Annotated in this window: 57 protein-coding genes and 1 pseudogene (2 of these 58 running past the window's edge); 34 read left to right on the top strand and 24 right to left on the bottom strand. The window is 72.4% G+C overall.

Features of this window, described 5'->3' with window-relative positions:
- Positions 1-222, bottom strand: partial view of a (deoxy)nucleoside triphosphate pyrophosphohydrolase gene (locus MicB006_RS21610; protein WP_116508517.1) — the 5' portion only. The gene continues 165 nt to the left of window position 1, outside the view; the window shows 222 of its 387 coding nt (coding positions 1-222); the start codon lies at positions 220-222; the stop codon falls past the left edge of the window.
- 238 nt (positions 223-460) lie between these two features.
- Here MicB006_RS21610 and MicB006_RS21615 point away from each other — a divergent pair, with 238 nt between their 5' ends.
- From MicB006_RS21615 to MicB006_RS21660, 10 genes are all read left to right on the top strand, one after another.
- Positions 461-769 (top strand): 4a-hydroxytetrahydrobiopterin dehydratase, encoded by a 309-nt coding sequence (locus MicB006_RS21615; protein ID WP_073828815.1) that lies wholly within the window; start codon positions 461-463, stop codon positions 767-769.
- 31 nt (positions 770-800) lie between these two features.
- Positions 801-1,163 (top strand): PH domain-containing protein, encoded by a 363-nt coding sequence (locus MicB006_RS21620; protein WP_018784695.1) that lies wholly within the window; start codon positions 801-803, stop codon positions 1,161-1,163.
- A gap of 23 nt (positions 1,164-1,186) precedes the next feature.
- On the top strand, positions 1,187-1,900 hold the full coding sequence (locus MicB006_RS21625) for a vancomycin high temperature exclusion protein (RefSeq protein WP_116508519.1): 714 nt from the start codon (positions 1,187-1,189) through the stop codon (positions 1,898-1,900).
- A 206-nt stretch (positions 1,901-2,106) separates the two neighbouring features.
- Positions 2,107-2,838 (top strand): class I SAM-dependent methyltransferase, encoded by a 732-nt coding sequence (locus MicB006_RS21630; protein ID WP_116508521.1) that lies wholly within the window; start codon positions 2,107-2,109, stop codon positions 2,836-2,838.
- A gap of 86 nt (positions 2,839-2,924) precedes the next feature.
- Positions 2,925-3,419, top strand: coding sequence for a GNAT family N-acetyltransferase (locus tag MicB006_RS21635; protein WP_116508523.1), 495 nt, complete (start codon positions 2,925-2,927; stop codon positions 3,417-3,419).
- Positions 3,420-3,585: 166 nt separating this feature from the next.
- Positions 3,586-3,945, top strand: a complete 360-nt coding sequence (locus MicB006_RS21640; protein WP_043328406.1) for a GntR family transcriptional regulator — start codon at positions 3,586-3,588, stop codon at positions 3,943-3,945.
- Complete coding sequence (locus tag MicB006_RS21645) at positions 3,942-4,820, top strand: ATP-binding cassette domain-containing protein (RefSeq protein WP_116508525.1); 879 nt, start codon at positions 3,942-3,944, stop codon at positions 4,818-4,820. The genes MicB006_RS21640 and MicB006_RS21645 overlap by 4 nt, the downstream gene beginning before the upstream one ends.
- Positions 4,817-5,512, top strand: a complete 696-nt coding sequence (locus tag MicB006_RS21650; RefSeq protein ID WP_116508527.1) for an ABC transporter permease — start codon at positions 4,817-4,819, stop codon at positions 5,510-5,512. The genes MicB006_RS21645 and MicB006_RS21650 overlap by 4 nt, the downstream gene beginning before the upstream one ends.
- Before the next feature lie 143 nt (positions 5,513-5,655).
- Positions 5,656-6,375: a DinB family protein gene (locus tag MicB006_RS21655; RefSeq protein WP_225980445.1), complete on the top strand. Its 720-nt coding sequence runs from the start codon at positions 5,656-5,658 to the stop codon at positions 6,373-6,375.
- A gap of 6 nt (positions 6,376-6,381) precedes the next feature.
- Positions 6,382-6,831 (top strand): NUDIX domain-containing protein, encoded by a 450-nt coding sequence (locus MicB006_RS21660; protein ID WP_116508529.1) that lies wholly within the window; start codon positions 6,382-6,384, stop codon positions 6,829-6,831.
- A gap of 118 nt (positions 6,832-6,949) precedes the next feature.
- On the opposite strand, the gene MicB006_RS21665 is transcribed toward MicB006_RS21660, so the two are convergent.
- Together MicB006_RS21665 and MicB006_RS21670 are read right to left on the bottom strand one after the other, a co-directional pair.
- Entirely contained in the window at positions 6,950-7,288 is a 339-nt protein-coding gene (locus MicB006_RS21665; RefSeq protein ID WP_116508531.1) for a hypothetical protein, read from the bottom strand.
- Positions 7,278-7,523 carry a hypothetical protein gene (locus MicB006_RS21670; RefSeq protein WP_116508533.1) on the bottom strand — a complete coding sequence of 82 codons (246 nt, stop codon included), beginning with the start codon at positions 7,521-7,523 and terminating at the stop codon, positions 7,278-7,280. The genes MicB006_RS21665 and MicB006_RS21670 overlap by 11 nt, the downstream gene beginning before the upstream one ends.
- 186 nt (positions 7,524-7,709) lie before the next feature.
- Here MicB006_RS21670 and MicB006_RS21675 point away from each other — a divergent pair, with 186 nt between their 5' ends.
- Positions 7,710-8,240, top strand: a complete 531-nt coding sequence (locus tag MicB006_RS21675; protein WP_152037862.1) for a hypothetical protein — start codon at positions 7,710-7,712, stop codon at positions 8,238-8,240.
- A 193-nt stretch (positions 8,241-8,433) separates the two neighbouring features.
- Here MicB006_RS21675 and MicB006_RS32425 read toward each other — a convergent pair whose 3' ends face one another.
- Positions 8,434-8,757, bottom strand: a complete 324-nt coding sequence (locus MicB006_RS32425; protein ID WP_225980446.1) for a hypothetical protein — start codon at positions 8,755-8,757, stop codon at positions 8,434-8,436.
- Positions 8,758-8,944: 187 nt separating this feature from the next.
- Here MicB006_RS32425 and MicB006_RS21685 point away from each other — a divergent pair, with 187 nt between their 5' ends.
- On the top strand, positions 8,945-9,301 hold the full coding sequence (locus MicB006_RS21685; protein WP_116508537.1) for a PadR family transcriptional regulator: 357 nt from the start codon (positions 8,945-8,947) through the stop codon (positions 9,299-9,301).
- Complete coding sequence (locus MicB006_RS21690) at positions 9,298-10,299, top strand: hypothetical protein (RefSeq protein ID WP_116508539.1); 1,002 nt, start codon at positions 9,298-9,300, stop codon at positions 10,297-10,299. The genes MicB006_RS21685 and MicB006_RS21690 overlap by 4 nt, the downstream gene beginning before the upstream one ends.
- A 102-nt stretch (positions 10,300-10,401) precedes the next feature.
- Here MicB006_RS21690 and ychF read toward each other — a convergent pair whose 3' ends face one another.
- From ychF to MicB006_RS21705, 3 genes are read right to left on the bottom strand one after another with little or no spacing between them, the layout of a single operon-like run.
- Positions 10,402-11,487 (bottom strand): redox-regulated ATPase YchF, encoded by a 1,086-nt coding sequence (ychF, locus tag MicB006_RS21695; RefSeq protein WP_116508541.1) that lies wholly within the window; start codon positions 11,485-11,487, stop codon positions 10,402-10,404.
- A 58-nt stretch (positions 11,488-11,545) separates the two neighbouring features.
- On the bottom strand, positions 11,546-12,292 hold the full coding sequence (locus MicB006_RS21700) for a peptidase E (RefSeq protein WP_116508542.1): 747 nt from the start codon (positions 12,290-12,292) through the stop codon (positions 11,546-11,548).
- A 30-nt stretch (positions 12,293-12,322) separates the two neighbouring features.
- Positions 12,323-12,829 (bottom strand): MarR family winged helix-turn-helix transcriptional regulator, encoded by a 507-nt coding sequence (locus MicB006_RS21705; RefSeq protein WP_116508544.1) that lies wholly within the window; start codon positions 12,827-12,829, stop codon positions 12,323-12,325.
- Between the two features lie 92 nt (positions 12,830-12,921).
- On the opposite strand from MicB006_RS21705, the pseudogene MicB006_RS21710 reads away from it, so the two are divergent.
- Positions 12,922-13,695: pseudogene (locus MicB006_RS21710) on the top strand (EamA family transporter); the annotation flags it as partial.
- Between the two features lie 176 nt (positions 13,696-13,871).
- Here MicB006_RS21710 and MicB006_RS32430 read toward each other — a convergent pair.
- On the bottom strand, positions 13,872-14,336 hold the full coding sequence (locus MicB006_RS32430) for a hypothetical protein (RefSeq protein ID WP_225980447.1): 465 nt from the start codon (positions 14,334-14,336) through the stop codon (positions 13,872-13,874).
- Between the two features lie 242 nt (positions 14,337-14,578).
- On the opposite strand from MicB006_RS32430, the gene MicB006_RS21715 reads away from it, so the two are divergent.
- The 5 genes from MicB006_RS21715 to valS all read left to right on the top strand — a co-directional run bounded on the left by MicB006_RS21715 (position 14,579) and on the right by valS (position 23,081).
- Positions 14,579-16,030, top strand: a complete 1,452-nt coding sequence (locus MicB006_RS21715) for an AlkA N-terminal domain-containing protein (RefSeq protein WP_116508548.1) — start codon at positions 14,579-14,581, stop codon at positions 16,028-16,030.
- Positions 16,027-16,539 (top strand): methylated-DNA--[protein]-cysteine S-methyltransferase, encoded by a 513-nt coding sequence (locus tag MicB006_RS21720; RefSeq protein WP_116508550.1) that lies wholly within the window; start codon positions 16,027-16,029, stop codon positions 16,537-16,539. The genes MicB006_RS21715 and MicB006_RS21720 overlap by 4 nt, the downstream gene beginning before the upstream one ends.
- Positions 16,540-16,576: 37 nt before the next feature.
- Positions 16,577-18,397: an ABC transporter ATP-binding protein gene (locus MicB006_RS21725; protein WP_116508552.1), complete on the top strand. Its 1,821-nt coding sequence runs from the start codon at positions 16,577-16,579 to the stop codon at positions 18,395-18,397.
- A 134-nt stretch (positions 18,398-18,531) separates the two neighbouring features.
- On the top strand, positions 18,532-20,364 hold the full coding sequence (locus MicB006_RS21730; protein WP_225980835.1) for an ABC transporter ATP-binding protein: 1,833 nt from the start codon (positions 18,532-18,534) through the stop codon (positions 20,362-20,364).
- Positions 20,365-20,516: 152 nt separating this feature from the next.
- Entirely contained in the window at positions 20,517-23,081 is a 2,565-nt protein-coding gene (valS, locus tag MicB006_RS21735) for a valine--tRNA ligase (RefSeq protein WP_116508556.1), read from the top strand.
- Positions 23,082-23,191: 110 nt separating this feature from the next.
- On the opposite strand, the gene MicB006_RS21740 is transcribed toward valS, so the two are convergent.
- From MicB006_RS21740 to MicB006_RS21760, 5 genes are all read right to left on the bottom strand, one after another.
- A complete protein-coding gene (locus tag MicB006_RS21740; protein ID WP_192900325.1) occupies positions 23,192-23,629 on the bottom strand; it encodes a hypothetical protein in 438 nt (145 codons plus the stop codon).
- Positions 23,630-23,778: 149 nt separating this feature from the next.
- Positions 23,779-24,489 (bottom strand): ABC transporter permease, encoded by a 711-nt coding sequence (locus tag MicB006_RS21745; RefSeq protein ID WP_073828835.1) that lies wholly within the window; start codon positions 24,487-24,489, stop codon positions 23,779-23,781.
- Positions 24,489-25,448, bottom strand: a complete 960-nt coding sequence (locus MicB006_RS21750) for an ABC transporter ATP-binding protein (RefSeq protein ID WP_116508558.1) — start codon at positions 25,446-25,448, stop codon at positions 24,489-24,491. Before MicB006_RS21750 ends, MicB006_RS21745 begins: the two co-directional genes overlap by 1 nt.
- On the bottom strand, positions 25,445-26,323 hold the full coding sequence (locus MicB006_RS21755; RefSeq protein WP_116508560.1) for an ABC transporter permease: 879 nt from the start codon (positions 26,321-26,323) through the stop codon (positions 25,445-25,447). Before MicB006_RS21755 ends, MicB006_RS21750 begins: the two co-directional genes overlap by 4 nt.
- Entirely contained in the window at positions 26,316-27,230 is a 915-nt protein-coding gene (locus MicB006_RS21760) for an ABC transporter ATP-binding protein (RefSeq protein WP_116508562.1), read from the bottom strand. Before MicB006_RS21760 ends, MicB006_RS21755 begins: the two co-directional genes overlap by 8 nt.
- A gap of 183 nt (positions 27,231-27,413) precedes the next feature.
- On the opposite strand from MicB006_RS21760, the gene MicB006_RS21765 reads away from it, so the two are divergent.
- The 4 genes from MicB006_RS21765 to galT all read left to right on the top strand — a co-directional run bounded on the left by MicB006_RS21765 (position 27,414) and on the right by galT (position 32,643).
- The gene (locus tag MicB006_RS21765) at positions 27,414-29,159 is read left to right on the top strand and encodes a glycosyltransferase family A protein (protein WP_116508563.1); all 1,746 of its coding nucleotides are present in this window, start codon (positions 27,414-27,416) and stop codon (positions 29,157-29,159) included.
- Positions 29,089-30,618, top strand: a complete 1,530-nt coding sequence (gene cysC, locus MicB006_RS21770; RefSeq protein WP_116508565.1) for an adenylyl-sulfate kinase — start codon at positions 29,089-29,091, stop codon at positions 30,616-30,618. Before MicB006_RS21765 ends, cysC begins: the two co-directional genes overlap by 71 nt.
- A 166-nt stretch (positions 30,619-30,784) precedes the next feature.
- Positions 30,785-31,573, top strand: a complete 789-nt coding sequence (locus MicB006_RS21775) for a DeoR/GlpR family DNA-binding transcription regulator (protein WP_116508567.1) — start codon at positions 30,785-30,787, stop codon at positions 31,571-31,573.
- Entirely contained in the window at positions 31,570-32,643 is a 1,074-nt protein-coding gene (gene galT / locus MicB006_RS21780) for a galactose-1-phosphate uridylyltransferase (RefSeq protein ID WP_116508569.1), read from the top strand. The genes MicB006_RS21775 and galT overlap by 4 nt, the downstream gene beginning before the upstream one ends.
- Before the next feature lie 313 nt (positions 32,644-32,956).
- Here galT and MicB006_RS21785 read toward each other — a convergent pair whose 3' ends face one another.
- A complete protein-coding gene (locus MicB006_RS21785) occupies positions 32,957-34,174 on the bottom strand; it encodes an NADP-dependent isocitrate dehydrogenase (RefSeq protein WP_116508571.1) in 1,218 nt (405 codons plus the stop codon).
- 139 nt (positions 34,175-34,313) lie between these two features.
- Here MicB006_RS21785 and MicB006_RS21790 point away from each other — a divergent pair, with 139 nt between their 5' ends.
- Positions 34,314-35,117, top strand: coding sequence for an MBL fold metallo-hydrolase (locus MicB006_RS21790; RefSeq protein ID WP_116508573.1), 804 nt, complete (start codon positions 34,314-34,316; stop codon positions 35,115-35,117).
- A gap of 110 nt (positions 35,118-35,227) precedes the next feature.
- Here MicB006_RS21790 and mdh read toward each other — a convergent pair whose 3' ends face one another.
- Both mdh and MicB006_RS21800 read right to left on the bottom strand, forming a co-directional pair.
- The gene (gene mdh, locus MicB006_RS21795) at positions 35,228-36,178 is read right to left on the bottom strand and encodes a malate dehydrogenase (protein WP_116508574.1); all 951 of its coding nucleotides are present in this window, start codon (positions 36,176-36,178) and stop codon (positions 35,228-35,230) included.
- Between the two features lie 99 nt (positions 36,179-36,277).
- Positions 36,278-37,141, bottom strand: coding sequence for a bifunctional methylenetetrahydrofolate dehydrogenase/methenyltetrahydrofolate cyclohydrolase (locus tag MicB006_RS21800; protein ID WP_116508576.1), 864 nt, complete (start codon positions 37,139-37,141; stop codon positions 36,278-36,280).
- A gap of 390 nt (positions 37,142-37,531) precedes the next feature.
- Between MicB006_RS21800 and MicB006_RS21805 the strand changes: the two genes are divergently transcribed.
- The 5 genes from MicB006_RS21805 to MicB006_RS21825 all read left to right on the top strand — a co-directional run bounded on the left by MicB006_RS21805 (position 37,532) and on the right by MicB006_RS21825 (position 43,190).
- Entirely contained in the window at positions 37,532-39,130 is a 1,599-nt protein-coding gene (locus MicB006_RS21805) for an ABC transporter substrate-binding protein (protein ID WP_116508577.1), read from the top strand.
- 89 nt (positions 39,131-39,219) lie between these two features.
- The gene (locus tag MicB006_RS21810) at positions 39,220-40,158 is read left to right on the top strand and encodes an ABC transporter permease (RefSeq protein ID WP_073828848.1); all 939 of its coding nucleotides are present in this window, start codon (positions 39,220-39,222) and stop codon (positions 40,156-40,158) included.
- Positions 40,159-40,176: 18 nt separating this feature from the next.
- Complete coding sequence (locus MicB006_RS21815) at positions 40,177-41,133, top strand: ABC transporter permease (RefSeq protein WP_073828849.1); 957 nt, start codon at positions 40,177-40,179, stop codon at positions 41,131-41,133.
- Positions 41,134-41,140: 7 nt separating this feature from the next.
- Positions 41,141-42,178 (top strand): ABC transporter ATP-binding protein, encoded by a 1,038-nt coding sequence (locus tag MicB006_RS21820; RefSeq protein WP_116508579.1) that lies wholly within the window; start codon positions 41,141-41,143, stop codon positions 42,176-42,178.
- Positions 42,162-43,190 (top strand): ABC transporter ATP-binding protein, encoded by a 1,029-nt coding sequence (locus MicB006_RS21825; protein WP_116508581.1) that lies wholly within the window; start codon positions 42,162-42,164, stop codon positions 43,188-43,190. The genes MicB006_RS21820 and MicB006_RS21825 overlap by 17 nt, the downstream gene beginning before the upstream one ends.
- Positions 43,191-43,395: 205 nt before the next feature.
- Here MicB006_RS21825 and MicB006_RS21830 read toward each other — a convergent pair whose 3' ends face one another.
- The 3 genes from MicB006_RS21830 to purN all read right to left on the bottom strand — a co-directional run bounded on the left by MicB006_RS21830 (position 43,396) and on the right by purN (position 46,131).
- Complete coding sequence (locus MicB006_RS21830; protein WP_116508583.1) at positions 43,396-43,788, bottom strand: hypothetical protein; 393 nt, start codon at positions 43,786-43,788, stop codon at positions 43,396-43,398.
- A 151-nt stretch (positions 43,789-43,939) separates the two neighbouring features.
- Positions 43,940-45,514: a bifunctional phosphoribosylaminoimidazolecarboxamide formyltransferase/IMP cyclohydrolase gene (gene purH / locus MicB006_RS21835; protein WP_116508585.1), complete on the bottom strand. Its 1,575-nt coding sequence runs from the start codon at positions 45,512-45,514 to the stop codon at positions 43,940-43,942.
- Entirely contained in the window at positions 45,511-46,131 is a 621-nt protein-coding gene (purN, locus tag MicB006_RS21840; protein WP_073828854.1) for a phosphoribosylglycinamide formyltransferase, read from the bottom strand. The genes purH and purN overlap by 4 nt, the downstream gene beginning before the upstream one ends.
- Positions 46,132-46,311: 180 nt before the next feature.
- Between purN and MicB006_RS21845 the strand changes: the two genes are divergently transcribed.
- Both MicB006_RS21845 and MicB006_RS21850 read left to right on the top strand, forming a co-directional pair.
- Complete coding sequence (locus MicB006_RS21845) at positions 46,312-46,608, top strand: CD225/dispanin family protein (RefSeq protein WP_073828855.1); 297 nt, start codon at positions 46,312-46,314, stop codon at positions 46,606-46,608.
- A 34-nt stretch (positions 46,609-46,642) separates the two neighbouring features.
- Positions 46,643-47,188 (top strand): DUF4190 domain-containing protein, encoded by a 546-nt coding sequence (locus MicB006_RS21850; protein ID WP_073828856.1) that lies wholly within the window; start codon positions 46,643-46,645, stop codon positions 47,186-47,188.
- Positions 47,189-47,265: 77 nt separating this feature from the next.
- On the opposite strand, the gene MicB006_RS21855 is transcribed toward MicB006_RS21850, so the two are convergent.
- Entirely contained in the window at positions 47,266-48,591 is a 1,326-nt protein-coding gene (locus MicB006_RS21855; protein WP_116508587.1) for a DUF6350 family protein, read from the bottom strand.
- A 158-nt stretch (positions 48,592-48,749) separates the two neighbouring features.
- On the opposite strand from MicB006_RS21855, the gene MicB006_RS21860 reads away from it, so the two are divergent.
- The gene (locus MicB006_RS21860; RefSeq protein ID WP_043328358.1) at positions 48,750-49,019 is read left to right on the top strand and encodes a hypothetical protein; all 270 of its coding nucleotides are present in this window, start codon (positions 48,750-48,752) and stop codon (positions 49,017-49,019) included.
- Positions 49,020-49,077: 58 nt separating this feature from the next.
- Here the strand turns inward: MicB006_RS21860 and sucD are convergent, their stop codons facing one another.
- The 3 genes from sucD to MicB006_RS21875 all read right to left on the bottom strand — a co-directional run bounded on the left by sucD (position 49,078) and on the right by MicB006_RS21875 (position 52,014).
- A complete protein-coding gene (gene sucD / locus MicB006_RS21865; protein WP_073828858.1) occupies positions 49,078-49,965 on the bottom strand; it encodes a succinate--CoA ligase subunit alpha in 888 nt (295 codons plus the stop codon).
- A gap of 2 nt (positions 49,966-49,967) precedes the next feature.
- A complete protein-coding gene (sucC, locus tag MicB006_RS21870; protein WP_073828859.1) occupies positions 49,968-51,146 on the bottom strand; it encodes an ADP-forming succinate--CoA ligase subunit beta in 1,179 nt (392 codons plus the stop codon).
- 463 nt (positions 51,147-51,609) lie between these two features.
- A complete protein-coding gene (locus MicB006_RS21875; RefSeq protein WP_073828860.1) occupies positions 51,610-52,014 on the bottom strand; it encodes a cobalamin B12-binding domain-containing protein in 405 nt (134 codons plus the stop codon).
- A gap of 403 nt (positions 52,015-52,417) precedes the next feature.
- On the opposite strand from MicB006_RS21875, the gene MicB006_RS21880 reads away from it, so the two are divergent.
- Together MicB006_RS21880 and MicB006_RS21885 are read left to right on the top strand one after the other, a co-directional pair.
- Positions 52,418-53,128 (top strand): M23 family metallopeptidase, encoded by a 711-nt coding sequence (locus MicB006_RS21880; protein WP_030501513.1) that lies wholly within the window; start codon positions 52,418-52,420, stop codon positions 53,126-53,128.
- A 259-nt stretch (positions 53,129-53,387) separates the two neighbouring features.
- Positions 53,388-54,143 (top strand): M23 family metallopeptidase, encoded by a 756-nt coding sequence (locus MicB006_RS21885; protein ID WP_192900118.1) that lies wholly within the window; start codon positions 53,388-53,390, stop codon positions 54,141-54,143.
- A 60-nt stretch (positions 54,144-54,203) separates the two neighbouring features.
- Here MicB006_RS21885 and pcrA read toward each other — a convergent pair whose 3' ends face one another.
- Positions 54,204-55,564, bottom strand: partial view of a DNA helicase PcrA gene (pcrA, locus tag MicB006_RS21890; protein ID WP_116508591.1) — the 3' portion only. Its footprint extends 1,033 nt past the window's final position; the window shows 1,361 of its 2,394 coding nt (coding positions 1,034-2,394); its start codon lies beyond the right edge, outside the window; its stop codon occupies positions 54,204-54,206.

Below are 55,564 nucleotides of genomic sequence, written 5' to 3' on the forward strand. Positions count from 1 at the left end.
GGACCGGCCATGAGCCATCCGTACGTCGCGGCCGACGCGGGCGCCGACAGCCACCCGTACGCCCAACTCCTCGGCGCACTCGCGGGCCAGCGCGTCGGTCTCGGCCTCACCCGGCTCGACCTTTCCGCCGGGGAACTCCCACCGGCCCGCCACCTCGGGGGGCGCGGAGCGCTCGCACGCCAGCACCCGGCCGCCCTCGATGATCGCGGCTCCGACGACCACCCTCGGCTCCCGCCGGTCGGCCTGCCCGTTCCCGCTAATCCGTTCGGTCCGCACGGGCCACCAGCGTGCCAGATCAATCGGCGGTTTGGGTAGCTGCGTCGACCGTCAGGTCAGCAGAACACGGAAGTGTGGGCGTGGACACACCATCTGAGTGGCGAGAGACTAGAGGGCGTCGACTGGGACACGGGATGGCGACGATTTGGCCACAAGCCGGCAACGACGCCTGGGAGGTGCGGTGATGCGCGTGCTGTTCAGCGGCCGTGCGAAGCACGACTACCTCAGCGACGCACTGGCCCTGCTGTCCGGATGGACGCGCGAGGGCGAACAGATCCGCCGCACGATCGTCCTCGACGACACCCAGCACGCCGCGCTCACCGAGCGGGTCGCGGTGGTGGCCGACGCGCTGCGGCTGCGCCCGGAGATCAGCCGCCGGGCCGATCGTACCCAGATCCGGCTGGGCCACGGCGACGGCGAGCCGCTCACCGAGGGTGAGGTGCTGCTCGCGGCACGCATCGAGGACGCGGTCCGCGCGGTCACCGAGACCTGAGCGCTGGCGCGCCCCGCCTACCCTCGGGTACATGTCTGGCCCCACGTACGACCGCAAGGAACAGTTCCAGCAGATCCAGAGCGGGCTGCTGCCCGGTGAGCAGATCATCGCCGTCTACGACGCGGTGGGCACCGGCACCGGCTTCATCGGCCTGACCGACCGGCGGGTGATCATCCAGGACCGCTCCTTCGTCGGCAAGCGGTACGCGATCACCAGCATCCCGTACTCGAAGATCACCAGCGTGAGCGTGGTGAGCAACAAGTCCTGGGGCGGCTCGTTCTTCTCCACCGGGTCGATCGCTGTGCACGTCGGCACGCACACCTACGAGGTGGAGTTCCGGGGCGCGGAGAAGAGCCACCACGTGCACAACGTGATCCTGCACCACATCTCCTGACCCGCGCTGGCACAATCGCCGCCATGCGAGGGCTGACGGCGCGATGGCGGGCCTGGCGGGGCGAGCATCGGCAGGCCGTACGCCTGGTCCGTCGTCTCCTAGTGCTCGCCACGGCCGCCGTGGTCCTGCTGGGCGCCGCCACGATCGCCAGCGTGACCTGGGTCCGCGGCGCCGCCGAGGGTCGCCTGTTCGACGCCGCGGACGTGCCCGAGACGCCGGTGGCACTGGTGCTGGGCACCAAGGTGGAGCCGGACGGCAGCCCGGCGCCGTTCCTGGCCGGCCGGCTGGAGATCGCCCGCCAGTTGTACGCCGCCGGCAAGGTCAAGGTGCTCCTGCTCTCGGGCGACCACATGGACTGGGACTACGACGAACCGGACGCGATGCGGCGCTGGCTCGTCGAGCGGGGCGTCCCGGCGGAGAAGACGGTGCTGGACCACGCCGGCTTCGACACGTACGACTCGTGCGTCCGCGCGCACCGCGTCTTCGGAGTCCGGCGGGCCACAGTGGTCACCCAGTCGTTCCACCTGCCGCGCGCGGTGGCGCTGTGCCGGGACGCCGGCATCGAGGCCGTCGGCGTCGGCGACGACACCGCCCGCCGGTACGCCGACCAGTGGCGGATCAGCTCCACCCGGGAGTACGCCGCCTGCGTCAAGGCCGCCGTGGACGTGCTCAGCGGGCGTGATCCGGTGCACCTCGGCCGCCGGGAGACCGGTGTGGACGACGCGCTACGGGCGTAATCCGGTTGTCCCCCCGGACGGCTGCTGGTCTGCTGGACCCCTCGAAGCCGACCGGAGGGAGCACCGCCATGCCACACGCTGCGAAGCCCAGCCGACCCGTCGTCACCCTTGCCGAAACGAGGCTTCGTGTTTCCGTACCCCATTCCGGCGGAGGTCGCTGACCTCGCGCCGCGTCCTGCCCCTTCCGCCCGACGGGAGGGCGTGTGATGTCCGTCTTCGACGATCCCGGCCTGTTCGGCCGGCTCTGGGCCGACACCTACGACGGCCCCGGCAATCCCGACCCGGCCCCGGCCGTCGACTTCCTCGCGCCGCTGGCCGACGGCGGCCCGGTGCTCGAACTGGCAGTCGGCACCGGCCGGGTGGCCCTGCCGCTGGCCGCCCGCGGTCTGACCGTGGAGGGCGTCGAGGCGTCCCCGGAGATGGTCGCGCACCTGCGCGCCAAGCCGGGCGGCGCGGACCTGCCGGTGACCATCGGCGACATGGCGGACGTCCCGGTCACCGGGCCGTACCGTCTGGTCTTCCTGGTGTTCAACACGCTGTTCAACCTGGTGTCCGAGGAACGCCAGGCGGCCTGCTTCCGCAACGTCGCCCGGGTGCTCGCGCCCGGCGGCGCGTTCGTCATCGAGACCTTCGTGCCCGACCCGGCGGACTTCGACCGGGACGAGCAGGTCCAGGTGCGGGAGGTGACCGAGGACTCGGCCACCATCCGCCTGCACCGGTACGACCGGGCGGCGCAGACGTTCGTGCGGCAGACCGTCACGTTCGACGCCTCCGGCGTGCACCTGAAGCCGTTCGCGATGCGCTACGCCTGGCCGGAGCAGATCGACGAACTGGCGGAGCGGGCCGGGCTGCGCCTCACCGAGCGGTACGCCGACTGGGACCGGTCGCCGTTCGACGCGGACAGCCGCTCGCACATCTCCGTCTACCGGCGGCGGTAGCGCTCACGTCGAGGGGCCGGGTGTCCGTCCCGGCCCCTCGGCGCGCGACTACGCTGACGACCGCCGGGTCCGGACAGGGGGAACCGATGACTGTCACCGTCGTCGCGATGGACGACTCGCACGCCGATGCCGTGCTGGAGATCTACCGCCTGGGCATCGCCGAGGGGAACGCCACGTTCGAGACCGAACCGCCGGACTGGGGGCGGTTCACCGCCACCCGCCTGCCCGGCCACCGCTGGGTGGCGCTCGACGAGAACGGCGACGTGCTCGGCTGGGTGGCCTGCTCCGCTGTGTCCGAGCGCTGCGTCTACGCCGGTGTGGTCGAGCACTCCGTCTACGTGCACCCGCGGGGGCGCGGGCGCGGGGTCGGCCGGGCGCTGCTGGAGGCGTTGATCGCCTCGACCGAGGCGGCCGGGATCTGGACCATCCAGTCCGGCGTGTTCCCGGAGAACACCGCGAGCCTCGCGCTGCACGCGACGTGCGGCTTCCGCGTGGTCGGCACCCGGGAACGGGTCGGCCGCCACCACGGCCTCTGGCGCGACGTGACTCTGCTCGAACGCCGCAGCCCGCGCGTCACCTGAGCCGGCTGCCGTCGCTGATCACCGGGACGGCCGGTCAGCCGCCGACCAGGTGCCGGCGTACCAGGGCGTGCGAGCCATGATCGGCCGCGCGTACCCGAAGAAGACTTGACGCCCCGGCCCGCGAGCGCCATGGTTAGTTACATGAGTAATGAACCAAAGAACCAGGATGGATGACGGCCGGCCGATCTTCGTCCAGATCGCGGAGATGATCGAAAACTCGATCATCGACGGGACGTACGCGGAGGAGACCCAGGTGCCGTCGACGAACGAGCTTGCGGCGTTCCACCGGATCAACCCAGCGACCGCCGCCAAGGGGATCAACCGCCTGGTCGATGACGGGCTTCTCTACAAGCGCAGGGGGATCGGAATGTTCGTGGCAACGGGCGCCGTCGAAACACTCCGGGAACGCCGCCGGCGCGAGTTCTCCGACCAGTACGTGCGGCCCCTCATCGAGGAGGCACGCAAGTTGGGCATCGGCACCGAGGAGCTGAAGAAGCTCATCGACACAGGGGAGGAACAGCGATGAGCGTCGTGGCGGCAGCCGGACTCACGAAGCGGTTCGGCGAGGTGACCGCTCTCGATGACGTCACCTTCACGTTGACGGGCGACAAGATCTATGGGCTTCTCGGCCGCAACGGCGCCGGCAAGACGACGCTGATGCAGCTGATCACCGGCCAGAACAGCGGCACCAGCGGCGACCTCATGCTCTTCGGTGAGCGGCCGTACGAGAACGAGCGGGTGCTGTCGCGGGTGGTCTTCATCAAGGAGAGTCAGACGTACCCGACCGCGTACCAGGTCCGGCACGTGCTGAGCCTGGCCAAGCGGCTGTTCCCCAACTGGGACGAGGACTTCGCGCAGTCCCTGGTGGACGACTTCGACCTGCCGCGCAAGCGCAAGGTACGCAAACTGTCCCGCGGCATGCTGTCCGCGCTGGGCGTGACGATCGGCCTGGCCGCACGCGCGCCGCTGACCTTCTTCGACGAGCCGTACCTCGGTCTCGACGCGGTCGCCCGGCAGCTCTTCTACGACCGGCTGCTCGCCGACTACGCCGAGAACCCGCGCACCGTCGTGCTCTCCACGCACCTCATCGACGAGGTGGCCGACCTGATCGAGCACGTGCTGCTGCTCGACCGCGGCAAGCTGCTGCTCGACGCGCCCAGCGACGAGCTGCGCGGCGAGGTGGTGGAGGCGTCCGGCCCGGCCGCTGCGGTGGACGAGTTCGCCGCCGCGCACCAGGCGCTGCATCGTGAGCAACTCGGCGGCGCAGTCCGCGCGTCGCTGCGCGGGTCGTTCGACGACGCCGAACGGACGCGCGCCGAGAAGCTCGGCATCGACCTGGCGCCGGTGTCGCTCCAACAGGCCGTGGTGCGCCTGACGACGGAAAGGACGAACGCGCGATGACTCGTATCCTCGACGTCGCCCGGATGCACACCATCGCCTGGGTCAGCCAGTTGGCCTGGCCATGGGCCATCATGGCCATCTCGCTCGGCGTCAACCTGCTGATCTTCGCCTCGATCGACGAGGCCTCGCCGGGCAAGAACACCACGGGCGGTCTGGCCAGTATCTACATCGTCTGCTCGATCGTCGCCGCCGCCTCGATCAGCCAGGCGTTCCCGTTCGCGCTCGGCATGAGCGTCACCCGGCGCACCTTCTACCTCGCCACGGTGCTCGTCAACGTGGTGCAGGCGGTCGTCTACGGCGTCCTGCTCTACCTGCTCAACCTGATCGAGGGCGCCACCGGCGGCTTCGGGATCCAGCTGCGGTTCTTCCGGATCCCGTACGTCGACGTCGACAACGGGCTGCTGCAGATCGCCGTCTACGCGGTGCCGTTCCTGTTCCTGAACTTCGTCTCCGTCTTCGTCGCCGTCTGGTACGTCCGGTTCGGCATGAACGGCCTGTTCGGGGCCGGCGCGGCCCTGATCCTGGTGATCGGCCTGCTCGTCGCGTTGATCACCTGGCAGGGATGGTTCGGTGACATCTGGCAGTGGCTGAGCAGCCAGCACCAGGTCAGCCTGCTGGTGGGGTGGCCCGCCCTGATCGCCGCGGTGGCCGCCCTCGGGGGGATGGCGGCCATCCGCCGGGCCAACGCCTGACGGCGGGCACGGATGGTCGGCCGACGATCCGCGCGATGCGGGTCGTCGGCCGCCACCCGCAGCTCCCCGGTTCGGTCGCATCGACAGCTGTTGTCGGACCCGCTCGCTAGCATTGCCGCGATCGCCGACGGGAGGGGTGCGCCGTGGACCAGAGTGACCTCACGACGTTCGTGGACAGGGACCTGCAAGGCGCGCGCTTCACCAGGTCGACGCTGGCCGGCGCGGTGATGCGCGGCGTCGACGTGCGCGGGCTCGACATCGACGCGCCGTGGCTCACCGACGGCGCGCTGCTGGTCAACGGTGTCGACGTCGCGCCGCTCGTCGAGGCCGAACTCAACCGGCGGTTCCCCGGGCGCGAGCTGAGGCATGCCGAGGATCCCGACGGCCTGCGCGCGGCGTGGGCGGCGCTCGAACGAGCCTGGGCGGCCGCGGTCGACCGGGTCGTGTCCATGCCCGAGGGTGCCGCCGACATCTCGATCGACGGCGAGTGGTCGTTCGCACAGACCCTGCGCCACCTCGCGTTCGCCACCGACGCCTGGCTCGGCAAGGCGATCCTGCGCCTGCCGCAGCCCTTCCATCCGCTCGGGCAGCCACACGCCGAGTACGAGACGGACGGACTCGACATGTCGATCTTCCCCGCGGCGCGTCCGAGTCTCGCCCAGGTGCTCGATCTGCGGGCCGAGCGGCAAGCCATGGTGCGGGACTTCCTCACGGGCGTCACTCCGGAGCTGCTCGCCGAGCCTCGGCCGTCAGCCTGGTCACCCGAACACGAGAAGCCGGTCCTGCACTGCCTCCACGTCATTTTCGACGAGGAGTGGGAACACCTCCGCTTCGCAGTGCGCGACCTGAACGCGCAGGAGTAGCGTCCGGTGTCCACGTGGACCGGCCCCGCATCGGAGGCCTCGTCGGACGGCTCTCCCAAGGCGCGCATCGTCACCGGGTTGCTGTGCGACGGCAACCGGATACTCCTGTGCCACCGCTCTCCCCTGCGTCGTGTGCTGCCCGACGTCTGGGACCTGCCCGGCGGGCACGTCGAGCCCGGGGAACCGCCCCGTGTCGCACTTGCTCGTGAGCTCCGAGAGGAAGTGGGCATCGACGTGACGGTGCCGTCGGGTCCGCCCGTGCACGAGGTTCACGCCGACACGTTCTCCATGCGGATCTGGCTGGTCGAAGCGTGGACGGGGTATCCGGCCAACCTCGCGCCGGAGGAACACGAAGCCATCGGCTGGTTCACCGAAGACGCGCTCGGAGCGCTACCGCTGGCTCATGCCAGCTACCCCGCCCTGTTCCGCAGGGTCCTTGCCGAGCGTCGCGCCTGACCACGACGGACACGTTTCTCGGCACGAGCGCGCGCAGGGGGAGCCTGCGGCTCGGTCGATCCCTCGCCGGGCTGGGACCAAGGCTGAAGCAGGCTACCGGCGGCCCGGGTGTCGGTGGTCAGCGACGTCGCAGCCAGTCCGGCGTCGGCGGCGACGAGACCCGGATCGGTCCGCGGCGGTCGCGGACGTACGTCGCGTAGTCCGCGATATGACGGCGGCGGCTCAGGTAGTGCGGGTAGTGGTCGAAATGCCACCGGCACTCCTCGATGAACCCGGTGTGGTCGTCGAGTCCGAGGCGGGCACAGGTGCGAGCGAACTCGTCCAGACCGTCCAGCATCTCGGCGCACTGTGCGGGTGTAGCGCCGTCGGTGCCCCACAGCACCCCGGCCGGAAGCTCGTGCACCGCGTGTTCGAGCCACCGGCGGTCATGCCGGTAACGGTCCTGGTCAGCGCTCACGTCGCGCCTCGCGCCACAACTCGTGGCCGCGCATCAGCCAGCCGACCCAGAACACCGCGAACATGATCAGGAAGCACGCGAACACCACCACGGCGAGCACCGCCGCGATCGGCTGGAACCGCCCTGCGTCGCCGTTCCATCCGCTCGCCGCAAGGGTCCCGAGGCCGCCACAGACGATCATGGAGATGTGCAGGCCCGGCCGGTCAACCGGGTGGGGCTCACGGGGCAGACGCACATCGGCTCCTCGGTCGGTGAGACACGAGACGTCCGCACACGGCCGCCTCCGACGGCCTGCATCGTCGCAGTGCCGGCCCAGAGATCAAAGACCGGAAATCCGGCGTACGGGCGTCTGACAGGTCGGATGGTCGTCCCGCTCCCAGCGCTCCTGGTCAGATCTGGTTCACGGTGGCAGTGTCCTGCCGTGATGCAACGAGACCTGGTGACCTGGCGGGAGGATCTGCGGAATGCTGTCGCTTCCGCGGTGCTCGACTTCGAGGACCGCTACGGATACCCGCCAGGTGAGAACGCCGTCAGTGAGCCCACGACGACCTCTGCCGCGCTGATCGCCGCCGCCCGTCCCGCCGTCCCCGCTGTCCTTGCCGACCTGTACGCGGTGGTGGACGCCGTCGACCTGGCCGACATCGACAACGGGTTCTTCCTGCACAGCGCCTCCCACGTGGTCCACGTCCACGAGGCACGGGACCTCTGGCGCGTACGTGGCCGCCACGACGCCGATGTCGTCGTGTTCGCCAGCGACGGCGGCGGCACGCAGTACGCGCTGGCGATGCCGGACGGGTCGCCCGTCTACCGGCTCCCTCCCGACCTCGTCCTCGACGGCATCTACACCTCGGAGGATCCGCGCTTCGACGTGGCCGCCCCGGACCTGGCCACCTTCCTCGACCTCTTGCTCCAGGACGTGAAGACGTTCGCTGCGTCGAGCTCTCGTCGGTAGCCTCGCGCAGTGACCGCACGGGTCCCGGCCTTGTGCACAGGAACGCCTGCACGACCGGGTCCTGGCGACTGCGGCGGGACCAGTGCGCGAGGAGCTGCTCGACGCTCTGCGCCGAGGTGCCCAGATCAAGCTGTGGATCAACGGCCCTAATCGTCGGCACGCTTGACCTGCGGCAACGGCCGACTTGAGGGCGTCACCCGGCTGGTCGCTCGGCGCCGCCTTCGACGTCGGCCGACCGTAGCCTCACCTGCCAATTGTGAACGGTATGGTCGGCCACGACCGCCTCGAAGCAGACGCCGAGAGCGGGCAGCTCGCCGCCGCGGGATATCGCGGTTGTCTCCAGCAGACCGAGCGCATCCGGCTGGCCCTCTATCTCGACGAATACGCCGAACGGCATCGCCGCGAGCACTCGTACCCGGACTTGTTCACCAACAGGCAGTGCCGCCCTGGTCGCCGACCACGAGCGCCTCGCCCGCTCGGCTCTGCCGTCGATCAAGCTCCAGGCGTCGGCGTTCATCGCCGCTGATCTTCGCACGGCCAGCTTGGGAGTCGGTCTGATCGTCGTCATCACTCCCCGACCAGCCATCTGCTGATCGGCGGCACGGCCCCTGCCACACCTTGCCGGCGACGCCCTTCCCCTTGTGCTTCAGGCGAACCTTTATATCGCCCCCCGATATATGCTCGCGTTCGATATATTGCTGCTCATGGACACACCGCTGCGCGAACCCACCTTCTTGATCCTGACCGCGCTGGCCAAGGAGCCGATGCACGGCTACGGGTTGATCGGCGACGTCGCCGCTCTCTCCGACGGCAGAGTCACCCTTCGCCCGGGCACGCTTTACGGCGCGCTCGACCGGCTGGTCGACGCCGGCCTGGTCGAGGTCGACAGGGAAGAGATCGTCAACGGTCGAGCGCGCCGCTACTACCGCCTCTCACCCGCCGGTGACGCCATGTTGACCGAGGAGACGGAACGGCTGCGACGCAACGTCGAGGTGGCCACGATCCGGCTCCGCGCACGAGCCCGCACCTTCCGCCCGCGTACCGCTGGAGGACTCGCGTGACGACCCTGGAACGCCGCTACCTGCGCCTGCTGAGCGCGTACCCCTCGGACTATCGCCGCTCGCGTGGCGCGGAGATCGTCGGGACGTATCTTGACCTGGCCAAGCCCGGCCAGCGCTGGCCCTCACCCGGAGATGTCGCGGATCTGATGCGCGGGGGCCTTCGTCAGCGGCTGCGCGCCGCCGGCCTCCTCGACCTGATTCCCGGGGTGCGTCTCGCCTCGGTCGTGGCACTACTGGTCGCCACCACGCTTGCGGCCATCTGGTGGGTGGCCGAACTGCGCCCTGCCCCGCCTGAGTGGAACATCCCGCATGTCGGCCCGCTCGCCTCACCGGGGTTCATCGCGTGGACCGCCTGGCTCGTCGCCGCAATCGCCGTGGCTCTCTCACCGGGACGGGCAACCCGGGCCGCAGTAGGCGTCGCTCTTGTGCTCACGATCGCGACTGTGCCGGCGGGCGCGATGACCGGCCTGCCCAGGCCACCACTGTTCATCCTGCTGCCGCAGGCCACTCTCGGCGCGCTGGCGCTCCTGCTACCGGAGCGGCTGTCCCCCAGCATCCGGATTGGAACACCACTCGCGGCGGTAGGCGCCGGCGGGACAACCGCATACCTGGCCGCACACCATGCGCTTGACGGGTACTACGCCGCCAGTACCGCCCGGTTCCTACCGACCGCCGCCGGGCTCCTGATGGCTGTCGCTCTGCTGCTGGCCCTCGGGCTCGCCCTCCACCGCGACAACCGCGGCATCTGGGCCCTACTCGTGCTGCTCGCACCGGTCGGGCAACTCGCGCTGCACAAGCTCGCTGGAACCGTGAGCCCGTATCGGGGCTCCCCAAGCGTGGAGTTCGGCACCCTGGCTGCCTACGCGATCCTCGTGAGCCTGCTCGGCCCGGCGCTGCTCATGCTGGGAATCGCCGGCCGCCGACGGGCGATCACTAACGGGAGGGGCGAACGACGTCCAACTCGCCGAAGCCTCCGCAGGCACATGTTCCGGCTGTAGCCCACCACTGTGAGCCGCCCGATCGCGTCGTCACAACGGGGGTGAGCGAAGCGACCGGGCGGCCGGCCACATTAAGCCTGAGGCGCGGGGATGCGCCCGATTTCAGACGTTGAAGCGGAACTCCACCACGTCGCCGTCCTGCATGACGTACTCCTTGCCCTCGATCCGGACCTTGCCGGCGGCCTTGGCCGCCGCCATCGATCCGGCCTCGACCAGGTCGGCGTAGGAGACCACCTCGGCCTTGATGAAGCCGCGCTGGAAGTCGCTGTGGATCACCCCGGCGGCCTCCGGCGCGGTCGCGCCGACCGGGACGGTCCAGGCCCGCGCCTCCTTGGGCCCGGCCGTCAGGTACGTCTGGAGCCCGAGCGTCCGGAAGCCCACCCGGACGAGCTGGTCCAGGCCCGGCTCGGACTGCCCGATCGACTCCAGCAGCTCGCGGGCCTCGTCCTCGGGCAGGTCCACCAGCTCGGACTCGATCTTGGCGTCCATGAAGACCGCCTCGGCGGGCGCGACCAGGCCGCGCAGCTCGTCGAGGAACTCGGCGTTGCCCAGCTCGGCCTCGTCGACGTTGAAGACGTAGATGAACGGCTTGGTGGTGAGCAGGTGCAGCTCACGCAGGTGTTCCAGCTCGACCTTCGCGGCGGCGGCGCCCGCGTACAGGGTCACGCCGTTGTCGAGGACCTCGACCGCCTTCTTGGCTGCCTCGACGGCGGCGGCCCGGTCCTTGCGGAGCTTGGCCTCCTTCTCCAGCCGGGGCAGCGCCTTCTCCAGCGTCTGGATGTCGGCCAGGATCAGCTCGGTGTTGATCGTCTCGATGTCGTCGGCCGGCGAGACCTTGCCGTCGACGTGCACCACGTTCGGGTCGGAGAAGGCGCGCACCACCTGGCAGATCGCCGAGGCGTCGCGGATGTTGGCGAGGAACGCGTTGCCCCGCCCCTGCCCCTTGGACGCGCCGCGGACCAGGCCGGCGATGTCGACGAAGGAGACGGGCGCCGGCAGCACCTTCTGCGAGGAGAAGATCTCGGCCAGCTTGGCCAGCCGCTCGTCGGGCAGCCCGACCACGCCGACGTTCGGCTCGATGGTGGCGAACGGGTAGTTCGCGGCGAGCACGTCGTTCTTGGTCAGCGCGTTGAACAGGGTGCTCTTGCCCACGTTGGGCAGGCCGACGATGCCGATGGTGAGACTCACGACGAACCAGCTTACGCGCCTCGCCGCCACCGCTGGGCAGGCAGGTACGCGAAGCCGGTCACTGCGGCGCGGCGGACAGCAGGCGTGGCTCGATCCGGGTCTCCCGGACGGTGCCGTCCTCGGCGCGAAGCAGCTCGTACGCGGCCACGCCGGGCCGGTCGGCCACCGCCTCGGCCAGCCGGGTGCCCCGGTAGATCAGCCCGACGCCGTCGTCGGTGCAGTGGCTGGCCGGCAGCGTGCCGTCGGCGACCAGCCGGTGCATCAGCGGTCGCCGCTGCTCCTCGCTGTCGTAGTGCACGCCGTTGCCGTACGGGAGCCAGCCCAGTCCTTCCGTGAAGGGCCGCAGCGTCGGCCCGTAGCTGTCGGTGGCGCCGCCGGTGTGCCAGCAGATCGACCCGGCGGAGACGCCGCCGAGCACCACGCCTGCCTGCCAGCACTCGTGCAGGATCTCCGGCAGGCCGTGCACCCGCCAGACCGCGCAGAGGTTGGCCACGCTGCCGCCGCCGACCCAGATGACGTCCTGCGCGAGCAGGTGGGCGCGGATGTCCTCGACGTTCGGCATCGGGTAGAGCGCCAGGTGGGAGGCGCGGAACCGGGTGCCGGCGAAGGCGCCGTAGAAGACGGTGAACCCGGTCGGCTGGTCCCCGGTGGCCTGGCCGAGGTAACAGACGCGGGGCGCGTCCCCGGCCCCGGCCAGCTCGGCCACCAGGTCGAACAGGGCGCTGGGCCGGGCGTCCCACGGGCCGCGGCGACGGCTGGCGAAACCCATGCTGGTGGCGACGATCGTCGGTTCAGTGGCGGGCACGGGCGTCCTTCCGGCCGATGACAGTGACGATCATTGTGCCGGATCAGCGGGGTCGGCCGCGGCGAGCAGCGTACGCAGCAGGTCGGCCAGCCGGTCCTGGTCGGCCGGGGGCAGCGCGTCGAGGATCCGCCGCTGCACCGCGAGCCCGGCCTCGGCGGACTCCTCGACCACCCGGCGACCGGTGTCGGTGAGTGTGACCCGCAGCGCCCGCCGGTCGGCCGGGTCCGGCGAGCGTCGTACCAGACTGGCCCGTTCGAGGCGGTCGAGCCGCCCGGTCATGCCGCCGGAGGTGAGCATCAGCGAGGCGGCGAGCGCCTTCGGCGCCAGCGTGTACGGCGGGCCGGAGCGGCGTAGCGCAGCGAGCACGTCGAACTCGCCCCGGCCGATGCCCCAGGCCGCGTACACCTTTTCCTGCCGGTCGCCGACCAGCCGCGCCAGCCGGTAGATGCGGCCGAACACGGCCATCGGCTCGGGCCGCATGCCGGGCCGCTCCCGTTGCCACTGCTCGACGATCGCGTCCACCTCGTCGCCTGTCACGGCTGCTGATTGTGCCGCACGTCCCACTTCCCGTTTTCGCTCGGGCCTGATTAGCTTAGTGCTAAGATACTTACGGCTGAGAAGAGAGCGCCATGAACCGCCGTTGGACAGACGTCGCGCTGACCGCCGCCGCCCCTGTCACCTGGGGCACCACCTACCTGGTGACTGCCGAACTCCTGCCACCGGACCGGCCGCTCTGGGCCGGGGCGATCCGAGCCCTCCCGGCCGGTCTGCTGCTGCTCGCGTTGACCCGAAGACGACCACACGGCCGCTGGTGGGGACGCGCCGCGCTGCTCGGCGCGCTCAACATCGGGGTGTTCTTCCCGCTGCTGTTCCTCGCCGCGTACCGGCTGCCCGGCGGCACCGCCGCCGTGCTCGGCGCCGCGCAGCCACTGCTCGTAGCGGTGCTCACGGTGGCCCTGCTCCGCGACCGTCCCACCCGGCCGGCGCTGGTCGCCGCCGTGGCCGCCCCGCTCGGTGTCGCCCTCGTGGTGCTGCGCCCCGGCGCCGGCCTCGACCCACTCGGCGTCGCCGCCGGGCTCGCCGGGGCCGTGGCGATGGCCGCCGGGCTGGTGCTCACCCGCCGCTGGGGCCGGCCGCCCGGAGTGGGCGTCCTGGCCGCGACGAGCTGGCAGCTCGTCGCCGGTGGCCTGATGATCGTGCCGGTCGCCGCCGCCGTCGAGGGCGCGCCGCCCGTGCCCGACGGGCCGGCAGTGCTCGGGTACGCGTGGCTCGGGCTGGCCGGCACCGCGCTGGCGTACGTGCTGTGGTTCCGTGGGGCGACGCGGCTGCCGGTGGCCCAGGTGTCGGTGCTCGGCGCGTTGAGCCCGCTCACCGCGGCGACGCTCGGCTGGGCGGTGCTCGGCGAGGCGCTGGATCCGGTCCAGCTCACCGGGTTCGCGGTGGCAGTGGCGGCGATGGTGCTGGCCCAGCTGCCGGACCGATCGTCGCGCCCGCTGCCGACCGGCGACGCGGACCGCCCGACGGCGGCGCTGGCCGGCGTTCGGGCAGGCGGCGGGACGGCGGCCTGGTGGCGGCGCCGTCAGCCGGCTCGCAGCCGGCGCCAGTCGTCCGGCCACGCCTCGGCGGCGACGCCCTCGGGCAGCACACCGGCCGGTAGTTGCGCCGCGGCGGCCAGCGGCAGCGTGAACCGGTGCGCGGCGGCGGAACCGGCCTCGTACGACCGGTCGAGCAGCCACCGCACCTCGTCGGCGGTCCAGCCCAGGCCGGAGCGGGCGGCGATCTCCCGGACCAGCCGCAGGCCGACGCGGGTGTCGTCGTCGTAGAAGCGCATGCACCAGTGGTGCGCCCACATGCCGAGCGCGCGCAGCCCGTCCGGGTCGAGCGAGCCGGCCAGCCGGCCGCAGGCGGTGTCGGGGAAGGGGCGACCGGCGTCACCGGCCCGATCGCGCTCGATCGCGCCGTACGCGGCCGGCGCCACCATCCTCATCCGCTCGTAGAAGCCCTGCACCACCGCGGCGTCCAACGGTGCCCGCCCCGATCGCATCAGCGGACACCCCGCCCGGCCACGCTCGCCATGCCCCGCACCATTTCTTGAGTTGGTGGCGGGACCGTACCGACCACTTACGACACTTTCTCGGGTCCGCCGAGCATGATCCACGCCGTTTCGCCGGGGTGGCGCCATCCGGGAACCGGGGATACCGCCACCTCCCCGAGCTGGCGGGACTGCCACACGTCATGTCCGAATCCCGCCAGCCGCAGCCGGGGAGCGCGAGGCAGGATCGGGGCATGGAGCTGGACTTTGAGCGGTGTTACCGGGCCGTCGACAGCCGCGACCCGCGGTTCGACGGCTGGTTCTACACCGGCGTGACGTCGACCGGGATCTACTGCCGGCCGTCCTGTCCGGCGATGACGCCGAAGCGGCAGAATGTCCGCTTCTTCCCGTCGGCCGCCGCCGCGCAGGGAGCCGGGCTGCGGGCGTGCCGCCGGTGCCGCCCGGACGCGGCGCCCGGCTCCCCCCAGTGGGACGTCCGGGCCGACCTGGTCGGCCGCGCCATGCGACTGATCGCCGACGGCGTGGTCGACCGCGACGGGGTGCCCGGGCTGGCCGGCCGGCTGGGCTACACCGAGCGGCACCTGCACCGGATGCTCCAGGCCGAGCTGGGCGCCGGCCCGCTGGCGCTGGCCCGGGCGCAGCGCGCGCAGACCGCCCGGATCCTCATCGAGACCACCGGTCTCGGCCTGGCCGAGGTGGCCTTCGCCGCCGGGTTCGGCAGCGTCCGGCAGTTCAACGAGACGGTCCGGGAGGTCTACGGCGGCACCCCGTCCGAGCTGCGCGCCGGGCGACCCGGGCCGGCCTCGGCCACCGGGGCGGGCACGCTCTCGCTGCGGCTGGCGTACCGGCCACCACTGCACGCGGGCGCGCTGCTGGACTTCCTCGCGCTGCGCGCGCTGCCCGGCGTCGAGGTGGTCCGCGACGGCACCTACCACCGGGCGCTGCGCCTGCCGCACGGTCCCGGCACGGTGACGCTGACCCCGTCCGACGGGCACGTGGCCGCCACGCTGCGGCTGGCCGACATGCGTGACCTGGCCCCCGCCGTAGCCCGCTGCCGCCGCCTGCTCGACCTGGACGCCGACCCGGTCGCGGTGGACGCCACCCTGGCCGCCGACCCGGCGCTGGCCCCGGCGGTCACGGCCGAGCCCGGCGTCCGGCTCCCGCACGCGGTCGACGGCTTCGAGCTGGCCGTCCGCGCCGTCGTGACCCAGCAGGTCTCGCTGTCCTCGGCGCGGACCACGCTCACCCGCCTGCTCTCCGCCACCCGGTCCGCGAGCGGCTCAGGCACCGACGACCCGGCGGACGGCCTGGTGGCGTTCCCGGGCCCGGCCGACGTGCTCGCGGCGCCGGACCCGGCGTTCCGGATGCCGGCGGCCCGCCGGGAGACGATCCGGGCGCTGGCCCGCGCCGTCACCGACGGGACGCTGGACCTGGAACCCGGAGGCGACCGGGAGGAGACGGTCCGGCTCCTGGCCGCGGTGCCCGGCGTCGGCCCGTGGACCACCGGCTACCTGGCCATGCGCGCACTCGGCGACCCCGATGTCGCCCTCACCACCGACCTGGGCGTACGCCGCGGCGCAACCGCGCTCGGCCTGCCCGACACCCCCAAGACCCTGCTCGCGTACGCCGACCGCTGGCGCCCCTGGCGGTCCTACGCGACGATCCGACTCTGGAGAGCAGCATGAGCACTGTGGACAGCACCGTCATCGACACACCCGTCGGCCCGTTGAGCGTGCTCGCCGGGCCCGACGGCGCGGTACGCGCGGCCGGCTTCACGCCCGACCCGGCGGCCCTGGCGCCGTTGACCCACCAGAGCCTGCGCGGCGACCTGCGGGAGCGGGCCGACCTCGGGCCGGTGACCGCCGCCGTGCGGGCCTACCTGGACGGAGACCTCGCCGCGATCGACGCGATCCCGGTGGAGCAGCACAGCGGCGGGCTCTTCCTGACGCACGCCTGGCAGGTGCTGCGCGACGTCAAGCCCGGCGATCCGGTCACCTACACCGGGTTCGCCGCGCTGGCCGGGCGACCCGCCGCGGTCCGCGCCGCCGCGGCGGCCTGCGCGCGCAACGCCGCAGCGCTCTTCGTGCCCTGTCACCGGGTGCTGCGCACCGACGGCACGCTCGGCGGCTACCGCTGGGGCCTGCACGTGAAGAAGTGGCTTCTCGGGCATGAGGGACGGGTGACGGCTAGCTGACAGCGGAAACGTCACCCCCGGCGGCTACCGTCGGGTAGTGCCCGCGCCCAGCGACGGCAACCCCGCGGCGCAAAACGACGCCCGGTCCCAGCCGCTGCGCAACCTCTGGCGGTTGCGGTCCTACCTGCGCCCGTACGCGACGGAGTTCGCCTGGCTGCTGGTGGCGGCGCTGGCGGCCACCGCGGCGAGCCTGGCCGTTCCGCTCGTGGTGCAGCGGGTGGTCGACGGGCCGGTGGCCCGGCACGACGAGGCCGGGCTGCTGCGGCTCGGCGGCCTCGCGCTGCTGCTCGGGCTGGCCGAGGCGGTCCTCATCTTCATCCGGCGGTGGACCCAGTCGTCGTCCTCTGTCGGCATGGAGGCGGCCATCCGCGCCGACATCTACGCCCACCTGCAACGCCTCCCGGCCGGCTTCCACGACCGCTGGCAGTCCGGCCAACTGCTGTCCCGGATCACCAGCGACCTCTCGGTGATCCGGCGGTTCCTCTCCTTCGGGCTGCTGTTCCTGGTGCTCAACCTGATCACCTACGCCGCCGTGGTGGTGCTGCTGATCCGGCTGCACCCCTGGCTGGGGTCGCTCGTCGCGGCCAGCGCCGTACCGCTGTTCCTGATCAGCCGCCGCTTCGCCCGTCACTACCACGCGGCGTCGCGCCGGATGCAGGACCAGCAGGGCGACGTGGCCACGCTCGTCGAGGAGACCGCGCAGGGGCTGCGCACCATGCGGGCGTACGGGCGGGGGCCGGAACTGGCGGCCCGGTTCACCGTCGGCGCGCGCCGACTGCACGACACCGGCATCGGCAAGGCGCGGCTGCTGGCCCGCACCTCGGCGCTGTTCGACCTGGTGCCCAACCTGACCCTCGGCGCGGTCCTGGTGACCGGCGCGGCGGCCGTCGCCGAGGGCGCGCTGTCCATCGGGGAGCTGGTCGCGTTCGTCAGCCTTCAGCTCATGCTGATCTGGCCGGTGCAGTCGCTCGGCTGGATCATCGCCAACGGTCAGGAGGCCGCCACCGCCGCCGACCGGATCCAGGAGGTGCTCGACACCCGGCCGACGATCGTGGACGCGCCGCACGCCCGGTCGCTGGATCGCGCCGACATACGCGGCCGGCTCCGCTTCGAAGGGGTCACCTTCCGCTACCCGGGCACCTCGGCGCCGGTGCTGCACGACCTGGACCTGACAGTCGAGCCGGGCGAGACGATGGCGCTCGTCGGCGTCACCGGCTGCGGCAAGAGCACGCTGCTGTCGCTCGTCCCCCGGCTGCACGAGGTGACCGGCGGCCGGATCACCATCGACGGGCGCGACCTGCGTGACCTGCGGCTCGGCTCGCTGCGCCGGCTGGTCGGGGTGGCGTTCGAGGAGCCGACCCTGTTCTCCATGTCGGTCTGGGAGAACCTGACGCTGGGGCGGCCGGACGCGGGCGAGGAGGAGGTCCGGGCGGCGCTGGCGCTGGCGCAGGCGGACTTCGCGTACGAGCTGCCCTGGGGGCTGGCCACCCGGGTCGGCGAACAGGGGCTGTCGCTGTCCGGCGGGCAGCGGCAGCGCCTCGCGCTGGCCCGCGCGGTGCTCGGGCGGCCCGCCCTGCTGGTGCTCGACGATCCGCTCTCCGCGCTCGACGTGCACACCGAGGCGCTCGTGGAGGCGGCACTGCGCCGGGTGCTACGGGAGAGCCGCACCACGGCGCTGCTGGTGGCGCACCGCCCGTCCACTGTGGCGCTGGCGGACCGGGTGGCGCTGCTGGACGGCGGCCGGATCGTCGCCGTCGGCACCCACTCGGAGCTGCTGGCCCGGGTACCGGCGTACCGGGCGGTGCTCTCCGCCGAGCCGGAGCGCCGTTCCGACGGCGTCGGTCTGGTGCGCTCGTGACCGGCGGCGCGCCGCGGGTGCCCCGGCCCCGCGACGCGCCGCGCGACACCGGCGCGCGTACCGCCGGGCACCGGAAGTCGCACGGCGCAACCGGCGCACGCGACGACGCGAACCGCACCGGCGGACGCGAGGACCTGTCCCGCTGGCGCGGCCGGGCCACCGACCCGGACGCCGACCGCAGCCGCGCCGAGGACTCCTCCCCGGCGGCAGTAGCCCGGCTCCGCGCCCGCAGCCGGCTGCTGCTGCGGCAACTGCTGCGCCCGCACCGGCGCGCGCTGGGGCTGGCGGTGGCGCTGCTGCTGGCCCAGAACGCCGCCGCGATGTCCGGGCCGTACCTGGTCATGCTCGGCATCGACCGGGGCATCGGTCCGCTGCGGTCAGGCGATCCCGGCCCGCTGATCGCGGTCGCCGCCGCGTTTGTCGTCGCGACCGCTGTCGAGTACGCGGCCCGGCGCGCGTTCCTCACCCTCGCCGCCCGGATCGGCCAGGCCGTCCTGCTGGACCTGCGACGACGGGTGTACGGGCATTTCCTCCGCCTCGACGTCGGTTTCCACGAGCGCTACACCTCCGGCCGGATGGTGTCCCGGTTGACGAGTGACCTGGAGTCGATCGCCGAGCTGGTCGACGGGGGCATCGACAAGCTGGTGATGGCGGGGCTGTCGGTGCTGTCCGTGGCGGGCATCCTGCTCTGGCTGGACCTGCCGCTGGCGGCGGTGACGCTGCTCGCCTTCCCGTTCCTGTTCGTGCTGTCGCGCTGGTTCGCCCGCGCCTCGGCGGGCGCGTACCGGCGTACCCGGGAGGCGGTGGCGCTGGTCATCGTGCACTTCGTCGAGTCGCTGCGCGGGATCCGGGCGGTGCAGGCGTACCGCCGGGAGCCCCGCAACGAGCGCATCTTCGCCGCCGTGAACGACGACTACCGGCGCTCCAGCCTGCGCGCGTTTCGGCTGATCGCGATCTATTCGCCGGGTATCCGGCTGATCGGCAACCTGACCACGGCGGTGGTGCTCGGGTACGGCGGCTGGCGGGTGCTGGGCGGCGGCGTGGAGGTGGGCGTGCTCGCCGCGTTCCTGCTCTACCTGCGCCGGTTCTTCGAGCCGATGGAGGAGCTGAGCCAGTTCTACAACGCGCTCCAGTCGGCGACCGCGGCGCTGGAGAAGCTGGCCGGGGTGCTGGACGAGCGTCCGGCGGTGGCCGAGCCGGCGGACGCGGTGCCGCTGCCGGCCGGGCCGCCGCGCGGGACGGTGACGTTCCGCGCCGTCGACTTCGGCTACCGACGGCAGACGCCGATCCTGTCCGGCCTGGACCTGACCGTGCCGCCCGGGCAGACAGTGGCGCTGATCGGGCCGACCGGCGCCGGGAAGTCCACTGTCGCGAAGCTGCTGGCCCGTTTCCACGATCCGGACGCGGGCGCTGTCGACCTCGACGGTGTGGACCTGCGCGACCTGGCCGACGCCGAGCTGCGCCGGGCGGTGGTGCTGGTGACCCAGGAGACCCACCTGTTCAGCGGGTCCGTGGCCGACAACATCCGGTTCGGGCGGCCGGACGCCGACGACGAGGCGGTGGTCGCGGCCGCGCGGGCGATCGGCGCGCACGACTTCATCGCCGCGCTGCCCGACGGGTACGCCATGGACGTGCACCGGCGCGGCGGCCGGCTCTCCGCGGGGCAGCGGCAGCTCGTGGCGTTCGCCCGGGCGTTTCTCGCCGACCCGCGGGTGCTGATCCTGGACGAGGCGACCTCGTCGTTGGACGTGCCGACCGAGCGGCTGGTGCAGCGGGCCCTGCACAACGTGTTGCGCGACCGCACCGCCCTGGTGATCGCCCATCGTCTCTCCACTGTGGAGATCGCTGACCGGGTGCTGGTGCTCGACGGCGGCCGGATCGTGGAGGACGGCCCACCGGCCGAGCTGATCGCCGCCGACGGCCGCTACGCCGCCCTGCACCGCCAGTGGCGCGACTCCCTCCTCTGACCCTTCCCTCCGACCCTCGCCGATCTTGCGCTTACGGCCCACGGGATGCCCGGAAAGCGGCTTGTGCCGGGGCGGAAAGTGCAAGATCAGTGAGGACGCGCAGGGTGGGGAAAGTCGTGGATCGGGGCAGCCGGGCTGCCTACCATCGGCTGATGACCGACACGACGATCAGCGCCCGCGGCGGCGTCCGCGAGCGTCCGAGCCTGGACGGACTCGAGGAGACCTGGGCCCGCCGCTGGCAGTCCGACGGGACGTACGCGTTCGACCGCACGAAGGAGCGGTCGGACGTATACGCGATCGACACTCCCCCGCCGACCGTGTCGGGCGAGCTGCACATGGGGCACGTCTTCTCGTACACGCACACCGACACGGTGGCCCGGTTCCAGCGGATGCGCGGGCGCACCGTCTTCTACCCGATGGGCTGGGACGACAACGGGCTGCCCACCGAACGCCGGGTGCAGAACGTGTACGGCGTGCGTCCCGACCCGGCGCTGCCGTACGACAGGGACTGGCGGCCGCCGGCCGCGCCGGTGGACGACGCGGCCCGGAAGAACCCGACGGCGATCTCCCGGCGCAACTTCATCGAGCTGTGCGAACTGCTCACGGTGGAGGACGAGAAGGCGTTCGAGGCGCTGTGGCGGCGGCTCGGGCTGTCCGTGGACTGGTCGCTGACGTACACCACGATCGGGTCGGCGGCCCGCGCGGCCAGCCAGCGCGCGTTCCTGCGCAACCTGGCGCGGGGCGAGGCGTACCAGGCCGAGGCGCCGACGCTGTGGGACGTCGGGTTCGGCACCGCTGTGGCGCAGGCGGAGCTGGAGGACCGGGAGCGGCCGGGCGCGTACCACCGGCTGCGGTTCACCGGGCCGGACGGCCGCGAGGTGCTGATCGACACCACCCGGCCGGAGCTGCTGCCGGCCTGCGTGGCGCTGGTCTGCCACCCCGACGACGAGCGGTACGCGGACCTGGTCGGCGCGGCTGCGCGTACCCCGGTGTTCGGGGTCGAGGTGCCGGTGCGCGCGCACCCGCTGGCGGACCCGGCCAAGGGCACGGGCATCGCGATGGTCTGCACGTTCGGTGACCTGACCGACGTGACCTGGTGGCGTGAGCTGCGGCTGGACACCCGGGTGGTGATCGGCCGGGACGGTCGGCTGCTGCCGGAGCCGCCGGCCGGCGTGCCGGCGGAGCCCTACGCGGCGCTGGCCGGGCAGACCGTCAACGGCGCCCGGCGGACGCTGGTGGAGCTGCTGGCCGACGCGGGTGACCTGGTGGGCGAGCCGCGCCCGATCACCCACCCGGTGAAGTTCTACGAGCGCGGCGACCGGCCGCTGGAGATCGTCTCGACCCGGCAGTGGTACCTGCGCAACGGTGGCCGGGACGCCGGCCTGCGTGCGGAGCTGCTGGCCCGGGGGCGGGAGCTGCGCTGGGTGCCGGAGCACATGCGGCACCGGTACGAGCACTGGGTGGGTGGCCTCACCGGTGACTGGCTGGTCAGCCGGCAGCGGTTCTTCGGCGTGCCGGTGCCGGTGTGGTACCGGCTCGACGACACTGGCGAGCCGGACTGGTCCCACCCTCTCACACCGGACGAGGCGACGCTCCCGATCGACCCGAGCAGCGAGCCGCCGCCCGGATACGAGGAGTCGCAGCGCGGCGTGCCCGGCGGTTTCACAGGTGACCCGGACGTGCTGGACACCTGGGCCACCTCGTCGCTGACCCCGCAGATCGTCGGCGGCTGGGAGAGCGACCCGGACCTGTTCGCCCGGGTCTTCCCGATGGACCTGCGCCCGCAGGGGCACGACATCATCCGGACCTGGCTGTTCGCCACTGTGGCCCGCGCCCACCTGGAGCATGGCACGCTGCCCTGGCACACGGCTGTGCTCTCCGGCTGGATCCTCGATCCGGACCGCAAGAAGATGTCGAAGTCCAAGGGCAACGTGGTCACGCCGATGGCGCTGCTGGAGCAGAACGGGTCCGACGCGGTCCGCTACTGGGCCGCCAACGGCAAGCCGGGCACGGACCTCGCCTTCGACCCCGCCCAGGTCAAGGTGGGCCGCCGGCTGGCCACCAAGCTGCTCAACGCGTCGCGGTTCGCGCTCGGGCTGGGCGCCGCCGACGCGCTGCGGGCCGCGGCGACGCAACCGCTGGACACCGCGATGCTCGCCGAACTGTCCGGCGTGGTCGCGACCGCGACCACCGCCTTCGACGGGTACGACCACACGGCTGCCCTGATGGCCACGGAGGCGTTCTTCTGGCGGTTCTGCGACGACTACATCGAGTTGGTGAAGGAGCGCGCCTACGGCACCGGGCCGGCGGCCGACTCGGCCCGGGCGGCGCTGGCGACCGCGCTGTCGGTGCAGTTGCGCCTGTTCGCGCCGGTGCTGCCGTTCGTCACCGAGGAGGTCTGGTCGTGGTGGCGGTACGGCTCGGTGCACCGAGCGCCGTGGCCGACCACGTACGAGGTGGGCCGCGCGATGGAGGCGCCCGGCGATCCGGAGCTGCTGCGGCTGGCCGCGGACGCGCTGGGTCAGGTGCGCCGCGCCAAGTCGGAACGGAAGCTGTCCATGAAGGCGGACGTGCCGCTGGCCGAGGCGCTCGGACCGGCGGCCGTGCTCGACCAGCTCGGCACTGTCGCCGACGACCTGCGGGCGGCGGGCCGGATCGCGAAGCTGGACCTGCTGCCCGACCGCACCACCGAACTGGTCATCGCCTGCGCGTTCTGAGCGCCCCCGGCGATGTAAGGAAGGGCCCCTTCTTAACGCCTGGCGTTGTAGAAGGGGCCCTTCTTAACACCCCGAAGGGCCGGGCGGACCGGCCCGCGGCGGTGCATTCCTCAGTCGGCCGCGCAGGCCGCCTTGAGCTTGTCCCGGGCGGCGGTGAGATCCGCCTTGCCCGGCGCCTTGCCCGGCGCCTTGGCCCAGGCGTCGGCGAGGTCGGCCATCTCGGTCGCGACGCCCTTCACCGCGTTGTTGACCTCGTCGCTGCTGGTGAAGGCGTGCGTGTAGAGCGTCGCCGCTCCGGCCGAGTACTGCGCGCTGACCGCGGAGTGGCCGGCCGGCGGGCCGATCTTCTCCGCCTCGGCCACCTCCTTCAGGGCGGCCGTGATGTCCTTCTCCGCCGTCGCGCAGGTCGTCCGGGTGGCGGCGTCGAGGCCCACCGGAGCCGGGGTCACCGGCGGCACCGACGTGGCGGCCGGCGCGGAGGGTGCCGCCGACCCGGCCGAGGGCGTGTCGTCGCCGTCGCCGCAGCCGGACATGACGATCATCGCCACCGCGGCCGGAGCGAGCAGGGCGAGTCGAGCTGAACGCAAGGTGTTCTCCCCGTGTCGGTGTCGTAGCCGCCGCAAACTAGCAGAGCGGACACGGCAGGGCGGAACCCGTTTTCCGTCGCGAACGTCGGAAAACGGGTTCCGCCCCGGGGTCAGCTCGTCTCGCCGGCCACGCTGAACGAGCGCAGCCGGTCGATCGCCAGCACGGTGAAGCCGACCGCCACCAGCGCGGTGAGCACCGCCGCGACCGGCACCGAGACACTGGTGCCGAGCAGCGGCGTCGGCGCCATCCTGTCGGCCAGGGCGATCACCCACTGCTGGATCGACAGCACCCGGGTGCCGCCGACGAACCGGCCGAGCAGGCCCTCCCAGATCAGCACGTAGACCAGGCCGAGCAGCACCGGCCGCCGGGTCACCAGGCTCAGCGCCAGGAACAGCGCCGAGTACGCCAGCGCGCCCGCCGCAGAGGCGACGACCAGCGCGAGTCCGAGGCGTACCGAGTCGGCCAGCACGCCCGCGACGTAGATCGGGACGCCCACCGTGACGGCGCTGACGCCGGCCGCCACCGCCAGCTTCGGCAGCACGATCTGCCAGCGCGGCAGCGGCTTGGTGAGGATGTGCACGACGGTGCCGTCGTCGATCTCCGCGCCCAGCACGCCGGTGCCCACGATCAGCGCCACCACCGGCAGCACCACCGCCAGGCCGAGGCCGACGAGCACCGGCGGCCCCCACTGGCCCGGGTCGACGCCGAGCGACCGGCAGAGCACCGCCAGGCCGATCAGGATCAGCGGCAACGGCAGCAGCATGAGGAACCGGCTCCGGCCGAACAGGCCGCGCGCGGTGATCCAGGTGACTGTCGACATCATGCCTCCACCAGATACGAGAAGACGCTCTCCAGCGACTCGTCCTCCGGCAGCAACTGCCGGACCCGGATGCCGTGCCGGAGCGCGATCCGGGGCAGGGCCCGGGTGAACGCGCCGTAGTCGCCGGCCTTGACGGTCAGGCCGGTGCGGCCCAGCTCGACGCCGGAGACCGACGCCTCGGCCATCAGCGCCACCGCCAGGGCGCGGTCGTCGGTGGAGCGGACCGCGAAGACGTGCGGCCGGTTGGTCATCAGGCGGCGGATGGTCCGGTAGTCGCCGGAGGCGGCGAGCCGGCCGGCCACCATCACCTGGACTGTGCCGGAGACCTGCTCGACCTCCTCCAGGATGTGCGAGCTGAACAGGATGGTCCGTCCCGCGTCGCCGAGCCGGTGCAGCAACGCCATCATGTGCAGCCGCTGGCGCGGGTCCATCCCGTTGAACGGCTCGTCGAGCAGCAGCACCTGCGGGTCGTGCACGAGCGCGGCGGCGACCCGGGTGCGCTGCCGCATGCCCTTGGAGTAGGTGCCGATGCGGCGGGTCTGCGCGTCCTCCATCTCGACCAGCTCGATCGCCCGCCGCGCCGCCGCCTCCGGGTCGGGCAGCCGGTGCAGCTTCGCGCTCGCCAGCACGAACTCGTACGCGCTGAGGAACGTGTGCACCGCCTCGCGCTCGCTGACCAGGCCGAGCCGCCGGTAGACGGCGGGGTTGCGCCAGGTCGGCTCCCCGTCCAGCGTCACAGTGCCGCGCGACGGCGACAGGAAGCCGGCCATCATGTGCAGCAGCGTCGTCTTCCCGGCGCCGTTGGGGCCGAGCAGGCCGGTCACGCCGGGGCCGAGCCGCATGGTGACGTCGTTGACCGCCACCACGTTGCCGTACCAGCGGGAGACGCCCGCCAGGTCGAGCGTGCTCGTCGCGGTGGCGGGTGCGCCGGCCGTCGACTGGGTGCTGATCGCCGTCATCGGGCGGCCACCTTCCGGTATCGCAGGAGCAGCAGGCTGACGCAGCCGGCGACCAGCAGCACGGCGACCGCGGCGTAGACCGGTCCGAAGTCGCCGATCGGCATGCCGCCCCGTCCCTGGGTCAGCCGGTCGCCGAGCGCCCAGTTGCCCACGCCGCCGACGAGCGTCGGCGGCGAGGCGAGGAACGCCAGCTCGTTGACGGTGGTCGACGGCAGGATGGACAGCACGCCGACCACCGGCGTGGTCATCAGGAAGACCGCCACGATGCCGCCGGCCGCGAACGCGCGCTTGCCGGTGAGCGAGGCGACCAGCAGGGCGATCGAGCCGAACACCACCGCCCACAGCCCGGCGTAGAGCAGCCCGGGCAGCAGGTCGAGCAGCTCGTCCCACACCCCGCGTACGCCCCGGTTCGTGGTGAACGCGGCGCCGAGGAACATCACCAGCTGCGGACCGCCGAGCAGCAGCCAGAGCGCTGTCACCAGCGCCAGCAGCTTGGACAGGGCGTAGTCGCCGCGCGGCAGCGGCCGGGAGAAGTACAGCGGCAGCACACCGCTGCGCAGGTCGCGGGAGACCAGCTCGGGCGCGGCCACCGCGGCGAAGAAGATGACGAGCCAGCTCATCGCGTCGGCGAACTGGGCGTACGTCATCACCACCTCGCCGATCTGGCTGCGTACCGCGGTGATCCCGGCGGCCACGACGGTGACCACGGCGACCACCAGCCAGGGGAAGATCTTCGCCTTGGCGCTGCGGCCGAAACCGAAGACGGTACGCACACCGTGCGCGTAGAGCGCGCCGAAGACCTGCCGGCGGCCGAGCCGCGGACCGGTGTAGCGCTGGTAGCCGATGTCGTGGATGACCCCGGTTGCTTCAGACATGGCTGGGCTCCCTCGTGGCGAAGAGCTCGGCCACCCGGTGCCGCCGCTGGTCCAGCCGGTGCAGCGGCAGGTCCAGCTCGGCGACCGCGCCGAGGATCTGGTCGTAGGTGGCGTCGTCGGCGAGCGGGACGAGCAGCAGCCGTCCGTCGCGGGTCACCGGCAGGTCGAGCGCGGCGAGCCGGGCGGCCAGCTCGTCGGTGCCCTCGCTCACCTCGACGGCGAGCACGTCGGTGGCGGTGGTCATGGCGGACACCCGGTCGGCGCGCAGCAGCCGGCCGCCGTCGATGGCGACGAGCGTGTCGCAGATCCGCTCCACCTCGCCGAGCAGGTGCGAGCAGACCACCACCGAGATGCCGAACTCGGTGCCGATCCGGTGGATCAGCGCGAGCATGGCGTCCCGGCCGGCCGGGTCGAGGCCGTTGGTCGGCTCGTCGAGCAGCAGCACGTCGGGATCGTGTACGAGCGCCTGGGCGAGCTTGACCCGCTGCTTCATGCCGGTGGAGTAGCCACCGACGGCCCGGTGCCGCTCCTCGTGCAGGCCGACGTGGCGCAGCGCCTCGGAGGCGCGTTCCCGGGCGACGGTGCGCGGCAGCCCGCTGATCCGCCCCAGGTGGGTAACCAGCTCGGCGGCGGACAGGTCGGGCGGGAGGGCGTCGTGCTCGGGCATGTAGCCGACCCGGGCGCGGACCGCGGCCGGATCGGTGGTCGGGTCGAGGCCGAGCACCTGTACCCGGCCGCTGGTCGGCGGGAGCAGACCCAGCAGGATCTTGATCAGAGTGGACTTGCCGGCGCCGTTCGCGCCCACCAGCCCGATGATCCCCGGCTCGACCGACACGGTGAGGTCGGCCAACGCGGTGACCCGGCCTCCGTACGTCTTGGTCAGCGACTCGGTCGCGAGCAGTGTCACGCCGTTCAGCGTAGGACTCCGAGGCCGCGCCGGAGCCCGTCCTGACCCGGGCGATCCCCTGATCCCTCGGCTCCGGGCCCCTTAGGTGACCCGGGACGGGGTAGCGGCGGCGTGAGGAAGCTGCCACCGTGTGTGGCGGAAACGGACCGGGCGTCCCGGTCCGATCGGACCGTAGGGGGCGGTATGAGCGGGGGAACGGACCGGCCGGCGGTGAGCGTCGTGGTGCCCACGTACAACTGCGGTGCCCACCTCGACCCGCTTGTCACGTCGCTGTCGCGGCAGGGGCTGCCGCCCGGCGGATACGAGGTGATCTTCGCCGACGACGGGTCGACCGACGACACGCCGCGTCGCCTGGACGAGCTGGCCGCCGCCGACCCGCAGGTGCGGGTGCTGCACCTGGAACACTCGGGCTGGCCGTCGCACCCGCGCAACCAGGGGCTGGAGCAGGCACGCGGCGAGTACGTCTTCTTCGCCGACGACGACGACTGGTTCGGCGACGAGGCGCTGGCCCGCCTGCACGCCTGCGCCCACGACCACGGCGCGGACATCGTCATCGGGCGGATGATCGGGCACCGGCGGGGCGTACCGCGGGAGCTGTTCCGGGAGAACCGGTTCGACGCCACACTGGCGAACGCGCCGCTGGCCGACAGCATGACCTGCCACAAGCTGTTCCGGCGATCCTTCCTCGACCGGCACGGGCTGCGGTTCCCCGAGGGCCACCCGCGACGCCTGGAGGACCACCGGCTGATGGCGGCTGCCTACCTGCTCGCCGAGCGGATCTGCGTGCTGGCCGACCACCCCTGCTACCACCACGCCCGCCGGCAGGACGCGGGCAACGTCACCGCCACCCGGATGGACCCGGCGGAGTACTACGCGGCCCTCCGGGAGGCGCTGGACATCGTGGACGCCCACCGGCCGCCGGCCGCGGCCCGCCTCCGGCTGCACCGGCGCTGGCTGCGCAAGGAGATGCTGAACCGGCTGCGCGGGCAGGCCCTGCTGAGCGCGCCGGAGCACTGGGTCGAGCAGGTGGCGGCCGAGGTGGGGCAGCTCGTGAAGGAGCGTGTCGCGCCGGACGCGATCGCCGGGGTGCCGCCGATGTATCAGGTGATCGCCCATCTCGCCGCGCAGGGGCGGATGGCGGACCTGCGCCGGCTGGCGGAGTGGGAGGTGAGCGTCCGGGCCCACGCCGCCGTCGACAGGTGGCAGGTGGAGGGACGGACGCTGACCGTCGCAGTCTCCGCCCACCTGCGCGCCGGCGACGAGCCGCTGCGCTTCGACGACCGAGGGCTGCCGGTGCTCCCGATGGCCGAGGCGACGCCCGACGGTGTCGTGATGCGGGCCGGCGGGGCGAGGACCGACGTCGTGATCCGCCGCCGGGAGACCCGGGAGGAGTTCTTCCTGCCGGTCGACGCCACCACCGAGCCGGCCGCCGACGGCCAGGTCTGCCACCGCAGCACCGCCACCGTCGACTTCGCGACGCTCGACGGAGGCCGGGCCCGGGGCACCTGGGAGGTCCGGGCCCGGGTGATCCAGGCCGGGTGGGCCCTGGACGCGAACCTGCCGCTCGTGGTGCGCTGCGCCGACGGCGGCACACCCCGGGTGGAGGACCCGCGCCGGCTCCGCGCCCGGATCCGGCGGGCGGTCCGGCGGATCCGGGAGCGCACGCTCGGCCGGACGGCGCGCGCCGGGAGCCGTTCGCACGATCGACCGGCGGCGGCCCGCCGGGAAGGATTCGGTGACCCCGGTTCGTCCTCGGCGCTCTCGCCGGAATGCGCGATTACCGGGAGGCCGGGTGGCGCTCTCGACCGATCGCCGGTGGGCTGCGAAACTGTGTGCCGGCCGGTGAGTTGGGGGTTCGATGAGCAACGGGTGGCTGCTGCCCGAGGACGTTCTGCGGGATGCGCCGTCGTACGCGCCCAGGCCCGCTGAGCTGGCCGATCTCCAGTTGTTGCTGAGTGGGGCGTACGCGCCGCTCACCGGTTTCATGAGCCGGGCCGACCTGACCTCGCTGAGCCGGCGCGGCCGGCTGGCCGACGGCACGCCGTGGCCGGTGCCGGTGACGCTCCAGGTGCCGGCCGCGCTGGCCGACGGGCTCGACCCGGCGGACCCGGCCCGCCGGGCGGTGGTGCTCACCGACGGCGAGGGCGCGCCGGTGGCGGCGATGGACGTGACGGACGTCTGGCCGGGCCGCGAGGGCATGGTGGGCGTCGGTGGCGCCGTACGCCGCCTGGGCGACGGCGGCCACGGGCCGTTCCAGCGCCTGCGGCGCGGCCCGGAGGAGGTACGCGGCCTGCTGCCGCCGGGCCGGGTGCTCGGCGTCTTCGCCGACCGTCCGCTGCACCGCCCGCAACTGGCGCAGATCGCGCACGCGGCCCGCACGCTCGGCGCGCACCTGCTGGTGCTGATCCCGGTGGGTGAGGGGTCGAGCGGTGGTCTGCCGTCCGAGGCGCTGGTGCGTACCGTGTTCGCCGCCCGCGACCGGATGCCCCCGGCGACGCTGGTGGCGGTGCCGCTGGCCCGCCGGCGCGACGAGATCAGCGACGCGCTGCTGCGGGCGCGGGTCGCCGCCGCGTACGGCGTGACCCACCTGCTCTCCACCGAGGGCATGCTCTCCGGCGCCGGCCTGCGCGTGCTGGTGCCCCGCGAGCTGGCCTACGACAACCGGGACGGGCAGTGGCGCTGGCGCGAGGACATCCCGCCGCGCAACCGCCGGCTGGCGCTGAGCGCGGAGGAGATCGACGACCTGCTGGACCGGGGCTTCCCGCTGCCCGAGTGGCACACCCCGCCGGCGGTGGCGAAGGAACTGGTCCGGGCCCGCCCGCCGCGGCGGTACCGGGGTCTGGTGATCTTCCTGACCGGGCTGTCCGGCTCGGGCAAGTCGACCATCGCCCGGGGCCTGGCCGACGTGCTCCGCGAACAGGGCGACCGCACCGTGACGCTGCTCGACGGCGACGTGGTGCGGCGGGAGCTCTCCGCCGGGCTCGGGTTCAGCAAGGCCGACCGGGATCTCAACGTGCGCCGGATCGGCTGGGTGGCCGCCGAGATCGCCCGGCACCGCGGGGTCGGCATCTGCTGCCCGATCGCGCCGTACGCGGCGGCCCGCACCAACGCACGCGAGATGGCCGAGGCGGCCGGCGCGGGCTTCCTGCTGGTCCATGTGGCGACGCCGCTCGAAGTCTGTGAGCAGCGCGACCGTAAGGGCCTGTACGCGCGTGCCCGGGCCGGCCTGCTCACCGGGATGACCGGCATCGACGACCCGTACGAGGAGCCCACCGACGCCGATCTCGTGGTGGACACCTCCGACCTGTCCGTCGAGGAGGCCATCGGCCGGGTGATGGAACACCTCACCGAGACCGGCTGGGTGGAGCCCCGCCTCCAGCCTGCCTGACCGCCGGCCGCGTACCGGCACGTCAGCACCTCCGACCGCCGTCGTCCAGCCTCTGGACGACGGCGGTCTCGCATCGCCCCTCATTGCGCGGTAGTGTTCGTCTTTGTTGGAACACGTTCGACCGCGTGACATGGCGCGGTCGGTGACGCTCGGAGGTGTGCCCGGAATGCTGGCGCGGCAGCGGCAGACGGCGATCCTGGAACGACTGCGTCTCGCCGGTGGCGTGCGGGTCACCGAGCTGGCCGCCGAGTTCGGCGTGTCCGACATGACCATCCGCCGCGACCTGGACACGCTGCACGAGCAGGGCCTGCTCGCCAAGGTGCACGGCGGCGCGACGCCGGCCGGCGCCGGCTCGACGGACGAGCCCGGCTTCCGTGCGAAGGCCGACCGCCAGTCCGCCGAGAAGGCAGCGATCGCCGACCACGCCGCGGGACTGGTCCGGCCCGGCGCCGCCATCGCGCTCTCCGCCGGCACCACCACCGCCGAGCTGGCCCGGCGACTGGTCGACGTGCCCGGCCTCACAGTGGTCACCAACTCGCTGCCGGTCGCGGAGGCGCTGCACGTCGGCGGCCGGCCCGACCAGACAGTGGTGCTCACCGGCGGGGTACGCACGCCGTCGGACGCGCTCGTCGGTCCGCTCGCCGTGGCCGCGATCGCCGCGCTCCACCTGGACGTGCTCTTTCTCGGCGTGCACGGGATCAGCGAACGGGCCGGGTTCACCACGCCCAATCTGATGGAGGCGGACACGAACCGGGCGCTCGTGGCCGCCGCGGACCGGCTCGTGGTGCTGGCCGACCACACCAAGTGGGGCACCGTCGGCATCTCGTCGATCGTGCCGCTGGACGCGGCAGACGTGCTGGTCACCGACGACCGGTTGGCACCCGAGGCACGACGGGTACTCGAGGACAGGGTGGGCGAGCTGGTGGCGGTGCCCGCGAAGAGGGGGGCGGAGTGAAGCGTACGCAGATCGCGCTGGCCGACGGCCGCGAGCTGATCTACTTCGACGAGCGGGACGACGCGGTCCGCGACCAGCCGGACCGGCGGGACCTGCCCCCTCCCCCGCCCGCCTCGCAGCTGCGGTACGACCCGCTGACCGACGAGTGGGTGGCGGTGGCGGTGCACCGGCAGACCCGCACGTTCCTGCCCCCCGCAGACCAGTGCCCGCTGTGCCCGTCCCGGGGCGACCGGCACAGCGAGATCCCGGCGCCCGACTACGACGTGGTCGTGTTCGAGAACCGGTTCCCGTCGCTGAGCCAGCGGGTTGCCGACGAACCGGCCGAGATCACGCCGTTCACCCCGGTACGGCCCGGGCGCGGCAAGTGCGAGGTGGTCTGCTTCACCGACGACCACAACGCCTCGTTCGCCCGGCTCTCCCCGCACCGGGTGCGCACGGTGCTGGACGCGCTCGCCGACCGCACCACCGCGCTGAGCGCGCTGCCCGGCGTGGAGCAGGTCTTCCCGTTCGAGAACCGGGGCGTGGAGATCGGCGTGACGCTGCATCACCCGCACGGGCAGATCTACGCGTACCCGTTCGTCACGCCGCGCACCCGCGACATGCTGGCCGCCGCCCGGCGGCACGCCGGACGCACCGGGGGCAACCTGTACGCCGACGTGCTGGCCGCCGAACGCGCCGCCGGGGAGCGGGTGGTGGCGAGCAACGAGCACTGGACCGCGTACGTCCCGGCGGCGGCGCGCTGGCCGTTCGAGGTGCACGTGGCGCCGCACCGGCCGGTGCCCGACATCCCGGCGCTCGACGACGCCGAGCGGGACGCGTTCGGGCCGCTCTACCTGGACCTGCTGCGCCGCTTCGACGGGCTGTTCGACCTGCCCATGCCGTACATCGCGGCCTGGCACCAGGCGCCGGTACGGATCGACAGGGAGCTGGGCCACCTGCACCTGCAGCTGTTCAGCATCCGGCGCGCCAAGGACAAGCTGAAGTACCTGGCCGGGTCGGAGTCCGGCATGGGCGTGTTCATCAACGACATCGCCCCCGAGCGAGCCGCCGAGCTGCTCCGCGCCGCGTGAAAGGAAGGGCCCCCTGTTAACGCCTGCGGTAGAGGAAGGGCCCCTTGTTAACAACCGCGGCCCGGGCATGGGGGCGCGGGGGGCCCGGGACAGGACCCCCCGCAGGGAAGGGACGGCTGGCTGCGTTCAGCAGCCACGAAGGTCGGCCGGCCGGCGCGCGGCCGTGACCCACCTTCCTGGACGCGACTGGCATCTCGTCCACCCTGTCAACGAGAGCGCACCGAGCGAGGTCACGCCGCTCCGACGGCCCTGAGGTGTTAAAAAGGGCCCCTTCTACAACGCGAGGCGTTAAGAAGGGGCCCTTCCTTGCACGTCAGGCGGCGAGCCGGCGCGCCAGGTTCTCGTCGAGCGCGTTCATGAACTCGTCGGTGGTCAGCCACGGGGCGTCCCGCGAGATGAGCAGCGCGAGGTCCTTGGTCATCTGGCCGCCCTCGACGGTGTCCACGATGACCTTCTCCAGCGTGTTCGCGAACTCGGTGACCGCCGGGGTGTCGTCCAGCTTGCCCCGGTGGGCCAGGCCCCGGGTCCAGGCGTAGATCGAGGCGATCGGGTTGGTCGAGGTCTTCTCGCCCTTCTGGTACTGCCGGTAGTGCCGGGTGACGGTGCCGTGGGCGGCCTCGGCCTCGACGGTGCGGCCGTCCGGGGAGAGCAGCACCGAGGTCATCAGGCCGAGCGAGCCGAAGCCCTGCGCCACGGTGTCGGACTGCACGTCACCGTCGTAGTTCTTGCAGGCCCAGACGTACCCGCCCTCCCACTTGAGCGCGGCGGCGACCATGTCGTCGATCAGCCGGTGCTCGTAGGTGAGGCCGGCGGCCTCGAACTCGGCCTTGAACTCGTTCTCGAACACCTCGGCGAAGATGTCCTTGAACCGGCCGTCGTACGCCTTGAGGATGGTGTTCTTGGTGGACATGTAGACCGGGTAGTTGCGGTCCAGGCCGTACCGGAACGAGGCGCGGGCGAAGTCCCGGATCGACTCGTCGTAGTTGTACATGCCCATGGCGATGCCGCCGCCGGGGAAGTTGGCGACCTCCATCTCCATCGGGGTGCCGCCGTCGGCCGGGGTGTAGGTGATGGTCACCGTGCCCGGGCCGGGGACGACGAAGTCGGTGGCCTTGTACTGGTCGCCGTGCGCGTGCCGGCCGATGATGATCGGCTTGGTCCAGCCCGGGACGAGCCGCGGCACGTTCGACATGATGATCGGCTCGCGGAAGACCACGCCGCCGAGGATGTTGCGGATGGTGCCGTTCGGCGACCGCCACATCTTCTTCAGGCCGAACTCCTCAACCCGGGCCTCGTCCGGGGTGATGGTGGCGCACTTGACGCCGACGCCGTGCTCCTTGATGGCGTTGGCGGCGTCGACCGTGACCTGGTCGTCGGTGGCGTCACGGTGCTGGATCGACAGGTCGTAGTAGTGCAGGTCGACGTCGAGGTAGGGCAGGATCAGCTGCTCCCGGATCTGCTTCCAGATGATCCGGGTCATCTCGTCGCCGTCGATCTCCACGACCGGGTTGTTTACCTTGATCTTCGCCATCGGCCGGCGCTCCTCTCGGGGGACACGTGCTCAAGCAGTACGAGCGTACTGGAAACTGGTCGGCAGTCCCCAGGCGGCCCGGGGTGGACCGCCGGAAAGCGGGCTGCGCCGCACCGCGACCCGCTGGCATCATCGTCCGATGCCGCGCAGCCGCACTCTCGGGTCTATCACGGTCACCGCGCTCTCCGACGGCGAGGGGCCCTTCTTCCAGCCCCGCGGCGAGGCGTTTCCCGGCGCCACGGAGGCGCACTGGCGGGCGGCCGACCGGCTCGATCCGGGCGCGGTGACCGCCGACGGCCGGTGGTGGCTGCGGTTCCGCGCGTTCGCCGTGCGGTCCGGCGACGGTCCGGTCACCCTTGTCGACGCCGGTATCGGTCCGGCCGACTCGCTCGCCGCGAGCTGGGCGCCGGTACCCGGTCGGCTCCCAGCGGAGCTGGCGGCCGCCGGCATCGACCCGGCCGACGTCCGCACGGTGGTCCTCACCCACCTGCACACGGACCACGTGGGCTGGGCCGGCCCGCTCTTCCCGAACGCCGATCACCTGGTCCAGCGCGCCGAGCTGGACGCGCTGGAGCTGTTCCACCCGGAGCTGCCGGCCCGGCTGCTGGGGCCGTTGCGCGCCGCCGGCCGGCTGCGGGTGGTCGACGGCGAGACCACCCTCACCCCGGGGGTACGGCTGCTGCACACGCCCGGGCACACGCCGGGCCACCAGTCGGTGCTCATCGAGGCGGACGACGAGCGCCTCCTGGTCACCGGCGACCTGCTGGTGCACGCGATCCAGCTGGTCGCCCCGGAGCTGGCGTACGCCCACGAGGAGGACCCGGACACGGCCCGCCACTCCCGGCAGCACCTGCTGGCGACCCTCTCCCCCGCGGTCCTGGCCACCCCTCACCTGACCGCGCCCTTCACCCCTCACCCGGTTGATCATGAGGTTGGCGGCTGACTTGCTCCATCTCCGCCGTCAACTTCATGATCGACGGGGAGAACCGGGGGCGGGACAGCAGAAGGCCCGCCGGCGGGAACCGGCGGGCCTTCGACGCGGTGGTACGGGCGTCACATGCTGGCGACGTCGCCCTGCTTGGCGCGGACCGCCTCGGCGGCCTCCTTCAGCGCGGCCAGCTCGTCGGCGTCCAGGTCGGTCTCGACGACCCGCTTCACGCCCTCGGCGCCGATCTCGGCCTCGACGCCCAGGTAGACGCCGGCGATGCCGTACTCGCCGTCGACCCAGGCGCAGACCGGCATGACCTCGCCGGAGTCCTCGGCCACGGCCTTCGCCATCCGGGCCGCGGCGGCGGACGGGGCGTAGTACGCGGAACCGGTCTTGAGCAGCGCGACGACCTCGGCGCCACCGTTGCGGGTCTTGACGACCAGCTCCTCGATCTGCTCGGCCGGCATGACGTCACGCAGCGGCTTGCCGTTCACGGTGCTCTTGGACGGCACCGGGACCATGGTGTCGCCGTGCGAGCCGAGCGTCAGGGTCCGTACCGACTTCACCGGTACGCTCAGCGCCTCGGCGACGAAGTTGGTGAAGCGGGCGGTGTCGAGCATGCCGGCCTGGCCGAGCACCCGGTTCTTGGGGAACTGGGTGGCGAGCTGGGCCAGCGCGGTCATCTCGTCGAGCGGGTTGGACACCACGATGACGACGGCGTTCGGGGCGTACTTGGCGACGTTCTCGGAGACCTGCCGGACGATCTTGGCGTTGGTCTCCAGCAGGTCCATCCGGCTCATGCCCGGCTTGCGCGGCAGGCCGGCGGTGATGACGACGACGTCCGAGCCCTCGATGGCGTCGTAGCCCTCGCCGTTCGGGCCGGTGGTGACGCCGACGACCTTGGTCTCGAAGCCCTCGACCGCGCGGGACTGGTTGAGGTCGAGCGCGAGACCCGCCGGCTTGCCCTCCACGATGTCGGTGATCACGACGGTGTCGAAGACGTCGTACTCGGCCAGGCGCTGTGCGGTGGTCGAGCCGTAGAAGCCGGCGCCGACGACAGTGACCTTCTTACCCATGGTCTGTCCCACTCCCTGATACCAGTCGGTTTTCCGGACCGTATCAGCCATCCTGGCACCGATCGGGCCAGGGGCGGACGGTTATGACCTGGGTGGGTGTCAGCCCGCCCGCTCGGCCCGTTCGACCACGTTGGTGAGCAGCATCGCGCGGGTCATCGGGCCGACGCCGCCGGGCATCGGCACCACCTTGCCGGCGACCTCGGTCACCTCCGGGTCGACGTCGCCGGTGTAGCGCCCCTTGCCGTCGTCGCCGATCACGCGGGTGATGCCGACGTCGACCACTGTCGCGCCCGGGTTGACCATGTCGGCGGTGAGCAGGCCCGGCACGCCGGCGGCGACGATGACGACGTCCGCGGCGCGGGTGTGCGCGGCCAGGTCGAGCGTGCCGGTGTGGCAGAGCGTCACTGTGGCGTTCTCGCTGCGCCGGGTCAGCAGCAGGCCCAGCGGGCGGCCGACGGTGTTGCCCCGGCCGACGACGGCCACGTTCGCGCCGCGCAGCGGCACGTCGTGCCGGCGCAGCAGCTCCACGATGCCGCGCGGGGTGCAGGGCAGCGGCGCGTCGTACCCGAGGACGAGCCGGCCCAGGTTGACCGGGTGCAGCCCGTCGGCGTCCTTGTCCGGGTCGATCGACTCCAGCGCGCGCTGGGTGTCGAGGTGCCCGGGGAGCGGGAGCTGGACGATGTAGCCGTGGCAGGCCGGGTCGGCGTTCAGCTCGGCGAGCGCCGTGTCGAGCTGCTCCTGGGTGGCGTCGGCCGGCAACGTGACCCGCAGCGAGGCGATGCCGACCTCGGCGCAGTCGCGGTGCTTGCCGTTGACGTACGCCTGGGAGCCGGGGTCCTCGCCGACCAGCACCGTGCCGAGGCCGGGGGTGATGCCGCGTTCCGCGAGCGCCTTGACCCGGGCTCGTAGCTCGTCCTTGATCTCCGCCGCGGTGGCCTTGCCGTCCAGGATCGTCGCCGTCACGTCGTGATCGTCTCACGGCCGCGGGCGGGCCCGGACGACGACGGCCGACGATCACGCTGCGCAACGTGCCCTAAATCACGGAGAGTGACCAGTCACGGTGATGCACCGGTCCGATCGCACCCGCTCAGGCAGGGACCGGACACCGGTCACGGGCACCCCAGAACCTCCCGGGCGCACTCGGACGGAACACCAACGGTCAAGGAAAGGCCAGGAAGGAGCGGGGTTTAGCACGCTCGAGCGGCAGCGACAAGGCGGGGCGAACACGATCCGTCATCGATCCACCACGGGCCAGTTGTCGATGGGCCGGATCGCGACCTACCGTTACCGCTCGTTGCGCAGAGTCACCCAATGTCGGGACGACCGCGCAGCGTGAGGAGATGAGGAGACCACATGCGTGTTCGTAGGCTCGCGGCCTGGGCCGCGCTCCCGCTCGCGGTGACGCTGGGCCTGACGGCCTGCGGCTCGGGCGGCGGCAGCGGCGGTGCCAGCAACCCCGACGCGGCCGTGCGGATCGAGATCGCCGAGCCGCAGCACCTGGTGCCCACAAACACCAACGAGACGAGCGGCTCCCAGGTCCTGTCGGCCCTGTTCAGCCCGCTCGTCGACTACGACGAGGCGAACAAGCCGCACGAGGTGGCGGCGGACTCGGTGACGACGTCGGACAACAAGGTCTGGACGATCAAGCTGAAGCCCGGCTACACGTTCCACAACGGCGAGAAGGTCACCGCCGACAACTACATTGACGCCTGGAACTACGGCGCGTACGCCCCGAACGGCCAGAACTCCAGCTACTTCTTCGAGAAGGTGGCCGGCTACGACGACCTCCAGGGCGAGACGCCGAAGGCGAAGACGCTCAGCGGCCTGCAGAAGGTCGACGACCTGACCTTCACCGTGACCCTCAGCGAGCCGTACGTGGACTTCAAGTCCATGCTCGGCTACACCGCCTTCTACCCGCTGCCCGAGGCGGCCTTCTCCGCGCCGGGCGTGCTGGCCGAGGGCTACGAGCAGGCCCCGATCGGTCAGGGCCCGTTCAAGATGAAGGGCAGCTGGCAGCACGACGCCAAGGTCGAGGTGGAGCGCTACGACGCCTTCCCGGGCCAGCAGCCCAAGGTCGGCGGCGTCGAGTTCCGCATCTACCAGCAGCCGACCGCCGCGTACGCCGACGTGCTGTCGGACAACCTCGACGTGATCAAGACGATCCCGACCGAGAACCTGTCCACCGCCGCGACGGACCTGGGTGACCGCTACCAGCAGAGCCCCGCCTCGTCGCTGCAGGTGCTGGCCTTCCCGACGTTCCAGGAGGAGTTCAGCAAGCCCGAGGTGCGCAAGGCCATCTCGATGGCGATCGACCGGGACGAGATCACCAAGTCGATCTTCAAGGACTCGCAGCAGCCGGCCCGCTCGTTCGTCTCGCCGGTGGTCGCCGGCTACCGGGAGAACACCATCGGCACCGCCGGCGCGTTCGACCCGGTCAAGGCCAAGGCCGAGTACGAGGCCGCGGGCGGCCCGAAGAAGATCGAGCTGTCCTACAACGGCGACGGCGGTCACAAGGACTGGATCGACGCCACCTGCAACCAGCTCAAGGCCAACCTGGGCGTGGACTGTGTCGGCACCGCCGAGCCGAAGTTCGCGGACCTGCTGACCAAGCTCAAGCAGAAGCAGCCGGTCGGCCTGTTCCGGATGGGCTGGGTCATGGACTACCCGTCCATGGAGAACTACCTCGGCCCGCTGTACAGCAGCACCGGCTCGTCGAACTACTACGGCTACAGCAACCCGGAGTTCGACAAGCTGCTCGCCGAGGGCGCCCGGGCGGCGACCGAGGACGAGGCGATCAAGAAGTACCAGGCGGCGGAGGACCTGCTCGCGCAGGACATGCCGGTGATCCCGCTGCGGTACGGGCAGAACAACTTCGGCCACTCGACCAAGGTCAAGAACGTCCACGTGGACCTCTTCGACCGGGTGGACCTGCTGAAGATCGAACTCGCCTGACACCCTGCTGACGGGCCGGGCCACCCCCACCGGGTGGCCCGGCCCTGGCATTGGCACGCATTTCACCCGTTTTCGGCAGACTTGCCAGCATGCTCCGGTTCATCCTGCGGCGACTGCTCCAGATGGTCCTCGCCTTCTTCGGGACCACTCTGATCGTCTACGCGCTGATGTTCGCCGGGCAGGGCGACCCGATCCAGGCCCTCGCCGGGGAGCGGCCGGTGACCGCCGCGCAGCGGGCCTACCTGACCGAGAAGTACCACCTGGACGCGACGGGTGTCGGCGGCTTCTTCTACCGCTACTTCGACTACCTCGGCGGCCTGGTCCGGGGCGACCTCGGGCAGTCGCTGACCGGGCGGCAGATCAGCGACATCCTCGCCGCCGCCTGGCCGGTCACCCTCAAGCTGGCAGTGATCGCGATGGCGGTCACCGTGATCTTCGGGGTCACCGCCGGCGTGATCGCGGCCATCCGCCGCTCCGGCGTGTTCGACCACGCCACGCTCGTGGTCACGCTGCTGGTGCTCGGCATACCCACCATCGTGCTCGCGCCGCTGGCGCAGTACTTCCTCGGCGTACGGTGGCCGATCTTCCCGCCCACCGCCGGCGCCCAGCCGTCCTTCTACGCGCTGCTGCTACCCGGCATCGTGCTCGGCTCGCTGTCCCTGGCCACCGCGCTGCGGCTGACCCGGACGTCGGTGACCGAGAACCTGCGCGCCGACTACGTCCGCACCGCCCGCTCGAAGGGCCTGCGGCGACGCCGGATCGTCGGCGTGCACGTGCTGCGCAACTCGCTCATCCCGGTGATCACCTTCCTCGGCGTCGAGCTGGGCAACCTGATGGGCGGCGCGATCATCACCGAGGGCGTCTTCAACGTTCCCGGCGTCGGCTTCAACCTGTTCCGCGGCATCCGCACCGAGGACGGCCCGCTCGTGGTCGGCATCGTCAGCGTGCTCGTCGTGGTCTACCTGCTCTCCAACCTGGTGGTGGACGTGCTCTACGCCGTCCTCGACCCGAGGATCCGCTATGAGTGAGCGCAGCGAGGTGCGGCCGTGAGTGACTTCGAGACGGTGGCGGCGACGGAGAACCAGGCGGCGCGGCGCGGCGTCTCCGGCGAACCGGGCACGCCGGGCCGGGCCGGGCGGCCGGACCGGGCCCGCAGTCTGGCCGGGGACGCCTGGCGGGACCTGCGCCGCAACCCGGTCTTCTGGATCAGCCTGCTGCTGGTGGTGCTGGTCGCCGCGATGGCGGTGGCCCCCGGGCTGTTCGCCGCGAACGACCCACGCGACTGCGTGCTATCCCGCCAGCACGCCGGGCCGTCCGGCGGGGCCATCTTCGGGTACGACTTCCAGGGCTGCGACACGTTCGCCCGCGCGGTCTACGGCGCCCGCGCCTCGCTGCTCGTGGGCGCGCTCTCCGCGCTGATCACCGGCGTGATCGCGCTCGTCGTCGGGATGCTCGCCGGCTACTTCGGCGGCTGGGTCGACGCGGTGCTCTCCCGGGTGATCGACATCGTGCTCGGCATTCCCCTGCTGCTGGCCGCGATCGTCCTGCTCAAGCGGGTCAGCACCAGCGGCGACACGGTACGGCTGTTCGCGGTGATCTTCGTGCTGGCGCTGCTCGGGTGGACCACGGCGGCCCGGGTGGTCCGCTCCTCGGTGATCACCGCCCGGGAGCAGGACTACGTGGCAGCCGCCCGGATGCTCGGGGCCGGCAACGGCCGGATCATGTGGCGGCACATCCTGCCGAACGCGCTCGCCCCGGCCATCGTGGTGCTCACCATCGCGCTCGGCTCGTTCATCGCGGCCGAGGCGACGCTGAGCTTCCTCGGCATCGGCCTGAAGGCGCCGACCATCTCCTGGGGCATCGACATCGACGCCGGCCGGGTGCACATGCGGGAGTCGGCGACGCCGCTGATCGTGCCGTCGACGTTCCTCGCCCTGACCGTCCTCGCCTTCATCATGCTCGGCGACGCGATCCGCGACGCCTTCGACCCGAAGCTGCGGTGACTCTCTCATGACGCAGAACGCGGTCCGGCCCACGCCGGCCTCTCCCACCCCGCCGGGCGGGCACCTGCTGGAGGTACGGGACCTGCACGTGGAGTTCCGCACCCGCGAGGGCGTGGCCCGGGTGATCAACGGGGTGACGTACCACCTGGACGCCGGTGAGACGCTCGCCGTGCTCGGCGAGTCCGGCTCCGGCAAGTCCGTCACCGCGCAGGCGATCATGGGCATCCTGGACACTCCGCCCGCGTACGTGCGCGGCGGGCAGATCCTCTACCAGGGGCGGGACCTGCTCACCCGCCCGGAGGAGGAACGCCGGCAGGTGCGCGGCACCGAGATCGCGATGATCTTCCAGGACGCGCTGTCGGCGCTGAACCCGGTCTTCCCGGTCGGCTGGCAGATCGGCGAGTCGCTGCGTGAGCGGGCCGGGATGTCCCGGGCCGACGCGCGTAAGCGCACTGTCGAGCTGATGGACCTGGTCCGGATCCCGGCGGCGGCGAAGCGGCTCGGCGACTACCCGCACCAGTTCTCCGGCGGCATGCGCCAGCGGGTCATGATCGCCATGGCGCTGGCGCTCGACCCGAAGGTGCTTATCGCCGACGAACCGACCACGGCGCTGGACGTCACCGTGCAGGCGCAGATCATGGACCTCCTGGCCGACCTGCGCCGCGACCTCGGCACGGCGCTCATCCTGATCACCCACGACCTGGGTGTGGTCGCCGGCGTGGCCGACCGGATCGCTGTCATGTACGCGGGCCGCATCGTCGAGCACGCCGACGTGCACGCGCTGTACCGGGCGCCCGCCCACCCGTACACGAAGGGGTTGCTGGAGTCGATCCCGCGCCTGGACGTGCGCGGCCAGGCGTTGTCGAGCATCCGCGGGCTGCCGCCGAACCTGATGGCGATCCCGTCCGGCTGCCCGTTCCACCCCCGGTGCCCGTACGTCCAGCAGGTCTGTGTGGACGAGGTGCCGCACGACCTGGTGCTCGGCGACGGCCGGACCAGCGCGTGCCACTTCGCGCAGGAGGTGCACGATGACAGCGCCGGCTGAGCCCGCCAAGGTGCGCGGCGAGACCATCCTCGCCGTCGACGACCTGGTCAAACACTTCCCGATCAGCCAGGGCGTGCTGTTCAAGAAGACCATCGGCCAGGTCAAGGCGGTCGACGGCGTCTCGTTCGAACTGCGGCGCGGCGAGACGCTCGGCGTGGTCGGCGAGTCCGGCTGTGGCAAGTCCACGCTGGCCCGGCTGCTCATGCGGCTGGAGACCCCGACCGCCGGGCGGGCCACGCTGGAGGGACGGGACCTGTTCCGCGCCAAGGGCGCCGAGCTGCGCCGGCTGCGCCGCAACATGCAGATGGTGATGCAGGACCCGTACACCTCGCTGAACCCGCGGATGACAGTCGGCGACATCATCGGCGAGCCGTTCGAGATCCACCCGGAGGTCGCGCCGAAGCGCAGCCGGCGGCAGCGGGTGCAGGAGCTGCTGGACGTGGTCGGGCTCAACCCGGAACACGTCAACCGCTACCCGCACCAGTTCTCCGGCGGTCAGCGGCAGCGCATCGGCATCGCCCGGGCGCTCGCGCTGCGCCCCGAGATCATCGTCTGCGACGAGCCGGTGTCGGCCCTGGACGTCTCCATCCAGGCCCAGGTGATCAACCTGTTGGAGCAGCTCCAGGACGAGTTCGGGCTGTCCTATGTCTTCATCGCCCACGACCTGTCGGTGGTGCGGCACATCTCCGACCGGGTCGCGGTGATGTACCTGGGCCGGATCGTCGAGATCGGCACCGAGGAGCAGATCTACGAGCGGGCCACCCATCCGTACACCCAGGCACTGCTGTCGGCGGTGCCGGTGCCCGACCCGGAGGCCCGCGACCGGCAGACCATCATCCGGCTGAGCGGCGACGTGCCCAGCCCGGCCGAGCCGCCGTCCGGCTGCCACTTCCGGACCCGCTGCTGGAAGGCCGAGGAGGTCTGCGCGGTCCAGGACCCGCAGACCGTGCTCCGGGCCGCCGACCCGCACCCCAGCGCCTGCCACTTCGCCGAGGTCCGCGCCGACGTGTGAGCGCGACGAAGGCCCCGTCCCCCGGAGGAAGAGGGGGCGGGGCCTCCGCTGCGGCGGGTGGGCATGGACCCGGGCGATCCCGGCGGCGTTGAGGCGCGCCGCCGTACGTGATCGGTGTCCCGCGACGGAACCGCCGGGTCGACGCGGCGGTTCGGTGCGGCTCGGGTGAGGTGTCCCGGCGTGCGGGTCCCGGGTCCGGCGCGGCTCAGGCGGCCGGCGGGGCGCGCGCGGCGAGCGGGCCGCGCGGCGGCAGCGGCACGACCGGCGGCCGGGGCGCGGGCACGACGGGCTCCGGGACGGCCGGACCGGCCACGCGCGGGAGCGCGGCCGGGGCCAGGTCGTCCGGTCCGTCGGCGTAACCGAGGCCGCCGCCGTGGTCGTGCCAGGGGCCGGCGGCAAGCTCCGACCAGGACCGTTCGGGGTACGCGGCACGCAGCGCGGCCGGGCTCGTTCCGCTCGCCGAGGCGGCGGATGCGCCGAGCGCTTCGACGATCGCGGCGGCCGGTGCGGTGACGGCGGGTGCGGCGGCCGATCCCAGCCCGGCCAGGACGAACGCCAGCGTGACGACGACGGCGGTCAACCGGTCGCGAACGCGCATGGCACACCTGCCGGTCTCACGGGCGGCGGAGACGGTCGATCGTCGCCGCGCACACGCTAGCAACCGGTTCCGGCGGCGGGCAACGGCGCGACGTCCGGGTGCGTCCGCCGTGTGGACGACAGGCGCACCCGGACGGGTCGGGCCGGACTCGTCAGTGGAAGAAGTGCCGGGTCCCGGTGAGGTACATGGTGACGCCGGCCGCCTTGCAGGCCGCGATGGTCTCCTCGTCCCGGATCGAACCGCCCGGCTGGACGATCGCCCGCACCCCGGCGTCGATGAGGATCTGCGGGCCGTCGGCGAACGGGAAGAACGCGTCCGAGGCGCAGACCGAGCCGCGGGCCCGCTCGTCACCGGCCCGGCTGACGGCCAGCCGCGCCGAGTCCACCCGGTTGACCTGACCCATGCCGACGCCGACGGTGGCGCCGTCGCGGGCCAGCAGGATGGCGTTGCTCTTGACCGCGCGGACCGCCCGCCAGGCGAACGCGAGATCGCGCAGCGTTGCCTCGTCGGCCGGGTCGCCGGTGGCGAGCGTCCAGCCGGACGGGTCGTCGCCGGGCGCGTCGACGGCGTCCCGCATCTGCACCAGCACGCCGCCGCTGACCTGCCGCCACTCCGCCGGCCGGGTGGCGAAGGCGGGCGCCCGCAGCAGCCGGATGTTCTTCTTGGCCCGCAGCACCTCCAGCGCGCCCTCGTCGAAGCCCGGCGCCACCAGTACCTCGGTGAAGATCTCCGCGACCTGACCGGCCAGCTCCACGCTCACCGGCCGGTTCACCGCGATCACGCCGCCGAACGCGGAGACCGGGTCGCAGGCGTGCGCCTTGCGGTGCGCCTCGGCCACGTCCGCGCCCACAGCGATGCCGCACGGGTTGGCGTGCTTGATGACCGCCACCGCCGGCTGGTCCGGGAAGTCGTTGGCGGCCCGCCAGGCGGCGTCCGCGTCGACGTAGTTGTTGTAGGACATCTCCTTGCCGTGCAGCTGCTCGGCCTGGGCCAGCCCGGCCGGCGCGCCCGGGTCGGTGTAGAGCGCGGCGGCCTGGTGCGGGTTCTCGCCGTACCGCAGCACGGCCTGGCGGCGCAGCGCCAGGCCGGCGAACTGCGGCCAGCCGTCCTCGGCCGGCGCCACAGTGGTGGCGAACCAGTCGGCCACCGCCACGTCGTAGTCGGCGATGTCGCCGAAGGCCCGGGCGGCGAGCGCCCGGCGCTGGGCAACGGTGAAACCGCCGTCGGCCAGCGCGGCCCGCACCGCCGGGTACGCGGCCGGGTCGGTCACCACCGCCACCGAGGCGTGGTTCTTCGCCGCGGCCCGCACCATCGCCGGACCGCCGATGTCGATCTGCTCCACGCACTCGTCGGTGTCGGCGCCGGAGGCGACAGTGGCCTGGAACGGGTAGAGGTTGGAGACCAGCAGGTCGATGCCGCCGATGCCGTGCTCGTCGAGCTGAGCGGCGTGCGCGTCCTTGCGCAGGTCCGCGAGGAGACCACCGTGGATCTTCGGGTGCAGCGTCTTGACCCGCCCGTCGAGGATCTCCGGGAAGCCGGTGACCTGCTCGACCGGCGTGACCGGCACCCCGGCGCCGGAGATCGTCGACGCGGTGCTCCCGGTCGACACGATCTCCACGCCGGCCTCGTGCAGGGCGCGGGCCAGCTCGGCCAGGCCGGTCTTGTCGTAGACGCTGACCAGCGCGCGCCGGATCGGGCGGCGGCCGGCGTCCTCAGTGGCGTTCACGGGATGGTGACCTTTCTTCCGGTGATCGTCCAACCTTCACGGACCAGCCGGCCGACCTGCTCGACGAGCTGGCGCCGCTCGGCGGACTTGATGCGCTCGGTGAGCGTGTCCTCGTCGTCGCCGTCGAGCACCGGCACGGCGACCTGGGCCACGATCGGCCCGGTGTCCATCCCGGCGTCGACGAAGAACAGCGTGGCCCCGGTGACCTTCACGCCGTACGCCAGCGCGTCACGGGGGCCGTGGATGCCGGGGAACGCCGGCAGCAGCGTGTTGTGCGTGTTGAGGTAGCGGTCGCCGAACGCGGCCAGGAACTCCGGCCCGACCAGCTTGAGGAACCCGGCGCTGATGACCAGGTCGGGCCGGTGCTCCGCGACCCGCGCCGTGAGCGCCTTGTCCCAGTCGGCGCGGGTGGGGTGGTCCTTGAGTCGCTCGACGAAGGACGGCACGCCGGCGGCGGCGGCCCGGTCCAGGCCGGCGATCCCGTCCCGGTCGGCGCCGACGGCGACGACCCGGGCGCCGTAGCCGGGGTCGGCGGTGGCGTCCAGCAGCGCCTGGAGGTTGCTGCCGGAACCGGAGACGAGGACGACGAGGCGGGCGACGGACGCGGGCTCGGTCACGCGGCAACCCTATCGGGCAGGTCAGGCGCTCTGGCCACGGGGCGGCGGGCCGGTCGCGTCACCTCGGGGATGGCGTGCTCGCGGTACGCTGCCGGTCGCCCGGTGTCCGGTCTCTCCCCCGGCCCGCACCCCCACGAAGAAAACCGGCACCCGCGTGCCGCCGGACCGAGGAGTACTCGCATGCAGCCCGGATACCCCCCGCAGCAGCCGCAGCAGATCGACAACAACATGACGATGTCCATCGTCGCGATCTTCCTGTTCTGGCCGCTCGCGATCCCGGCCATCATCAACGCGTCGAAGGTCAACCCGCTGATCCAGCAGGGTGACTACGCCGGCGCCCAGGCCGCCGCCGCCGAGTCCAAGAAGTGGTCCAAGTGGGCCCTCATCGCCGGCCTGGTCTGGCTCGGCATCATCGTGGTGATGTGTTGCCTCTTCGGCGGCCTGGCTGGCCTCGCCGGCAGCAGCGGCACCAACTGACGCACAACCGAACCGAACTGAGGAGCACCCAGACATGCAGCCCGGTTACCCCGGACAGGACCCGTACGGCCAGCAGCCGAACCAGGACCCGACCGCTCAGCCGAACGACCCGTACGCCCAGCCGCCGCAGGCCCCGCAGTACGGCCAGCAGCCGCAGTACGGCCAGCAGCCGACCTCGGGCCAGCCGTACGGCCAGCCCACCTCGGGTCAGCCCGCCTACGGCCAGGACCCGTACGCCCAGCAGCAGCAGCCGTACGGCGCGGCGCCGCAGTACCCGGCCGCCGGTTACCCGACCGGCCCGGCTCCGGGTCAGGGCCAGAGCAACACCATGGGCCTCGCCGGCATGATCGTCGGCATCGCCTCGATCGTGCTGGGCCTGTGCTGCCCGCTGCTGGGTGTCCCGGCCGGCATCGTGGCGGTCGTCCTCGGCGTGCTCGGCCAGAAGAAGGTCCAGGCGGGCGAGGCCAACAACGCCGGCCAGGCGCGGGCCGCCCTGATCTGCGGCGCCGTCGGCGTGGTCGTCGGCATCATCAGCGCCATCGCCGGCGCTGCGATCAACATGAACAACTTCGGCGCCTGACCGTCGTTCGAACGAGGGGCGTCCGGCGACCGCCGGGCGCCCCTCGCGCGTCTCTCCCCGGCGCGGCGCCGGACGGGTCAGCGCGGAGCCGGGGTGGCGCGAGGCGGGGGCGTCGGACGCGCCGGGCGGGTCAGGGTGCGGGTGGCGGCCGCGCCGAGTACCGCGCCCACCGCGATCACCAGGGTGGCCACCACTGCCACCGGCCAGGGTGACGGACCGACCTCGGCCAGCCGGCCGCCGCCGAGCGGCCCGCCGGACGCCGCCGCGACCAGCCCCAGCAGCGCGCCGGCGACCGGTCCGGCGAGCGCGGCCGGCCCGAGCAGCGCCGGCCAGCCCACAGCGGCCCGTTCCTCGGCGGCGGCCCGGATCAGCCGCCGGGCCAGCAGCCAGCCGGCCGCCATCGCGGCCAGCACCGGCACCGCGAGCAGCGCGGCGCCGAGCCCGTCCATCGGCCCGCGCGGCAGGCCGGCCAGCAGCGGTACGGCCGGCAACGCGCCGACCGACACCTCACTCGTGCGGACGGCGGTGTCGGTGCCGACGGCGAACCCGGGACCGAGCAGGTAGGCGGCCGACCAGGCGATGGCGTTCGGCGCGTACGCGAGGCTGACCAGGGTGATGCCGGCCTGACCGGCCACCCCGGTCCGGTAGGCGCCGATCATGTCGGCCGCGTCGCCGCCGCCGGTGGCCACCGCCAGTCCGGCCGCGCCCGCGCCCGCGCCGAGCAGCAGCAGCGCCGCGACCAGCCCGGTACGCAGGCCGTCGCGCAGCGGCGGTGGGCAGCGGGCGGTCAGCAGCGCCCAGACGCCTGTGGTGCGCAGCGCCCCGACCAGGGCGGCCGGTACGCCGAACGCGGCGAACATGAGCGCGGCGGTGACCGGGGAGACCCGCAGGCCGCCCGCGTCGACGGCGAACGCGGCGAGCGCGCCGATCAGCGCGTACCCGATCCCGACGGCGACCGCCACGGTGAGCGCCTGGCGGGGCGAGCCGGCTCCCCGCGCGCCGACGGCCCGGCTGACGTGCACCCCGGCGCGGGTGAGCCGCCAGACGGCGAGCGCGCTCAGCGCGAGCGGGATCAGGCCCAGCGGCCCGGCGGTGGTCTGCAACGGCACGCCGTGCCCGAGCAGCCAGCCGGCCAGGCCGGCGCGCAGCGCCCCGCCGAGCGAGCCGGCGTCCTCGCTGAGCTGGGCCAGGCCCAGCACGACGGAGACCGGCAGCCAGGAGGTCAGCGCCGCCCAGAGCGCGGCCACCCCGGCCGCGACGGGCAGTGGCGCCCGGCTGCGCGGCTCCTCGCCCGAGCGCGGCGCGGGCACCCGGGCGGCCGGGCGGGCACGGCCGGGCGGCCGGGCGCCGGCGGGGGGACCGGTGGCCGGACGGCGGGGCTGGTCAGGGGTGACGCGTGACATCGTGTCTACTCTGGCACGCCGCGCGGAGGACGGCAGTCCGATACCCGGTCGGCAGCGTGGCGAGTTCGCCGAACCCCGGTCCCACGGCGGTGATCCGGTCTAGCCTCGGCCTCAGACGCGACCGTTCCCGTCGCGGTGCCGACCGCTCGGAGGAAGCCGTGCACGCTCCGTATCCGCCACCCCCGCCGCCACCGGCCGTCGGCCGGGACCGGACCACGCTCTGGGGCGTCCTCGGCATCGTCTTCGGCCTGTTCTGCTGCGGGATCCTGGGCATCGTCTTCGGCGCGCTGTCGATCCGCGACGCCCGGCGCAACGGCAAGTCGCAGCTGCTCGGCTGGCTGGCCATCGCGTTCGGTGTGATCAACATCGTCGCCAGCGCCATCGTGCGGGCCCGGGGCAACTCGTACTACCCGTACTGGTACCGCTGAACGCGAGGGGGCCGACCGGTTCCCCGGTCGACCCCCTCGGCACGCGTCGTACGGCCGCTCAGCGGCCGGACATGAGCTCCCGCATCAGGTTGGCGGTCTCGGTCGGGGTCTTGCCGACCTTGACACCCACCGCCTCCAGCGCGGCCTTCTTGGCGTCGGCGGTGCCCGCCGAGCCCGAGATGATCGCGCCGGCGTGACCCATGGTCTTGCCGGGCGGGGCGGTGAAGCCGGCGATGTAGCCGACCACCGGCTTGGTGACGTTGGCCTTGATGAACTCGGCCGCCCGCTCCTCGGCGTCGCCGCCGATCTCACCGATCATGACGATCGCGTCGGTCTCCGGGTCCGCCTCGAAGGCGGCCAGGGCGTCGATGTGGGTGGTGCCGATGATCGGGTCACCGCCGATGCCGACGCAGGTGGAGAAGCCGATGTCGCGCAGCTCGTACATCATCTGGTAGGTCAGCGTGCCGCTCTTGCTGACCAGGCCGATGCGGCCGGAGCCGGTGATGTCGGCCGGGATGATGCCGGCGTTGGACGCGCCCGGCGAGGCGATGCCCGGGCAGTTCGGGCCGATGATCCGGGTGCGCTCGCCCTTGGACTTGTTGTACGCCCAGAACGCTGCGGTGTCGTGCACCGGCACGCCCTCGGTGATCACCACGGCCAGGTCGATGCCGGCGTCGATCGCCTCGACCACAGCGGCCTTGGTGAACTGCGGCGGCACGAAGATGACTGTGACGTCCGCGCCGGTGTCCTTCATCGCGTCCGCGACGGAGGCGAAGACCGGCAGCTCGGTGCCGTCGAAGTCGACAGTGGTGCCGGCCTTGCGCGGGTTCACGCCGCCGACCACGTTGGTGCCGGCGGCGAGCATCCGCCGGGTGTGCTTGGAACCCTCGGAACCGGTCATCCCCTGCACGATGACCTTGGAGTCCTTGGTCAGCCAGATAGCCATTGTCAGACCCCCGCAGCTGCCAGCTCGGCGGCCCGCTCGGCCGCGCCGTCCATGGTGTCGACCCGCTGGATCAGCGGGTTGGCCGCGCCGTCGAGGATCGCCCGACCGGCCTCGGCGTTGTTGCCGTCGAGGCGGACGACGAGCGGCTTGGTGGCCTTCTCGCCGCGCTGCTCCAGCAGCGCCAGCGCCTGCACGATGCCGTTGGCGACCGCGTCGCAGGCGGTGATGCCGCCGAAGACGTTGACGAAGACGCTCTTGACCGACGGGTCGGACAGGACGATCTCCAGGCCGTTCGCCATCACCTCGGCGCTCGCGCCGCCGCCGATGTCGAGGAAGTTGGCCGGCTTGACGCCGCCGTGCCGCTCGCCCGCGTACGCGACCACGTCGAGCGTGGACATGACCAGGCCCGCGCCGTTGCCGATGATGCCGACCTCGCCGTCGAGCTTGACGTAGTTGAGGTCCTTGGCCTTGGCGGCCTGCTCCAGCGGGTCCACCGACGCCTGGTCGACCAGGGCCTCGTGGTCCGGGTGCCGGAACGCGGCGTTCTCGTCCAGGGTGACCTTGGCGTCCAGGAGCAGCAGCTTGCCGTCCTTGGTGGTGGCCAGCGGGTTCACCTCGACGAGCGTGGCGTCCTCGGCGACGAACGCCTGCCACAGCTTCACCGCGACGTCGACGACCTGGTCGGCGATCTCGGCCGGGAAGCCGGCCGCGGTGACGATCTCCCGGGCCTTCGCCTCGTCGACGCCGGTGTTGGCGTCGATCGGGGCCTTGACGACCCGCTCCGGGGTCTCGGCCGCCACCTGCTCGATGTCCATACCGCCGGCCACGCTGGCGATGCAGAGGAAGGTGCGGTTCGCCCGGTCGAGCAGGTAAGAGAAGTAGTACTCCTCGGCCACGTCCGCGGTCACGGTGATCATGACCTTGTGGACGGTGTGACCCTTGATGTCCATGCCGAGGATGTCGGTGGCCCGGGCCACCGTCTCCTCCGCGCCCTCGGCCAGCTTCACGCCGCCGGCCTTGCCGCGGCCACCGACCTTCACCTGCGCCTTGACGACCACCCGACCGCCGAGGCGTTCGGCGATCGCGCGGGCCTCCTCCGGGGTAGTGGCGACGCCGCCGGCGAGCACGGGCAAGCCGTGCCGCTCGAACAGGTCCCGCCCCTGGTACTCGTACAGGTCCACGTTTGCGCGTCCCGTCCCGTCTCCGCGGCGCGCCGTCGCGCCGCCACCAGCGTTGGAAAATCAGTTTGACGCCTGTCATCAGAAGAGACAGGCCATTTGCCGCAGCCTAACGAGATGGGAACCGGCGGCAACCGAGCGGGTGCGGGGTGTGCGGTAATGCACAGCCGTCTCCGGCCGGCACCGGTTCCGGGCGGTTCGCCGCCGGGAAGCCGCCGCGACGGGCGGGCGGCACGCGTCGGCGACCGGCGGCGTCAGCCGTCCGGGGGATGTGCCGGACCGGGCGTAACCGCCGGTCGGGGGCGTCGTTGAGTGTGATGTCGGAGCGCTGGTCAAGCGCGACGACGGGAGCGGCCGATGCCCTGTCGGTCGAGGGGTGGCGGCGGGGCATCGTGCATAGAGGGGCCGGGCGTGTGAGGGGTGCGTCCGGCCCCTCCCCCGTGCCCGGAGCCGGAAATGCGGCGGGTCAGCCGACCGGCTGGGCGACGTTCTCCCGCACCCATTCGACGATCGACCCGGTGGTGGCGCCGGGGGTGAAGATCTTCGCGACGCCGAGCCGCTCCAGTTCCGGCAGATCGGCGTCGGGGATGATGCCGCCGCCGAACACCACGATGTCGGTGGCGTCGCGCTCGGCGAGCAGTTCGAGGACACGCTTGAACAGCGTCATGTGCGCGCCGGAGAGCACCGACAGGCCGACCGCGTCCGCGTCCTCCTGGATGGCCGTCTCCACGATCTGCTCGGGCGTCTGGTGCAGGCCGGTGTAGATGACCTCCATGCCCGCGTCACGCAGGGCACGCGCGACGACCTTCGCGCCCCGGTCGTGGCCGTCCAGGCCGGGCTTCGCGACGACGACCCGGATACGAGAGCTCATCTGCGCACACCTTTCACCAGGACACTGACCTGAACGAACGGTAACCCGGCGGAGCGGAGGGCGGAAAGCGGGGCCCGGACCGTCCCACGCACGGGCCACTGCCCCTACCGCTCATGCGCGTACGCGGAAAGCCGGACACCTCCGCCGATCGGTCACTGTCCGCGACGAATGGACAGTCGGAGCCCCACCCGACCGGCGGCACGAGATATGACAAGCCAGGATGGAAACGTACATAAAGAAACGCCAGTTCGGCGCTTCGGCTTGTGACAGGAGTGGCGGTTGGCTAACGTGTCCACGGTTGTCATCAGGTCCACGGACGGGTGACGACGCGACACCGGAGGTTCAACCGAGCTTCACCGAACGGTCCGGAGTCGCATCGGATCCCCGACAACGGAGGGTGTGCGTGCGCCAGCGCCTGTCGTCTGAGCCCGATCGCTATCGCGGCCGCCGCCGCGTGCCCACCCCCCCGCGGAGCCGCTACGCGGCGGTGGTCACCACCGCATTCGTCGGCGCCGGCATCGTCGCCATCGGCGCGAACGCCCTGCCCGACGCCAAGAGCGTCAACCCCTCGGTCCTCGACGAGCTCCGGCAGGCCTCGGTCGCCAGCCAGGACGCCGCGGCCCGTGCCGACAGCGCCGACCGCGCGTCCCGGTCCGACCGCACCGACAGCAAGATCACCGAGCAGGACCCCTGGCTCCTGCCACTGCACGGCTACGACTTCAAGTCCCCCTACGGCGTGCGCTGGGGCAAGCTGCACACCGGCATCGACCTGGTCGCGCCGGAGGGCACGCCCTACAAGGCGGTCCACGCCGGCACGGTCACCAAGGCCGGCTGGTTCGGCGGCTACGGCTACGCGGTGATCGTGAAGCACTCCGACGGCACCGAGGCCATCTACGGCCACTCCTCCGCAGTGTCGGTCAAGGAGGGCCAGGAGGTGAAGGCCGGCGACCAGCTCGGCCTGGTCGGCAACACCGGCCACTCCTACGGCTCCCACCTGCACCTGGAGATCCATGTCAAGGGCCAGCCGCAGGACCCGGTGGCGTTCCTCAAGGAGCGCGGAGTGGACATTCAGCTCGAAATCGAAGCGATCTACGGGGACGTAGCCGCCTCCTGACGCTCAGTACGCCCCGTTACCGCCCGGATCATACGATCCGGGCGGTTTCGTTTGGCCGAAGTCTGCCACGTCACACCTGCCGGTGTGAGCGGGACCACAGCCATCGGTGATCGTCTTCGCCACGGAACCGCCCGTCCGGTCGAGAACCGGGCACGAGGCGACGGCCGGCGCCCCTTGCCCCGGCCACCCGATACCCGCCGCCACCTGCGCCGACACCAGTATTTCGTGGTCACGTGCCCCTCGACTGGTGAAGGATCCCGTGCAGCACAGCAGCCCCACCCCGGACAACGCTCCCGCCCGGCACCGACGCCCGCGCCGCGTCCGGCGCACCGCATACGTGGTCACCGGCGCGGTGGCCCTGCTCGGCCTCGGCATCGGCGGCGTGGTCACCGTCGCCGACCGCTCCGCACCGACGCCCGCCGCCGTCGACCTCGGCGTACAGGCCCGCGTCGAGGACGCGGCCCGCGCCGACCGTTCGGCCCGCGAGCCACTCACCCCGTCCGCCGTCCCGGCCAGCCCGTCGCCGAGCCCGAGCGCGACCACCCCGGCGCCGAAGAAGTCGGCGACCGCGAAACCCAAGCCCAAGCCCAAGAAGACGACAGTGGCGAAGAAGCCGGCCTGGGTCATCCCGATGAAGGGCGCCGGCATCACGTCCTGCTACGGACCCCGCTGGGGCACGCAGCACGCCGGCATCGACTTCGCCATGCCGGCCGGCACCCCGATCCACGCCGCCGCGGCGGGCACCGTGGTCAAGGCCGGCGACGTGGGCGACGGTTACGGCATCTCGGTCTTCATCGACCACCACAACGGCTACCTGACCCACTACGCCCACCAGAGCCGGCTCGCCGTTGCCGTGGGCGACAAGGTCAAGGCCGGTCAGGTCATCGGCTACGAGGGCTCCACCGGCGACTCCACCGGCCCGCACCTGCACTTCGAGGTGCACCAGGGCGCCATGTGGAACCAGATCGACCCGGCGCCGTTCCTGCGCGCGCGGGGCGTCAACGTGGCCTGCTGACCGCGCCACGACAGGAGGAGGGCCCGGTCCGGCCACAAGCCGGACCGGGCCCGCTCACGCTCAGAGCTTGTCGATGGGCGCGTGCCGCAGCACCAGCCACATGGTCTGGTCGCCGAAGTCGATCTGGGCCCGGGCGCCCGGACCGGCTCCCTCCACCGCCAGCACCCGGCCCAGGCCGTACCGCTGGTGGTTGACCCGGTCCCCGGCCGAGACCTTCGGGGCCTGCTTCAGCTCGCTCGCCGTGGACAGGCGGCTGGCGTCCACGCCCAGCCGCTTCGCCAGCTCGGTCGCCTTCGGCGTGCCGCCGGCGAAGCCGCCGCGGCCCAGGCGGTCCGCCCGGCCGCCGACGCCGCCGCCCCCGCCGCCCCACGAGGTGTACGACCCCTCGGTGCGCTCCCAGCGGACCAGCTCCGGCGGCAACTCCTCCAGGAACCGCGACGGCGGGTTGTACGCGGGCGCGCCCCACGCCGACCGGGTGACCGCGCGGGACAGGTAGAGGCGCTGGCGGGCCCGGGTGATGCCGACGTACGCCAGCCGCCGCTCCTCCTCCAGCTCGCGGGTGTCGCCGAGCGACCGCAGGTGCGGGAAGACGCCGTCCTCCAGGCCGGTCAGGAAGACCACCGGGAACTCCAGGCCCTTCGCGGTGTGCAGCGTCATCAGCGTGACCACGCCCTGGTGGTCCGGGTCGTCGGAGGGGATCTGGTCGGCGTCGGCGACGAGCGCCACCTGCTCCAGGAACCCGGCCAGGGTGGCCCGCTCGTCGTCGGCGCCCAGCGCCTCGATCCGTTCGGTGTACTCCCGGGCGACGCTCACCAGCTCCTGGAGGTTGTCCACCCGGCCGGCGTCCTGCGGGTCGAGGCTCTCCTCCAGCTCGGCCAGGTAGCCCGAGCGGGTCAGCACCGCCTCCAGCACCTCCTCCGGCGTGCCGGTGTCGGCCAGTTCCCGCGCCGCGTCGAGCAGCGCGACGAACTCGGCGATGCCGTTCGCGGCCCGGGTGGAGATGCCGGGCGCGTCCTTGGCCCGGCGCAGCGCGGCGCCGAAGGAGATGCGGTCGCGCGCGGCCAGCGCCTCCACGCACGCCTCGGCCCGCTCGCCGATGCCCCGGCGCGGCGTGTTGAGAATCCGCCGCAGGCTGACCGTGTCGTCGTCGTTCACCACCGCGCGCAGGTACGCGAGCGCGTCGCGGACCTCCTTGCGCTCGTAGAAGCGCACCCCGCCGACCACCTTGTAGGGCAGGCCGACCCGGATGAACACCTCCTCGAACACGCGGGACATGGCGTTGGTGCGGTAGAAGACCGCCACGTCGCCCGGGCGGGTGTCGCCGTCGTCGACCAGCCGGTCGATCTCCCGGGCCACCCAGTCCGCCTCGGCGTGCTCGGTGTCGGCGACGTACCCGACGATCTGCTCGCCGGACCCGGCGT

The sequence above is a fragment of the Micromonospora sp. B006 genome (assembly GCF_003408515.1).
Lineage (GTDB): Bacteria > Actinomycetota > Actinomycetes > Mycobacteriales > Micromonosporaceae > Micromonospora > Micromonospora echinospora_A.

Excerpts from the sequence above, each read along its gene's own strand:
- MicB006_RS21875 (WP_073828860.1), bottom strand. The coding sequence starts at position 52,014 with ATGAGCTCTCGTATCCGGGTCGTCGTCGCGAAGCCCGGCCTGGACGGC.
- MicB006_RS21620 (WP_018784695.1), top strand. The coding sequence starts at position 801 with ATGTCTGGCCCCACGTACGACCGCAAGGAACAGTTCCAGCAGATCCAG.
- MicB006_RS21750 (WP_116508558.1), bottom strand. The coding sequence starts at position 25,448 with ATGACGGCGATCAGCACCCAGTCGACGGCCGGCGCACCCGCCACCGCG.
- cysC (WP_116508565.1), top strand. The coding sequence starts at position 29,089 with ATGAGCAACGGGTGGCTGCTGCCCGAGGACGTTCTGCGGGATGCGCCG.
- MicB006_RS21685 (WP_116508537.1), top strand. The coding sequence starts at position 8,945 with ATGGACACACCGCTGCGCGAACCCACCTTCTTGATCCTGACCGCGCTG.
- MicB006_RS32430 (WP_225980447.1), bottom strand. The coding sequence starts at position 14,336 with ATGCGATCGGGGCGGGCACCGTTGGACGCCGCGGTGGTGCAGGGCTTC.
- MicB006_RS21650 (WP_116508527.1), top strand. The coding sequence starts at position 4,817 with ATGACTCGTATCCTCGACGTCGCCCGGATGCACACCATCGCCTGGGTC.
- MicB006_RS21790 (WP_116508573.1), top strand. The coding sequence starts at position 34,314 with ATGCCGCGCAGCCGCACTCTCGGGTCTATCACGGTCACCGCGCTCTCC.
- MicB006_RS21775 (WP_116508567.1), top strand. The coding sequence starts at position 30,785 with ATGCTGGCGCGGCAGCGGCAGACGGCGATCCTGGAACGACTGCGTCTC.
- MicB006_RS21855 (WP_116508587.1), bottom strand. The coding sequence starts at position 48,591 with ATGTCACGCGTCACCCCTGACCAGCCCCGCCGTCCGGCCACCGGTCCC.
- MicB006_RS21720 (WP_116508550.1), top strand. The coding sequence starts at position 16,027 with ATGAGCACTGTGGACAGCACCGTCATCGACACACCCGTCGGCCCGTTG.
- MicB006_RS21810 (WP_073828848.1), top strand. The coding sequence starts at position 39,220 with ATGCTCCGGTTCATCCTGCGGCGACTGCTCCAGATGGTCCTCGCCTTC.
- MicB006_RS21630 (WP_116508521.1), top strand. The coding sequence starts at position 2,107 with ATGTCCGTCTTCGACGATCCCGGCCTGTTCGGCCGGCTCTGGGCCGAC.
- MicB006_RS21745 (WP_073828835.1), bottom strand. The coding sequence starts at position 24,489 with ATGTCGACAGTCACCTGGATCACCGCGCGCGGCCTGTTCGGCCGGAGC.
- MicB006_RS21645 (WP_116508525.1), top strand. The coding sequence starts at position 3,942 with ATGAGCGTCGTGGCGGCAGCCGGACTCACGAAGCGGTTCGGCGAGGTG.
- MicB006_RS21625 (WP_116508519.1), top strand. The coding sequence starts at position 1,187 with ATGCGAGGGCTGACGGCGCGATGGCGGGCCTGGCGGGGCGAGCATCGG.
- MicB006_RS21825 (WP_116508581.1), top strand. The coding sequence starts at position 42,162 with ATGACAGCGCCGGCTGAGCCCGCCAAGGTGCGCGGCGAGACCATCCTC.
- mdh (WP_116508574.1), bottom strand. The coding sequence starts at position 36,178 with ATGGGTAAGAAGGTCACTGTCGTCGGCGCCGGCTTCTACGGCTCGACC.
- valS (WP_116508556.1), top strand. The coding sequence starts at position 20,517 with ATGACCGACACGACGATCAGCGCCCGCGGCGGCGTCCGCGAGCGTCCG.
- MicB006_RS21850 (WP_073828856.1), top strand. The coding sequence starts at position 46,643 with ATGCAGCCCGGTTACCCCGGACAGGACCCGTACGGCCAGCAGCCGAAC.
- MicB006_RS21785 (WP_116508571.1), bottom strand. The coding sequence starts at position 34,174 with ATGGCGAAGATCAAGGTAAACAACCCGGTCGTGGAGATCGACGGCGAC.
- MicB006_RS21830 (WP_116508583.1), bottom strand. The coding sequence starts at position 43,788 with ATGCGCGTTCGCGACCGGTTGACCGCCGTCGTCGTCACGCTGGCGTTC.
- MicB006_RS21640 (WP_043328406.1), top strand. The coding sequence starts at position 3,586 with ATGGATGACGGCCGGCCGATCTTCGTCCAGATCGCGGAGATGATCGAA.
- MicB006_RS21820 (WP_116508579.1), top strand. The coding sequence starts at position 41,141 with ATGACGCAGAACGCGGTCCGGCCCACGCCGGCCTCTCCCACCCCGCCG.
- MicB006_RS21755 (WP_116508560.1), bottom strand. The coding sequence starts at position 26,323 with ATGTCTGAAGCAACCGGGGTCATCCACGACATCGGCTACCAGCGCTAC.
- MicB006_RS21715 (WP_116508548.1), top strand. The coding sequence starts at position 14,579 with ATGGAGCTGGACTTTGAGCGGTGTTACCGGGCCGTCGACAGCCGCGAC.
- sucD (WP_073828858.1), bottom strand. The coding sequence starts at position 49,965 with ATGGCTATCTGGCTGACCAAGGACTCCAAGGTCATCGTGCAGGGGATG.
- MicB006_RS21845 (WP_073828855.1), top strand. The coding sequence starts at position 46,312 with ATGCAGCCCGGATACCCCCCGCAGCAGCCGCAGCAGATCGACAACAAC.
- MicB006_RS21765 (WP_116508563.1), top strand. The coding sequence starts at position 27,414 with ATGAGCGGGGGAACGGACCGGCCGGCGGTGAGCGTCGTGGTGCCCACG.
- MicB006_RS21805 (WP_116508577.1), top strand. The coding sequence starts at position 37,532 with ATGCGTGTTCGTAGGCTCGCGGCCTGGGCCGCGCTCCCGCTCGCGGTG.
- MicB006_RS21635 (WP_116508523.1), top strand. The coding sequence starts at position 2,925 with ATGACTGTCACCGTCGTCGCGATGGACGACTCGCACGCCGATGCCGTG.
- MicB006_RS32425 (WP_225980446.1), bottom strand. The coding sequence starts at position 8,757 with ATGAACGCCGACGCCTGGAGCTTGATCGACGGCAGAGCCGAGCGGGCG.
- MicB006_RS21615 (WP_073828815.1), top strand. The coding sequence starts at position 461 with ATGCGCGTGCTGTTCAGCGGCCGTGCGAAGCACGACTACCTCAGCGAC.